49 protein-coding genes (2 of these 49 cut by a window edge) are annotated in these 57,235 nt (G+C 65.6%); 28 read left to right on the plus strand and 21 right to left on the minus strand.

Features of this window, described 5'->3' with window-relative positions; all coding sequences use genetic code 11:
- The 3 genes from NDN01_RS01920 to NDN01_RS01930 form a co-directional block, all read right to left on the minus strand.
- Positions 1-2,647 carry the 5' portion of a PAS domain S-box protein gene (locus NDN01_RS01920; RefSeq protein WP_272625451.1) on the minus strand. 65 nt of this gene lie to the left of the window's left edge, so only the first 2,647 of its 2,712 coding nucleotides appear in the window; its start codon is at positions 2,645-2,647; its stop codon lies beyond the left edge, outside the window.
- Between the two features lie 120 nt (positions 2,648-2,767).
- A complete protein-coding gene (locus tag NDN01_RS01925; protein ID WP_272625452.1) occupies positions 2,768-5,005 on the minus strand; it encodes a TonB-dependent receptor in 2,238 nt (745 codons plus the stop codon).
- Positions 5,006-5,065: 60 nt separating this feature from the next.
- A complete protein-coding gene (locus NDN01_RS01930; protein ID WP_272625453.1) occupies positions 5,066-5,452 on the minus strand; it encodes a hypothetical protein in 387 nt (128 codons plus the stop codon).
- A gap of 122 nt (positions 5,453-5,574) precedes the next feature.
- On the opposite strand from NDN01_RS01930, the gene NDN01_RS01935 reads away from it, so the two are divergent.
- From NDN01_RS01935 to NDN01_RS01970, 8 genes are all read left to right on the plus strand, one after another.
- A complete protein-coding gene (locus NDN01_RS01935; protein WP_272625454.1) occupies positions 5,575-6,195 on the plus strand; it encodes a CerR family C-terminal domain-containing protein in 621 nt (206 codons plus the stop codon).
- Complete coding sequence (locus NDN01_RS01940) at positions 6,192-7,199, plus strand: HlyD family efflux transporter periplasmic adaptor subunit (protein ID WP_272625455.1); 1,008 nt, start codon at positions 6,192-6,194, stop codon at positions 7,197-7,199. Before NDN01_RS01935 ends, NDN01_RS01940 begins: the two co-directional genes overlap by 4 nt.
- A 4-nt stretch (positions 7,200-7,203) precedes the next feature.
- Positions 7,204-8,934 (plus strand): ATP-binding cassette domain-containing protein, encoded by a 1,731-nt coding sequence (locus tag NDN01_RS01945; protein ID WP_272625456.1) that lies wholly within the window; start codon positions 7,204-7,206, stop codon positions 8,932-8,934.
- A complete protein-coding gene (locus NDN01_RS01950) occupies positions 8,931-10,070 on the plus strand; it encodes an ABC transporter permease (protein WP_272625457.1) in 1,140 nt (379 codons plus the stop codon). The genes NDN01_RS01945 and NDN01_RS01950 overlap by 4 nt, the downstream gene beginning before the upstream one ends.
- A complete protein-coding gene (locus tag NDN01_RS01955) occupies positions 10,070-11,179 on the plus strand; it encodes an ABC transporter permease (protein ID WP_272625458.1) in 1,110 nt (369 codons plus the stop codon). Before NDN01_RS01950 ends, NDN01_RS01955 begins: the two co-directional genes overlap by 1 nt.
- A gap of 5 nt (positions 11,180-11,184) precedes the next feature.
- Positions 11,185-12,579 (plus strand): efflux transporter outer membrane subunit, encoded by a 1,395-nt coding sequence (locus NDN01_RS01960; protein ID WP_272625459.1) that lies wholly within the window; start codon positions 11,185-11,187, stop codon positions 12,577-12,579.
- Between the two features lie 136 nt (positions 12,580-12,715).
- Positions 12,716-13,819 carry a helix-turn-helix domain-containing protein gene (locus NDN01_RS01965; protein ID WP_272625460.1) on the plus strand — a complete coding sequence of 368 codons (1,104 nt, stop codon included), beginning with the start codon at positions 12,716-12,718 and terminating at the stop codon, positions 13,817-13,819.
- A 124-nt stretch (positions 13,820-13,943) separates the two neighbouring features.
- Complete coding sequence (locus tag NDN01_RS01970) at positions 13,944-14,594, plus strand: CPBP family intramembrane glutamic endopeptidase, BDIM_20840 family (protein WP_272625461.1); 651 nt, start codon at positions 13,944-13,946, stop codon at positions 14,592-14,594.
- Between the two features lie 72 nt (positions 14,595-14,666).
- Here NDN01_RS01970 and NDN01_RS01975 read toward each other — a convergent pair whose 3' ends face one another.
- Positions 14,667-16,256, minus strand: a complete 1,590-nt coding sequence (locus tag NDN01_RS01975) for a DHA2 family efflux MFS transporter permease subunit (RefSeq protein WP_272625462.1) — start codon at positions 16,254-16,256, stop codon at positions 14,667-14,669.
- A 61-nt stretch (positions 16,257-16,317) separates the two neighbouring features.
- Between NDN01_RS01975 and NDN01_RS01980 the strand changes: the two genes are divergently transcribed.
- From NDN01_RS01980 to NDN01_RS01995, 4 genes are all read left to right on the plus strand, one after another.
- The gene (locus tag NDN01_RS01980; RefSeq protein ID WP_272625463.1) at positions 16,318-16,911 is read left to right on the plus strand and encodes a TetR/AcrR family transcriptional regulator; all 594 of its coding nucleotides are present in this window, start codon (positions 16,318-16,320) and stop codon (positions 16,909-16,911) included.
- Positions 16,908-17,351: a PaaI family thioesterase gene (locus NDN01_RS01985; RefSeq protein WP_272625464.1), complete on the plus strand. Its 444-nt coding sequence runs from the start codon at positions 16,908-16,910 to the stop codon at positions 17,349-17,351. Before NDN01_RS01980 ends, NDN01_RS01985 begins: the two co-directional genes overlap by 4 nt.
- A gap of 2 nt (positions 17,352-17,353) precedes the next feature.
- Entirely contained in the window at positions 17,354-18,457 is a 1,104-nt protein-coding gene (locus NDN01_RS01990; protein ID WP_272625465.1) for an HlyD family secretion protein, read from the plus strand.
- 195 nt (positions 18,458-18,652) lie between these two features.
- Entirely contained in the window at positions 18,653-20,098 is a 1,446-nt protein-coding gene (locus NDN01_RS01995; RefSeq protein WP_272625466.1) for an amino acid permease, read from the plus strand.
- Between the two features lie 17 nt (positions 20,099-20,115).
- Here NDN01_RS01995 and NDN01_RS02000 read toward each other — a convergent pair whose 3' ends face one another.
- From NDN01_RS02000 to NDN01_RS02040, 9 genes are all read right to left on the minus strand, one after another.
- Complete coding sequence (locus NDN01_RS02000) at positions 20,116-20,433, minus strand: response regulator transcription factor (protein WP_272625467.1); 318 nt, start codon at positions 20,431-20,433, stop codon at positions 20,116-20,118.
- 24 nt (positions 20,434-20,457) lie between these two features.
- Positions 20,458-21,594, minus strand: a complete 1,137-nt coding sequence (locus NDN01_RS02005; RefSeq protein WP_272625468.1) for a hypothetical protein — start codon at positions 21,592-21,594, stop codon at positions 20,458-20,460.
- Positions 21,595-21,620: 26 nt separating this feature from the next.
- Positions 21,621-23,318 (minus strand): hypothetical protein, encoded by a 1,698-nt coding sequence (locus NDN01_RS02010; RefSeq protein ID WP_272625469.1) that lies wholly within the window; start codon positions 23,316-23,318, stop codon positions 21,621-21,623.
- A 2-nt stretch (positions 23,319-23,320) separates the two neighbouring features.
- Entirely contained in the window at positions 23,321-24,664 is a 1,344-nt protein-coding gene (locus NDN01_RS02015; RefSeq protein ID WP_272625470.1) for a hypothetical protein, read from the minus strand.
- 5 nt (positions 24,665-24,669) lie between these two features.
- Entirely contained in the window at positions 24,670-25,806 is a 1,137-nt protein-coding gene (locus NDN01_RS02020; protein WP_272625471.1) for a hypothetical protein, read from the minus strand.
- Positions 25,807-25,875: 69 nt separating this feature from the next.
- Positions 25,876-26,793: a hypothetical protein gene (locus NDN01_RS02025; RefSeq protein WP_272625472.1), complete on the minus strand. Its 918-nt coding sequence runs from the start codon at positions 26,791-26,793 to the stop codon at positions 25,876-25,878.
- A gap of 188 nt (positions 26,794-26,981) precedes the next feature.
- Positions 26,982-27,356, minus strand: coding sequence for a hypothetical protein (locus tag NDN01_RS02030; RefSeq protein WP_272625473.1), 375 nt, complete (start codon positions 27,354-27,356; stop codon positions 26,982-26,984).
- A 7-nt stretch (positions 27,357-27,363) separates the two neighbouring features.
- Positions 27,364-30,033: an aconitate hydratase AcnA gene (gene acnA, locus NDN01_RS02035; protein ID WP_272625474.1), complete on the minus strand. Its 2,670-nt coding sequence runs from the start codon at positions 30,031-30,033 to the stop codon at positions 27,364-27,366.
- Positions 30,034-30,293: 260 nt separating this feature from the next.
- Positions 30,294-30,953: a cation transporter gene (locus tag NDN01_RS02040; RefSeq protein WP_272625475.1), complete on the minus strand. Its 660-nt coding sequence runs from the start codon at positions 30,951-30,953 to the stop codon at positions 30,294-30,296.
- A 69-nt stretch (positions 30,954-31,022) separates the two neighbouring features.
- On the opposite strand from NDN01_RS02040, the gene NDN01_RS02045 reads away from it, so the two are divergent.
- The 6 genes from NDN01_RS02045 to NDN01_RS02070 all read left to right on the plus strand — a co-directional run bounded on the left by NDN01_RS02045 (position 31,023) and on the right by NDN01_RS02070 (position 36,055).
- Complete coding sequence (locus NDN01_RS02045) at positions 31,023-31,439, plus strand: MerR family transcriptional regulator (protein WP_272625476.1); 417 nt, start codon at positions 31,023-31,025, stop codon at positions 31,437-31,439.
- Positions 31,440-31,660: 221 nt separating this feature from the next.
- Positions 31,661-31,792, plus strand: coding sequence for a hypothetical protein (locus tag NDN01_RS02050; protein WP_272625477.1), 132 nt, complete (start codon positions 31,661-31,663; stop codon positions 31,790-31,792).
- Between the two features lie 77 nt (positions 31,793-31,869).
- Positions 31,870-32,838 (plus strand): ferritin-like domain-containing protein, encoded by a 969-nt coding sequence (locus tag NDN01_RS02055; RefSeq protein ID WP_272625478.1) that lies wholly within the window; start codon positions 31,870-31,872, stop codon positions 32,836-32,838.
- 41 nt (positions 32,839-32,879) lie between these two features.
- Positions 32,880-33,881 carry a ferritin-like domain-containing protein gene (locus tag NDN01_RS02060; protein ID WP_272625479.1) on the plus strand — a complete coding sequence of 334 codons (1,002 nt, stop codon included), beginning with the start codon at positions 32,880-32,882 and terminating at the stop codon, positions 33,879-33,881.
- A 453-nt stretch (positions 33,882-34,334) separates the two neighbouring features.
- Positions 34,335-34,703 carry a hypothetical protein gene (locus NDN01_RS02065; protein ID WP_272625480.1) on the plus strand — a complete coding sequence of 123 codons (369 nt, stop codon included), beginning with the start codon at positions 34,335-34,337 and terminating at the stop codon, positions 34,701-34,703.
- A 50-nt stretch (positions 34,704-34,753) separates the two neighbouring features.
- The gene (locus NDN01_RS02070; protein ID WP_272625481.1) at positions 34,754-36,055 is read left to right on the plus strand and encodes a hypothetical protein; all 1,302 of its coding nucleotides are present in this window, start codon (positions 34,754-34,756) and stop codon (positions 36,053-36,055) included.
- A 22-nt stretch (positions 36,056-36,077) separates the two neighbouring features.
- On the opposite strand, the gene NDN01_RS02075 is transcribed toward NDN01_RS02070, so the two are convergent.
- From NDN01_RS02075 to NDN01_RS02085, 3 genes are all read right to left on the minus strand, one after another.
- A complete protein-coding gene (locus tag NDN01_RS02075; protein WP_272625482.1) occupies positions 36,078-36,380 on the minus strand; it encodes a hypothetical protein in 303 nt (100 codons plus the stop codon).
- A gap of 2 nt (positions 36,381-36,382) precedes the next feature.
- A complete protein-coding gene (locus tag NDN01_RS02080; RefSeq protein WP_272625483.1) occupies positions 36,383-37,960 on the minus strand; it encodes a L,D-transpeptidase family protein in 1,578 nt (525 codons plus the stop codon).
- 81 nt (positions 37,961-38,041) lie between these two features.
- Entirely contained in the window at positions 38,042-38,806 is a 765-nt protein-coding gene (locus NDN01_RS02085) for an energy transducer TonB (RefSeq protein WP_272625484.1), read from the minus strand.
- 148 nt (positions 38,807-38,954) lie between these two features.
- On the opposite strand from NDN01_RS02085, the gene NDN01_RS02090 reads away from it, so the two are divergent.
- From NDN01_RS02090 to NDN01_RS02105, 4 genes are all read left to right on the plus strand, one after another.
- Positions 38,955-41,327, plus strand: coding sequence for an HAD family hydrolase (locus tag NDN01_RS02090; protein ID WP_272625485.1), 2,373 nt, complete (start codon positions 38,955-38,957; stop codon positions 41,325-41,327).
- A 122-nt stretch (positions 41,328-41,449) separates the two neighbouring features.
- Positions 41,450-44,026 (plus strand): TonB-dependent receptor, encoded by a 2,577-nt coding sequence (locus NDN01_RS02095; RefSeq protein ID WP_272625486.1) that lies wholly within the window; start codon positions 41,450-41,452, stop codon positions 44,024-44,026.
- Positions 44,027-44,103: 77 nt separating this feature from the next.
- On the plus strand, positions 44,104-44,640 hold the full coding sequence (locus NDN01_RS02100) for a superoxide dismutase family protein (RefSeq protein ID WP_272625487.1): 537 nt from the start codon (positions 44,104-44,106) through the stop codon (positions 44,638-44,640).
- 108 nt (positions 44,641-44,748) lie between these two features.
- Complete coding sequence (locus tag NDN01_RS02105; RefSeq protein ID WP_272625488.1) at positions 44,749-46,575, plus strand: DUF885 domain-containing protein; 1,827 nt, start codon at positions 44,749-44,751, stop codon at positions 46,573-46,575.
- A gap of 30 nt (positions 46,576-46,605) precedes the next feature.
- Here NDN01_RS02105 and NDN01_RS02110 read toward each other — a convergent pair whose 3' ends face one another.
- Positions 46,606-48,165, minus strand: coding sequence for a spinster family MFS transporter (locus NDN01_RS02110; protein WP_272625489.1), 1,560 nt, complete (start codon positions 48,163-48,165; stop codon positions 46,606-46,608).
- A 67-nt stretch (positions 48,166-48,232) separates the two neighbouring features.
- Positions 48,233-48,775: an RNA 2',3'-cyclic phosphodiesterase gene (gene thpR / locus NDN01_RS02115; RefSeq protein WP_272625490.1), complete on the minus strand. Its 543-nt coding sequence runs from the start codon at positions 48,773-48,775 to the stop codon at positions 48,233-48,235.
- 169 nt (positions 48,776-48,944) lie between these two features.
- On the opposite strand from thpR, the gene NDN01_RS02120 reads away from it, so the two are divergent.
- From NDN01_RS02120 to NDN01_RS02135, 4 genes are all read left to right on the plus strand, one after another.
- On the plus strand, positions 48,945-49,688 hold the full coding sequence (locus NDN01_RS02120) for a Bax inhibitor-1/YccA family protein (RefSeq protein WP_272625491.1): 744 nt from the start codon (positions 48,945-48,947) through the stop codon (positions 49,686-49,688).
- A 169-nt stretch (positions 49,689-49,857) separates the two neighbouring features.
- The gene (locus NDN01_RS02125) at positions 49,858-50,640 is read left to right on the plus strand and encodes a transglutaminase-like domain-containing protein (protein WP_272625492.1); all 783 of its coding nucleotides are present in this window, start codon (positions 49,858-49,860) and stop codon (positions 50,638-50,640) included.
- Positions 50,641-50,723: 83 nt separating this feature from the next.
- On the plus strand, positions 50,724-51,032 hold the full coding sequence (locus tag NDN01_RS02130) for a hypothetical protein (protein WP_272625493.1): 309 nt from the start codon (positions 50,724-50,726) through the stop codon (positions 51,030-51,032).
- A gap of 287 nt (positions 51,033-51,319) precedes the next feature.
- On the plus strand, positions 51,320-51,859 hold the full coding sequence (locus tag NDN01_RS02135) for a hypothetical protein (protein ID WP_443025188.1): 540 nt from the start codon (positions 51,320-51,322) through the stop codon (positions 51,857-51,859).
- A gap of 37 nt (positions 51,860-51,896) precedes the next feature.
- Here the strand turns inward: NDN01_RS02135 and NDN01_RS02140 are convergent, their stop codons facing one another.
- Both NDN01_RS02140 and NDN01_RS02145 read right to left on the minus strand, forming a co-directional pair.
- Positions 51,897-52,619, minus strand: coding sequence for an extensin-like domain-containing protein (locus NDN01_RS02140; protein WP_272625495.1), 723 nt, complete (start codon positions 52,617-52,619; stop codon positions 51,897-51,899).
- Between the two features lie 20 nt (positions 52,620-52,639).
- On the minus strand, positions 52,640-53,395 hold the full coding sequence (locus NDN01_RS02145) for an NUDIX hydrolase (RefSeq protein WP_272628457.1): 756 nt from the start codon (positions 53,393-53,395) through the stop codon (positions 52,640-52,642).
- Positions 53,396-53,651: 256 nt separating this feature from the next.
- Between NDN01_RS02145 and NDN01_RS02150 the strand changes: the two genes are divergently transcribed.
- Positions 53,652-55,895, plus strand: coding sequence for a transferrin receptor-like dimerization domain-containing protein (locus NDN01_RS02150; RefSeq protein WP_272625496.1), 2,244 nt, complete (start codon positions 53,652-53,654; stop codon positions 55,893-55,895).
- A gap of 65 nt (positions 55,896-55,960) precedes the next feature.
- Here the strand turns inward: NDN01_RS02150 and NDN01_RS02155 are convergent, their stop codons facing one another.
- The gene (locus tag NDN01_RS02155; RefSeq protein WP_272625497.1) at positions 55,961-56,578 is read right to left on the minus strand and encodes a TetR/AcrR family transcriptional regulator; all 618 of its coding nucleotides are present in this window, start codon (positions 56,576-56,578) and stop codon (positions 55,961-55,963) included.
- A gap of 193 nt (positions 56,579-56,771) precedes the next feature.
- Between NDN01_RS02155 and NDN01_RS02160 the strand changes: the two genes are divergently transcribed.
- On the plus strand, positions 56,772-57,235 hold the 5' end (the start) of the coding sequence (locus tag NDN01_RS02160) for an acyl-[ACP]--phospholipid O-acyltransferase (protein WP_272625498.1). It continues 2,941 nt past the right edge of the window; 464 of the gene's 3,405 nt are visible here — the first part of the coding sequence; its start codon is at positions 56,772-56,774; the stop codon falls past the right edge of the window.

Consider the following 57,235-nt stretch of genomic DNA (forward strand, 5'->3'; position numbering starts at 1 on the left):
GGCCGGGCAGATTCTCCCCCACCAGCGTGCCGCCATGCGCTTCGACGATGCGGCGGGAAATCGACAGGCCGATGCCCATGCCGCTCTCGGGCTTGGTCGTCGAAAAACGCTCATAGAGGTTGTCGAGGATCTCGGCGGGGATGCCGGGGCCGTTGTCGCTCAGTTCGATCTCGACCATCGCATCGTCGAGCCGCCGCGACCTGATCGAGATTCGCCGCTTGGCGCGGGGCAGGTCGCGCAGCGCCTCGATCGCGTTGCGTAGCAGGTTAACCAGGACCTGCTGCACCTGGACCCGGTCGGCGAAGATGCGGGGTGCGGCGGGATCGAAATCGAAATCGAGACGGGTGTCGAACGGGCGGGTGCCGACCATCACGAGATCGACCGTGTCGCGGACCAGTTCGGCCAGCGACTCGGCCTGCATGTCCACGTCGCGCTTCGCCATGAACGCGCGCATGCGGCGAATGATCTCGCCGGCGCGAAGCGTCTGCTCGCCGCCCATCCTGAGCAGGTCGATGATCGCCGGGGGATCGCCACCACGCTCGGTCATTATCCGAGCGGTGGCGACGAGATTGGAGACGGCGGTGAGCGGCTGGTTGAGCTCATGGGCGAGATCCGCCGCGAGCTCGCTCATCGCGCCCTGGCGGGCCAGATGCGCCAGCTCGTTGTTGAGGTCACTCATCCGCTCTTCGGTGACGAGGCGTTCGGAAATGTCAGTGAAGAACATGGTGACGCGAAGCTCCCCGCCGGATCGCGCGATCCCGACCTCGATCTCCGCCGGGAACACGCGCCCGTCCGCGGTGAGGCCGGTGCCGGGTACGGTCCGGCCGACCGCAGTAGTCTTTCCCGTCTCGACATAGCTGCGCAGCGCGGTGGCGTAGCGCTGGCCTTCCTCCTCGGTCGCCAGCATCACGAAGTTCCTGCCAAGCACTTCGTCGGCGCGATATCCCCAGATACGTTCCGCCGTGCTGCTGAAGTTCTGGATATCGCCATGTTCGTCGATGACGACCATCGCCTCGGGCACCGTCTCGAGGATCGAGCGGAGTTGTGCCTCGCGTGCCCGTAGCGCTGCCTCGCGGGCATCCCGTTCGGTCGTCTCCAGGCAGACGCCCACGGTGCGAACCAGATTACCGTCATCGTCATAGATGCATTGGGACGATCCCTCGATCGACCGTGAAAGCCCATCGACCGGGCGGAGGCGATAGCGGAAGCTGAATTTCTCGGCGCGCGACGCGACTGCCTCGGTCATCGTATCCAGTACGCTCTGCTCGTCCTCCGGCAGCATCAGCGCGCGCCAGCTTTCGAAGTCGCGCATCGTCCCGTTCTCGAAGCCGAGCCGCTGTTCAGCCCCCGGTGACCAGTGGAACGCGCCGCTTGCGACATCCCATTCGAAAACCCCGACCTCATGGGCCGCCATCGCCAGCGCCAGGCGCTGCTCGCTTGCCCGAAGCGCAGCCTCTGCGTGGACGCGCTCGGTGATGTCGAGCAGCTTCAGGATGATCATCGATTCGCGATCCGGCATGTCGGCGGGCTGCTGCCGTTCGATCACATGGATTTCGCTGCCGTCGCGGTGGGTCTCGATCAGTTCCTGCTCATATTCCGATCCCATCAGCAGGAGGTCGGGCCTTTTGCCGCCAGCGCAGCGTGTGCGCAGCAATTCATATTTGCGCCGTCCCACTGCCTCCTCGCGCGAATAGCCGTACAGGCGTTCGCAGCCGACCGACCAATGGGCGATCACGCCATTGGGAAAGACGAGCGCGACGTTCGACGTGTCGAGCGCACGGGCGAGGTAGGAAAGTTCGCCCTGCTGCTGCAGCATCCGGGAGGTCGCCCAGGCGAGGAGACCGCCGACGATGAGGATATTGCCGGTGACCACCGCGACGTCGGCGCCGAGGTCCGACAACAGCTTATGCCGGACGATCCCGGTCGCGACGAGCGAAGGCAGGATGGGGAGGATCAGGATCGCCGGAATCGCCCGTCGAAACGACCGCCATTCCTCGCCGCCGCCGGACAGGATCGTGCTCCAGGCACGCTCTGATCGCGGGATGATTAGGGCGAAGGCGATGGCGATGCTGATCAGGCTGTCAGGCAGCGAACTGAGAAACTCGGCTGACGCGCCGGCCTGGGACGGGAGAAGCAGGATGATGATGATGCCGGCAACGGCGGCGAGCAACGCGGTGCCGGCAAGCAGGATGCTGACATCGTCGATGCGGCGGGAACGGTGCGGGATGAGGAGGACGGCGAAGGACAGCAGCAGGAGGGAGAACGCCGCACCGATCGAGGGAAGCCCTGGATATCGCAGGCCGGTGCGGGCAAGCTGGTGCGGGAAGAAGGGGTGGTACAGCTCGATCTGGATGGCCCCCATGTAGCGGAGCATCGTCCAGGTCGCGATCACGGTTGGCGCGATGGCGAGGAGCGTTGCCAGGCGCCTTTTCTCCAGGATCGGCGCGGCAGCGGCCAGTGCGAGGAACGCAAAGCCCACCGCTGCCCAGGGCCGGATCGGGAAGCCGGGGATGCCGAAAGTTTTCAGGGCGTCGCTGTCGATTACCCAGCCGCCAAAGCTGGCCGCGACAAGCAACAGCGCAAGGAGGATAAATCCTCCTGCCACCACCCTGGTTTTCAGCAGCCCCCCGGACCCCGCGGTCATCATGCGCCCCACTCGCCCCCGATGATACCCGATCGGGTTGATCTTTCGAGGGGCAATTATTCATAGCCCTTATTCGCGATCGAAGGTCACTCGTATCCGTAAATATACGGAGGTGTCACCGAATCAGAACAAATAGGTCGCGTCAGCCGAGAAGGAGCGTTGCGGGAAGGGGTGGAAGAGAAAATATTTCTCGTTACCGACATTGTCGACCCCGAGGCCGATCGACCAGCGCGGGGTCACCCTGAAGCTGGCGCGCATATCGACGACGGCATAGCTGGCAAAGCCCTGGAAGGTGTTGCCGATCACGTCCGTGTTATCGAGCGATCCGTACATCCGGCCAGCATGCCGCCCGGCAGCGGTGAGCGCGATCTGGTCGGTCGGGCGCCACGTCGCCACCAGAGACGCTTTCCAGTGCGGTACCGAGGGCAGGAACTTGCCGACCGCGGCGGGCAGCGCCGCATCCCGGCGGGTCGTGGCGTCGGCATAGGTGACGCTCCCCGAAAGATCGACGCGGGGCAGGATGTCGGCGCGCTGGAACGCGAATTCGATACCGCGTGCACGGGTTCGGTCGACATTCTGGACGAAGGTGCCGACCTGTGGGGGCACCACCGGCAGCGGGCCAGTCTGGGAGATCAGCGCGTCCCGGATCGATTCGTTGAAGAAGGAAAGGCGGATCGAGCCCCGCTCGTCATGGTGCTCGATCACCAGTTCCTCGGAGAGCGCGTTCTCGGGCTTCAGGTTCGGATTGGGCACCGCCGCCACCGGCGTCGTCACGATCTGGTAGAGTTCACCCGCTGTCGGAAAACGATAGGCCTGGCCGAAGGAGAAGCGGACCGTCCAGTCGGCATCCGGATTCCACGCAAGCGAGGCCTTGGGTGAGAATCTGGCGGCCGATAGCAATGGTTGCCGTACGATGGGGATCGACGGCGACAAGGAGAAGTTCACGCCGTCATAGGCCCTCCACCATTCATAGCGCCCGCCCAGCGTCAGGGTGACCGCTGGCAGCAGTTTCCAGGCGTCCTGCGCCCAGAGCGCGGCGGTGCGGGTCTTGCCCTTCGACTGGAGATTGAGCGCGCCCTGGCCGCCATCGACCCAGTTGGTTGTGGCGAACCGGTTGCTGTTGATGTCGAACCAGTCGGCATGAGCGCCGAAACTAATGGTGTGGGTCGCGTCCGCATCGGACCGCCACATGCCCCTGGCGTCGATCGTCTTCCATCCGGTGCCGTCAAGCCGAGTGATCGTGCCCGGGCCGCCATTCTGCGCGGCGGGCAGCGTTCCCGTCGGGATGCGCTGCACGTCACGATCGAAATCATAGAGGGTGCCGATCACCTGCCAGTCGAACTGGTCGCCGCTGCCGCTCGCGGAGAGGCTGTGCGACCAATGGCGCTGGTCCGCATGATATACGCCACTCGAAAAGGCGCTGGTATAGGTCGTGCCGCCTGCGCTGGAGATATAGCTTTCGGCAGTGGAGTCGGTCCTGTTGAGAAACAGGGCGCCGACATAGGTCAAGCGCACGCCCGGTGTGATATCCAGCGCGGCCTTCAGCTTGATTCGATCCTGCCGCTGATGTTCGAAACCGCTGGCACCGAGCACGCGGATCGGCATGTTCGTGCGATTCACGTCGGCATAGCCGCCGGTCGTGCCCGCTGGCTGCGTGGCGGCCGTGACATAGGTCAGCGGTTGGCCATCGCTCGTGACGTGATCGATGCTGGCAAACAGCGCCAGCGGCCCGAACCGGTCGCCGATGGTCCCGCCGACCTGATAGGCGGGGAGTGTCCGGTCAGTGCCATATTGCTCGAACCTCTGAATGGTCGTGCCCGCTGCTACGCTGCCTTCAAGCCTGTCCGGCAAATGCGTGGTGATGTTGACCACCGCACCGATCGAATTGCCCGCATAGGCGGCCGAGAAAGGGCCGTAGAGGACATCGATCCGCTCGATCTCCTGCGGGCTGACGAGACCCCAGCGTGGCGAGGCGATGGTGTTGTTGTTGCCGATCAGCGACGAAAGCAGGGCGCCATCGACATAGATCAGGCTGCGGGCGCTGGCGCCGAGGCCGGAGGTGCGGGTGGCAATTGGCGCCTGGGTATCGCCGATATGGCGTTTGCGGACGATCAGGCTTGGCAGATATTTGATCGTGTCCTCGACATTCCTGGCATTGATCGTGTCGCCGATCGTGTCGGCGGAGATGGTTGCTGTCGTCGCCGGTGGATTTTCGATCGGCCTGGGCTGGCGTGTGCCCGTGACCAGGACGTCGCGCTGGTCCTTGTCCTCGGCGTGCGCGCCGCCGGTTGGCAGTAGAGCCGCCAGACAGGCGACGATCATGGAGGCGCGCGACGGCCCGCGCGGAAATCGAGTTTTCATTTGAACGATCCGTTCTGCCGACAGGGTCCGAAGGCCGCGCGGGGAGCGCGTACGGCGATATCAGGCGAGGATCGGCGGGCCGGTCTTGGGAGGTGGCGGCGCCGCGAGGCCGAGGCCTGGCTGCGCGAAGGCACGGGATTGCGGGCGCACGCCCATTTCGATGATCGTCGGCGCGCCCGGATGGAGGATCGCGGCGAGGTCGACCGCTGCGCTGGCGGCGGCGAAGGCGCAGGGATGGTCGGGTGCCTTTTCCTGATGCCGGCCGTCGTCATGTGAAGCCCGGCCGCTCACAGTATCCATTCGCACAGGCATTGGCATCGTCATGACGCCCTGGCCGCTGCACATCGTGATCGTCGGGAGCGCGCCGTTCGAACCCGGCATCAGCATGAATCCCGACGGAACCGCCAGCCGGATCGCGAGCGCGCAGGCGACCAGGGCGAGCGCCATGCCACGAAATCGGCCGGGAGTGAGCAGGCCGCGCATCGACGAAGCGTAGGAGGCGGCATCGGGCGGGACAAGCAAAGGTGCAGCCGTTGCATTGTTCGTTCGATCGAACTAATAACTGGCTCGTGAAAAGCGAACCTCTTCTCGACACCGCTATCGAGCAATTCGGCCGTCATGGCTTCGAAGGGGCAAGCACGCGCCAGATAGCCAGGGCGTCGGGTGCGGCGATGTCCTCGATCACCTATCATTTCGGCGGCAAGGAGGGCCTGTACCTCGCCGCCGCGGACCGGATCGGGCAGGGGATATCGGAACTCCAGACGCCGGTGTTCGCCGCTGCCCGGGCGGCGGCGATCGAATCGCGGGAGCAGGCGGTGGAGTGGCTGCTCCGCCTGATCGACGGCTTCGCCCAGATGATGCTGCGCCGGGAAACGGAGACCTGGGCACGCTTCATCATTCGCGAGCAGCTCGATCCGACCGAGGCGTTCGAGCGTATCTATCGCGGCGCGATGGAGCCGCTGGCCGACACTTTCGTCGCCCTGCTGGCGCGTATCCGCAACGATCTCCCCGATCGCGAGGTCCGCGCTCTTGCGGTGCTGTTCTTCGGCCAGGCGCTGGTATTGCGCGCTGGCCGCGCCTCGGTCTGCCGGGTCATGGGCGTCGAGCGGATCGATGATAACACCGCCACCTTGCTGCGCGCCCGGTTGCGCGCGAACGTGCACTGCATCCTGATGGAGAAGCTGGTATGAACCGCCGCATCATCGTGTTGATCGTCCTGGCCGCGGCCCTTGTCATCGCGGGGGTCGCCACCCGTGGTTTCGGCATCTTCCCGCGCGCTGGGGAGGGCGAACTGACCCTGCACGGCAATGTCGATATCCGCGAGGTCGACATGGCCTTTCGTGTCGGCGGGCGGATCAGCGGTATCGCGGTGGAGGAGGGGGCAAAGGTTCGGCAGGGCCAGCCGCTTGCCATGCTCGACACCGCGACGCTCGACAGCCGGATCGGTCAGGCAGACGCCCAGCTCGCCCAGGCTCAGGCGCAGCTTGCAAAGCTACGCAACGGCAACCGCAGCCAGGATATCGCCCAGGCCCGTGCTCGTGTCGCCGCGGCGCAGGCAGTGATGGAGAATAGCGAGCGGGATTATCGCCGCCGCGAGCCGCTGGTCGGTCCGGGCGCGATCAGCCATGACGTCTGGGACAAGACCGTCGCCGACCGTGACCGCGCCCGGGCCCAGCTTGCCGAGGCTCGCCAAGGCCTGTCGCTGCTCGTCGCCGGATCGCGCATCGAGGACATCGACGCAGCCAGGGCGCAAGTCCAGGCAGCGGCCGAAGCGCGACGCAATGCGGCGACCGACCTGTCCGACACGCGGCTGATCGCGGCCACGGCGGGGACGGTGGTGACCCGCGCACGAGAGCCGGGTGCGATCGTCCAGCCCGGCGAGACGGTGCTGACCCTGTCGATCGACCGGCCGTTGCGGGTGCGCGCCTATATCGATGAAACAGCGCTAAGCCGTATCAGTCCCGGCATGGCGGTGGAGGTTACCGCGGATGGAAACCCCCGAACCTACCGCGGCACGATCGGGTATATTTCGCCGCGATCGGAATTCACGCCCAAGTCGGTCGAGACCGAGAGCCTGAGAACCGATCTGGTCTATCGCCTGCGTGTCATCGTGACCGATCCCGACGACGCGCTGCGCCAGGGTCAGCCGGTCACGGTACGCGTGCCCGCCGCGCGCCCGGCGCATCGGAACTAGCCCGGTGGCTGACGTCGTCGCCAGCGCCGAAGGACTGGTCAAGCGCTTCGGCGCCGGCCATGCGGCGCTCGACGGTGTGAAGCTGTCGATCGTGCCGGGGCGGCTGACCGGACTGGTCGGGCCGGACGGCGCCGGCAAGACGACGCTCATCCGCATCCTTGCCGGCCTGATGGCGCCCACCGAAGGCAGGGTCGAACTGCTCGGAGGGACGCCGGTCGATGCGCTTGGCGATCTCGGTTACATGCCCCAGCGTTTCGGCCTCTACGAAGACCTGACGGTGATCGAGAACCTGACGCTCTATGCGCGGGTCCGCGATCTGCCCGAAGACGAGCATCGGGCGACCTTTGACCGGCTGCTGGACTTCACGGACCTCAGGCGATTCCAGGACAGGCTGGCCGGCAAGCTGTCGGGCGGAATGAAGCAGAAGCTCGGCCTGGCCTGCGCGCTGGTGCGCACCCCGAAAGTGCTGCTGCTCGATGAACCCAGCGTCGGTGTCGACCCGGTATCCCGGCGCGAGCTCTGGTCGATGGTTGGCGAACTGACCGGCGAGGGCATCGGCGTGCTCTGGTCGACCGCCTATCTCGACGAGGCTGAGAAATGCGACTGGGTGTATCTGCTCAGTGAAGGAAAGCTGCTGTTCGAGGGGCCGCCCGCCGACCTGACCGGCAAGGCGAGGGACCGGGTGATCCGTGTGACCGGGTTCGAGGAACGGCGGCGTCAGTTCCTGACTCATGCGCTCGATCGCGACGATGTGATCGACGGATCGATCCAGGGGCGGTCGGTTCGGCTGCTGCTCGCCAGGGACGCGGCGGTGCCCGATGCGGCGGCGTTCAATGCGGGGCCGAAGACCAAGGTCGGGAAAGCGGAGCCACGCTTCGAGGACGGCTTTATCGAGATACTGGGCGGTGGGCCGCCGGGGACGAGCGCGCTCGCCCATGCCTATCGCACGATCGAGCAGACCGAAACGCCGGCGATCGAAGCCAGGGGGCTGACCAGGCGCTTCGGCGATTTCACCGCCGCGCACGACATAGAGTTCGAAATCCCGCGCGGGCAGATCTTCGGGCTGCTCGGGCCTAACGGAGCAGGCAAGTCGACCACGTTCAAGATGCTGTGCGGGCTGCTGACGCCGACCAGCGGCACCGGCTCGGTCGCGGGCAATGACCTGCGTCTGGCGCGGGCGGACGCGCGTGCCTCGCTTGGGTACATGGCGCAGAAATTCTCGCTCTATGGCGATCTCAGCATCCGGCAGAATCTCGATTTCTTCGCCGGCGCCTATGATCTCGACCGGGCGCGAGCAAGGCGCGCGATCGACGAGATGATCCACATCTTCGCGCTGGGCGAGCATATCGACGAGAATGCCGGGCTGTTGCCGCTCGGCATCAAGCAGCGGCTCGCCCTGGCCTGCGCGGTGATGCATCAGCCGCCGGTGCTATTCCTTGACGAGCCGACCTCCGGCGTCGACCCGGTGGCGCGACGGGAATTCTGGACTCATATCAACGGGCTGGTCGAGAAGGGCGTGACCGTTCTGGTCACCACGCACTTCATGGACGAAGCCGAATATTGCGACCGGGTGACGCTGATCTACCGGTCGGAGCAGATCGCGACCGGCACGCCCGACGCGTTGAAGGCCGATGCGGCGAAGATCGCGGGCGTCGAGGACCCGACGATGGAGGATGCCTTCATCGCGCTGATCGAGCAATCGGACCGCAACCGCGACACGGCGCAAGCTGCATGAGCAAGGCGGGCCTCCGCTTCGATCCGCGCCGGTTGGCGGCGCTGGTGCGCAAGGAGGGCACGCAGATCATGCGCGATCCCTCCACCTTCCTGATTGCCTTCGTCCTGCCGCTGATCCTGTTGTTCCTGTTCGGTTATGCCGTGTCGCTCGACACGCCGCGCACCCGCATCGCGCTTGTGCTGGAGGATAGCAGCGCGCCGGCCCTGGGTCTTGCCCAGGCCTATCGGAACTCGCCCTATTTCGATGTGGCCATGGCAAGGTCGGTGGCTGACGTACGCGGCATGATGGTCGATGGCGCTGTCCGCGCGATCATCGTCATCCCGCAGGATTTCGGGAAGGGCGCGACACGCGGCAAGGCGCCCCCGATCCAGATCATCACCGACGGGTCGCAGCCCAACACCGCCAGTTTCGCGGCCGCCTATGGCGAGGGCGTGCGGGCAAGCTGGGCCGCTGCCGAGGGACTGGATGGAGGAGCGAGCCAGGCCGTACCGCCGATCGGCGTCAATCCGCGCTACTGGTACAATCCCGGCCTGCGCAGCCGCTTCTTCCTCGTTCCCGGCTCCATCGCGATCGTGATGACGATGATCGGTACCTTGCTGACGGCGCTGGTCGTCGCGCGCGAATGGGAACGTGGCACGATGGAGGCGATGATGGCGACGCCGATCAGCATGGTCGAGTTCATCGCCAGCAAGGTCATCCCCTATTTTCTGCTCGGCCTTGCCTCCATGGCGCTGTGCAGCGTGCTCGCGGTGGTCGCGTTCGGCGTGCCGTTTCGAGGGTCGGTGTTCGCGCTGTTCGCGATCGCCTCGGCTTTCCTGATGCCGGCCCTGGGGCTCGGCCTGTTCATCTCGTCAGCCACCAAGAACCAGTTCGTGGCGAGCCAGGTCGCGCTGCTCGCCGCCTTCCTGCCGACCTTCCTGCTCTCCGGCTTCCTGTTCGAGATCGCGTCCATGCCCTGGCCGATCCGGCTCATCACCTATGCGGTGCCGGCGCGGTATCTGATCCCGTCGCTCCAGACGGTGTTCCTGGCGGGTGACCTGTGGGCGCTGATCCTGCCGAACATCGCGATCATGCTCGGTTTCGGGGCGCTGTTCTTCTTCCTCAGTTTTCGGGCCACGCGCAGGAGTCTCGATTAATGCGGCGGCTTCGGGCGATGATCGTCAAGGAAATCTGGGCGGTGTTGCGCGACCCGAAGGCTCGGCTCGTGCTCGTGCTGCCGCCGTTGATCCAGCTCTTCATCTTCACCTTCGCCACCACGCTCGAAGTCCGCAATGTCGATATCGGTATCCTCGACCGCAGCAGCGGCGCGCACAGCGCGGAGATTGTATCGCGAATCTCGGGCAGCCCGAACTTCCGGACGATCCGCCGGCTGACCTCACCCGAGGCACTGGAGAAGGCGGTCGACCGGCAGGAAGTGATCGCCGCCGTGGTGATCGACGAGGATTTCGATCGGGCGGTGACGGCCCACCGGCCGGCGACGATCGGGGTGGTACTCGACGGCCGTCGGTCGAACGCGGCGCAAATCGTCTCGGGCTATCTTTCGCAGATCGCCGGGAGTGTCGGTGCCGATCTCGCCCCGCGGTCGCAGGGGAGCGGGGATGCCAGCGGCGGCAGCGTCGTGACCAACTGGTACAACCCGTCGCTCGATTATATCTGGTTCACCCTGCCGTCGCTGGTCGCGATCATCACCTCGGTGGCGGGGTTGTCCATAACTTCGCAAACCATTGCGCGAGAGCGGGAGCTTGGCACGTTCGACCAGCTGATGGTCTCGCCGCTGCGCGTGCACGAGGTGCTGATCGGCAAGATGGTCCCGCCACTACTGGTCGGCCTGTTCAACGGCACGCTCTATCTGATCGTCGCGCCCCTGATATTCGGCGTGCCGTTCACCGGATCGCTGATCCTCTTCTATCTCTCGCTGACCGCGTACATGCTCGCGCTGATCGGGGTGGGGATGCTCGTATCGGCAGCGTCGGCGACTCAGCAACAGGCGTTCCTCGGGTCCTTCCTGGTGACGACCCCACTGATCCTGCTGTCAGGCTATGCCAGTCCGATCGACAATATGCCGGGCTGGCTGCAGGTCGTGACCTACGCCAATCCTGCCCGTTATTTCCTGGTCATCGTCCAGGGCCTGTTTCTCAAGGCGATGCCGGCCGCCGCGGTGTTCCATCAGCTCTGGCCGCTCGTCATCATCGCCTGCCTGACCTTGAGCGCGGCCGCGTGGCTGTTCCGCGCTCGGATGGAGTGATCCCCATGCCTCGTTTCCTCGCCGTACTGCTCGCGGGCGCCGCGCTGGCCGGCTGCACCGTCGGGCCTGATTATAAACGGCCTTCGGTACCGTCAGCCGCCGGCTGGACCGAGCCCGGGACGCCCGGCGCGGTCGACCTCGCCTGGTGGGATCGCTTCGGCGACGCGCAGCTTTCGGCGCTGGTCGCCCGCGCGATCGGGAACAGCCCCGATCTCGCCGAGGCCGAGGCGCGGCTTGCGGAGGCGCGCGCGAATCGCCGTGCGGTGGCGGGTACGCGCCTGCCCTCGGTGACGGCAACGGGATCGGCGACCGAGAATGTGCTGAGCAGGAACGGGCAGTTGCCGATCGGCGAGATTCCCGGTTTCCAGCGCGAGTTCCGGCTTTTCGACGGCGGTTTCGACGCGAGCTGGGAGATCGACCTTTGGGGGCGGCATGTCAGGCAGGGCGAGGCTGCGGCGGCGCGCGAGGAAGCGGCGCTGTTCGCTCGTCGCGACGTGATGCTTTCGCTGATCGCCGAGGTGGCGCGCAACTATCTCGACTTGCGGACCGCGCAGGCCAATGCCGCGACGGCCCGGGCGACCGCTGACGCCGATGCCGATCTCGCGCGGCTCACCCGGTTGCGTTTTGGCGCGGGTGAGGCCTCGCGGCTGGATGCTGAGATTGCGGAGGGCGCCGCGCGGGCAAGCGCTGCCGCCGTGCCGGATGCCGAGGCGAGCGTGACGGCGGCAGCCTATCGTATCGCGACGCTGGCCGGTTCGACGCCGGAGGAGGTTGGTGCCACGTTGCGTACGCCAGCGCCGTTGCCGATCAGCCCGGACGAGATATTGGTCGGCGTGCGGTCCGAACTGCTCGAACGCCGCCCGGACGTTCGCCAGGCCGAACGAGAGCTTGCGGCAGCGACGGCGGATATCGGGGTCGCCACGGCCGACCTGTTCCCGCGCTTCAGCCTGTTGGGCGGCATCGGCCAGCAGGCGCGCAATCCCGGCGACCTGTTCTCGGCCGACAGCATGCGGTTACAGGTGGGGCCAAGCGTCTCCTGGCCGATCTTTTCGGGTGGCGCGATCCGCGCGCAGATCCGCGCCGCCGACGCGCGCGGTCGGGGCGCGGCGGCACGTTACGAGAAGGCGGTGCTCGGCGCGCTGTCGGACAGCGAGACGGCGATCAATCGGTTCCTCAAGGCACGGATCGGGGCGCAGGAGGCGGGGGCCGCGCTGGTCCGCGAGCGGGCGGCGTTTGCCCTGTCCGAACGTCGAGCAGCGAGCGGTGAGGACGACCGGCTCGCGCTGGCACGAGCGCGCAAGGCGCTTCTCCTGGCGGAGCAGCGAGACAGCGATGCTTCCTCGCGCAAGGCCCAGGCAGCGGTTGCGCTGTTCAAGGCACTGGGCGGTGGCTGGAGTTAGCGCATTGCGCCATATTCATCATCGGAGCCCGTTGCTTTCGGCCTGCCTGCGCCATGCAGGCAAACCGATGATCCTAAGACGCGGACATGGTCGTTAGAGCATAGCCTGGCGTCGAACGCCCCGGTACTTGTCTCCCATGGACGCTCAACAGCTCGACGTGGCCATTCGCATCGCAGGCGTGACGGTGCTGCTCTTCCTGGCATTCCTGCTCACCCGCGATGGCAAAGGGGTGCGCCAGACGGTGCTGTTTGTCCCCCTTGCGATAAGCATCTCAGGATTCCTGATAGGGAACACACCCGATCTCTCGCTTCGTCTGGACGGAGTCGTCGGGCGCGTCGCTCATCTCTTGAGCGGCTACGCGGCGGTATTCATCTGGTGGTTCTGCCTTGCTTGCTTCGATCGACATTTCCGGTTGCGAGGGCCCATCCTGGCTGTCGGCATATTGTGGATCTGCATCGCGAGTGCTGATCGGGGCGTGTTGGGCTCGCTGGTCGCCGATAAGGGACTTTCCCGGCTTCTCGTCGCATTCGGCCTCGGGATAGTCGCTCACCTCGGATGGCGGCTCCTCCATGATCGCGAGGGCGATTTCGTGGAGACGCGGCGTGATGCTCGCGTGATCGTTGTCATTCTCCTGGGCGGCCAGCTTCTTGCTGACTTCCTGGTTGACGCCCTGCTCGGTTTCGACTGGCGCCCGCGGGCCTTTGCCATCTCCCAGAATGCAGCCATCCTTGCCTTTGGTCTCTGGTTTGCGACAAGGCTACTCCGCGCCGACCCCGGAACGCTGACGTTTCCGGCCTCGACGATGCAGGTGGCGGTCGTGGGGACAGGCGACGCGCGGCTGGCGGAGCGTTTACGGAACCTGATCGAGGTCGAACGGGTGCACCTCGATCCCGATTTGAGCTTCGCCACGTTCGTTCGCAAAATGGGTGCCGCCGAGCGTGTGGTGCGTCAGTTGGTCAATCATAAACTCGGCCATGATCACTTTCGCTCCTTCATCAACGCCTATCGCGTGGAGGAAGCGTGCCGGTTGCTGTCCGATTCATCGCGGGCCGGGGACAAGCTGATCGCGATTGCGATGGATAGCGGGTTCGCCTCCCTCGCCAGTTTCAACCGCGTGTTCCGTGCCGCCAGGGGCTGCACGCCGGGCGCGTATCGCGCGGCGTCCGGCCACGCGCCGATACCGCCGTCGCGTATTCCGGCCGCGAAGCCGTCTTTTGAGGAGCGGTCGGCGGCCTTTTGAGAAGCCCTTGCCGACGCTCCCCTCTATCGGGGCGCACCCGCGTGATGGAGACTAGGACGTGAACGGCTTTACAGGACTGATCGGCACGCTCGCGCTTCTTCTCCTCGTTGGGGGCGCTGTCGGGGTGACGCGCCGCCACGCCTTCTCGCTCCGGTGGCTGCTGGTCGCAGCCGCACTTGTCGGGGTCAACGACTTCCTCCTGACGCGCGGCTATGGCCTCCTTCCCAACCTGTTTCCGTCGGCTGAATGGAACTGGCAGGGCAAGATTCTGGCCCTGATTGCGACGCTGGCCGTTGCCGCCTTGCCGGCTTTCGAGTGGCGTCGATCGGGGCTCACTTTTGCCCAGGCCGAGGGTAGCCTCAGAAAGTGCGTGCCCGTCGCGCTTGTCTATTGTACGTTTTTCGTGGCGATCTCGCTGACTTTTCCAGGCGGACCAGGCTCGCATGAGGAGGTCGCGTTCCAGTTGACCATGCCGGGGTTCGAGGAGGAGCCCTTTTACCGCGGCATCCTCCTGCTTGCGCTTGATCGCGCCTTCACCGGGCGCCTGAGGCTGTTTGGCGTTGAGTGGGGATGGGGCGCCGTCCTGTCCTGTGCGTTGTTCGGGATGACACATGCCTTTGGGTTCTCGCATGGTCATTTCTCGTTCGACCTGCTGACCATGACGTTGACGGCGCTGCCTTCCTTCATCGCGATATGGCTGCGCCTTCGGACTGGCAGCCTTCTGCTTCCCGTGCTGCTTCACAACTTCGGAAACTCCATTTCCCTGGTCGTGTGAGCCGGAGCGGATCCTCCGGGAGGACTATGCAAGACCGGTTCAGCCCCACCTTCGGCTCGGCGTGCTCCGCTCTCAATGCGCGTCGACGGGCTCGACGCCTGCCTGTTTCGGCGGGCGGCAGAAGGGCACCATCACCAGGGCGGCGATGAACAGCCACGCCATGATGCGGAACACATCGTTGAAGGCGAGGGTCAGCGCCTCGCGGCCGACGACCCGCCCCATCACCGCCTCAGCCATCATCATCGCGCGGGCCGGGTCGGGCGTCATCGTCTGCATCATGCGCGCGAGATTGGCGAGCGTATCGGCCGCGATCCGTGAGGAACTGCCCAGCGCTTCGCCGATCCGCAGGGCGTGGAGGCGGCTCATGTCCTGCAGCCAGGTCGTGACTAGCGCGATGCCGATGGCACCGCCGAGATTGCGCATCAGGTTGAACAGCCCCGATGCATAACGAAGCTCCGGCCCGGCGAAGCCGTTGAGGGCAAGGCCGACGCTTGGGACGATGCACAGCATGATCGCGAAGCTGCGTACCGCTTGCGGCACCAGCAGCGCGGCGAAACCCCAGTCGGGCGTCATGTAGGAAAAGAGCCACAGGCCCGCCGCGAACAGGCTCAGGCCGAAAGTGATGATGATCCGCTGGTCCACCCGTTGCGACAGGGCGGCGGCGATCGGCACGCCGCAGAACTGCACGACGCCGGCGATGAACACCGTCGTGCCGATCTCATTGGCATTGTACCCGCGGACACGGCCGAGGAAGAGCGGCACGAGATAGGTGCCGGCATATAGGCCGAAGCCGATCACCAGGTTAAAGACGCAGGCGAAGACGAATGTCGGCTTGCGAAAGGGCGAGAGCTTCACGATCGGGCTGCTCGACCGGAGAGATCGTTCGAGGAACAGCAGGAAGGCGATGAACGCGACCCAGGCTGCGGCGGCGATGCCGGTGTCGCCGAACCAGTCGTTCTTCGGCCCCTCCTCGAGCACATATTCCAGGCCGGCGAGGAACACCGCCATCGAGGCGAGATGGACCCAGTCGATCCTCCTGAGCATCGACAGGTCGGCGCGGTCGACCTTGATGACGGCGATCGCGAACAGGGTGACGAGCGTGCCGGGCAGGACGTTGACATAGAATACCCAGCGCCAGCCCGCGGCATCGGTGATCCAGCCGCCGAGCGTCGGCCCGAGCGTGGGGGCGAGGACCGAGACCATGCCGAGGATGGCGGGGATCATCGCACGCTGCTTGCCCTCGAACATCGCGAAACCGGTGGCGAAGACCGTCGGGATCATCGCGCCGCCGACGAACCCCTGAAGCGCGCGGAAGGCGATCATCGATTCGATGCTCCACGCCAGGCCGCACAGGGCGCTCGCGACGGTGAACAGCCCGGCGGAGAGCGCGAACAGCCAGCGAGTCGACATCGATTGGGCGAGGAAGGCGGCGAAGGGGATCATCACCAGTTCCGCCATCAGATAGGCTGTCTGGACCCAGCTTATCTCGTCAGGCCCGGCGGAAAGGCCGGCCTGCACCTCGTTCAGCGACGCTGCGACGATCTGGATGTCGATCAGCGCCATGAACTGCCCGAACGCCATCACCCCGAAGATCAGGAATTTTCGGACATCGGGCAGCGCCATGGGATCGATCGGCGCACCGACGACAGGAGGGGATGACATCGGTGCTTGTCCTTGGCGGCCTTTATATTATATGCATCATATAAAGGAGATCGACAAGGCCATGCGCTACGACGGCGATCACAAGAGCGAGACCAGGCGGCGTGTCCTGAAGGAGGCGGCGCGGGAAATCCGGGCCAAGGGCCCCGGGGGCGTCGGCGTGGCCGGGATCATGGCGCGGGCGGGGCTTACCCATGGCGGCTTCTATGCGCATTTCGATTCGAAGGAGGCGCTGGTCGCCGCCGCCATCGAGACGATGTTCGAAAGCGCCGGACGCCGCTTCGACGCCACGGCTGCCGGCGACGATCCACGCGCGGCCCTGCGCGCCTATGTCGATTTCTATCTTTCGCCCGGGCATCGCGACGCGCGCGAGCATGGCTGCCCGCTGCCGGCACTGTCCGGCGATCTCGCGCGGCTCGATCCGGAGGCGCGGACACGCTTCGGCCAAGGTGTGGCTGGGCTGACCGCGCGGCTCGCCGATGCGCTCGGCCGCCACGGTATGGCCGATTCCGAGGCCGCGGGCGGGTCGATGCTCGCCGAGATGGTCGGCGCGGTGACGCTGTCACGCGCGGTTGCCGATCCTGCCCAGTCCGATGCGATCCTCGACCGGGCCAGGGCCTCGGTGATCGCCCGCTTCTCGCTCGGGGACATGCAATGACCGGTACGATCGACCGGACCGCGATGAGCGGCATCGAGCAGTTGCGCGCGATGATCGCGACTGACGCGCAGCCGCCGATCGGCAGGACGATGGATTTCTCGCTGGTCGAGATCGACGAAGGCCGCGCGGTGTTTGAGGGCAATCCCGACAGGCGCGTCTACAACCCGATCGGCAGCGTGCATGGCGGTTATGCCGCGACCCTGCTCGATTCCGCCTGCGGCATCGCCGTGCATTCGAAGCTGGCGCCGGGCCAGGGTTATACCACGCTTGAATTGAAGGTGTCCTATGTGCGCGGCATGACGGTCGATACCGGCGTGGTGCGGGCCGAAGGTGTGGTGATCAGCATGGGGCGCCGCGTCGCCTTCGCCGAGGCGAAGCTGACCGACGCCTCGGGCAGGATCCTCGCTACGGCAACCTCCACCCTGCTGGTGATCTCATGAACATGGCGGCGACGATCGACGTGCCGGTCGAGGCGAAGCGGCGATTCAGGGTCAGCCGCAATCCGCTGATCGCGGCGGCGATCGCGCTGGTGATCGCGGTGGCTGGTATCGCCTGGCTGCTGTCGCCGCGCACGGCCGAAAGCACCGACAACGCCTATCTCAAGGCCGACAGCAGTTCGGTCGCGCCCAAGGTCGGGGGGCTCGTGTCGGCGGTGCTGGTGCGCGATAATCAGCCGGTGAGGGCAGGCGACCCGCTCGTGCAGATCGATGCGCAGGAATTCGACGCGAAGCTCGCGGCCGCCCGAGCGGCGGTCGCGGATGCCGATGCTGGTGTGGCGACGGCGCGAGCGGCGCTGGCGGGGCTCACCGCCGATGAAGGTCTTGCCGCAGCTCAGGTGCGTGCCGCCCAGACGTCGATCCAGTCAGCCGATGCCGAATATGGCCGTGCCTCCGCAGACCGCGATCGTTTCGAGACGCTGGTGGCGCAGGGGTTCGTAACCCGACGCGATGTCGAGCGTGTCCGAGCGACGGCGGTCGGCGCTGCGTCTGCCCGCGACCGCGTTCGCGCCGATCGCGATGTGACGAGCGAGCAGGCGGCGGTGACTCACGCACGCGGTCCGGTGCTGTTGGCGCAACTCGCCCAGGCCGAAGCCGCGGCGGTGCGGGCGCGGGCGGCGCTCGATCTGGCTCGGCAGGATCAGGGGCACACCATCATCCGCGCCCCGGTCGACGGCGTGGTAGGCAATCGGCAGGTGCAGACCGGCGACTATGTCCAGCCCGGATCACGACTACTGACACTGGTGCCGTCGCAGGCGCTTTATGTCGTCGCCAATTTCAAGGAGACCCAGACGCGGGCGATGATCCCCGGCCAGGTCGCGGCGATCAAGGTCGATGCGCTGGACGGTGACACGCTGACCGGCAAGGTCGAGAGCTTCGCGCCGGGGTCGGGATCGGAGTTCACGCTGCTGCCGTTCGAGCCGGGCTCGGGCAATTTCACCAAGATCGTCCAGCGCGTACCGGTGCGGATCAGGCTCGACCCGGGGCAGGCGGCGGTGGCGCGATTGCGGCCGGGGCTGTCGGTGACGGCGAAGGTGAGCCTGCGGTGAGCTTCCCTCCCTCTTTCGCGAGGGGGAATAGAGAGTTGACCATGCGCCGATGAGTTCCCGTCCGATGGGCATTCGGCGTGTTTCATTGGTGCCTGCCTCGATTGCCGAGGGGCTTCGCATCCCCGCAATCGCGCGCACCGGCATTGCGCCGATGTGCCGAAGGGGCCTAGGTTCGTGCGGAAATCGGGGGACCAGATGCGCAGCCTGTTCAGATTGAAGACCATCGTCGCGGGCGAGCAGCAGCCCGAGCACCAGCGCCTCGCGCGGACTCTTTCCTGGCCGCATCTCGTCGCGATGGGGGTCGGTGCGATCGTCGGCACTGGCATCCTGACGCTGATCGGGGTCGGTGCCGATCGAGCCGGGCCGGCGGTGCTGCTGAGTTTCGTCGTCGCCGGGGCGATCTGCGCTTGCGCTGCGCTTTGCTATGCCGAAATGGCGACGATGATCCCGGCGTCGGGCAGCGCTTATACCTACAGCTATGCCGCGCTGGGCGAGATCATCGCCTGGGTGGTCGGATGGAGCCTGATCCTCGAATATTCGCTGGTGGTCTCGACCGTCGCGGTCGGCTGGTCGGGTTATGCGGTGGGTTTCCTGAAGGGGCTCGGCGTGATCCTGCCCGACGCGATGACTCACGGACCGTCGCTTGAAGGAAGCCTGGCCGATCACAGTCTGCATCTCGCCAATGCCGGCATCAACGTGCCGGCGATCCTGATCATCGCGGTGGTGGCGGGGCTGCTGATGCTCGGCACGAAGGAGAGCGCGCGCCTGAACTCGGCGCTGGTGATACTGAAGATCGTGACGCTGGCGCTGTTCGTCGCGGTGGCGCTGCCGCATTTCGACGCAGCCAACCTCCATCCCTTCGCGCCGAGCGGCTATGGCAGCGTCGCCGACGATCACGGGGTGAAATATGGCGTGATGGGCGCGGCCGCGATCATCTTCTTCGCCTTTTACGGCTTCGACGCGATCTCGACGGCGGCGGAGGAGGCGAAGAACCCCGACCGCGACCTGGCGATCGGTATCGTCGGATCGATGGTCGCCTGCACGCTAATCTACATCATCGTCGCTGCGGCGGCGGTGGGGGCGGTGCATTACACCGTCTTTTCGAAGAGCGCGGAGCCGCTCGCGCTCATCCTGCGGGAACTGGGCAGTGGTGGCGTGGCGACGGTGGTCGCGGCCGCCGCGGCGATCGCGCTGCCGACGGTGCTGCTCGCCTTCCTCTACGGGCAGAGCCGAATCTTCCTGGTGATGGCGCGCGACGGCTTCCTGCCGCCGGCGCTTGCCGAAATCTCGACGCGGGGCACGCCGGCACGGATCACGGCGGTGACGGCGATCTTCGTCGCCATCCTTGCCGGGCTGCTGCCGCTCGACGTGATCGCCTCGCTCGCCAATGCCGGGACACTGTGCGCTTTCGTCGCGGTTGCGACCTGCGTGCTGGTGCTGCGCCGGCGCAGCCCCGGGGCACGGCGGCCGTTCCGCACGCCGGTTGCCTGGGTGGTGGCGCCCGCCGCGATCCTCGGCTGCTGCTATCTGTTCATGAGCCTGCAACGGGTGACCCAGATATCGTTCCTCGTCTGGAACGGGATCGGGCTGCTGGTCTATTTCCTGTACGCACGGATGCGGTCGCTAGAGGGGCGGGCATAGGGGCGCCTTGCCGGCGCTCAACCGGGCAGGCGGGGCGCGTTCTCATTGGTCACGAGTCGGCAAAGCTCGACGCGACGATTGATGTCGAGCTTGGCGAAGACTCGCCGCAGATGCGTCGATACAGTCCAGTGGCTGATCCGGAGCATCTGGGCGATCTCCTTGTTGGACAGGCCGCATGTCACCAGTTGTGCGATCTCCCGTTCCCGCAGCGACAGCAACTCGCTGGTGGTGGCAGGGTTGTGAACGGTCGAGGTCGCCTTGCGCCCGGCGATCGCTCGTTCCGTTGCGTTGAGTACCCAGTTCTCGGGCTCACGCGCGCGGAGGCTCGCTGACATTGATCCGTCCCCGCTAATAGTTAATCAGAAGAGCGATGCCTTTGCTGCACGCGCAGCCGGCCTGAACGAAACGACATTGTTATCGATCAATCCCGGTTGTTTGCGCAATCCCAACGACTCAGCGCTTGTCAGCCAATCGTCGCATGCGTCGACAATAGCTTCAAGTAGAGACTCGAAATCAATTCGCACCGTTGTGAGGAGGTAATCCTCCGCCAGCCAGCGCAAGATATCGCGCCCGGTGACCGCCATACGACTGCGCTGAGATGTTACGGGGATTTCGTGGAGATAGCGTTTCATTACTTCCTCAAGCACATCCCAGCCGCTATCTGCACCAAACAGATTGACGATATCCGGCGAACCGAGAATGTCGAACGCTTCCTGGAGCAGCGAGAGGACTTCACTGCGCAGTACGGCGACATGGCCGTAAGAGACGTGCTTGAGATTCTGGCGCAGGTCCAGGCCTGAACGACGCACGACCGCCATGCTGCCGAACGTCTCGCGCCCGCCATCGGGACGCAGCACTTCCGACACGCGCTTGTCCTCGAAGAAACGCGATACGTGCTGGCAGAACGTGCTGAGCAGGGCGTGGAACGCGATGTTCGGCTCGGCACCGGCAGGCGGCAGGGATTCGGTATAGCCGAACACCTTGCGATAGACCGACCGCCGTTCGCGCTGGGTATAGCGCAGCACCCGTTTGCGATCGAACTGATAGAGCGCCAGGGCGCCGGGCCCGTCCGAAAGCCGCACCTCGCCCGACTGGAAGAGTTGCTGAAGCTTGAGCACGGCGCGGAACACGCCGGCGCGCTCGTGCTGGTAGATGTAGTAAAGATCGCCGACCGCCGTCAGGCGTTCGCGGCTGATCTGGTCGTCATAGGTCGGCACCAGCCCGACCGGTCGAACTTCGTCGAGCCGCGACGCGACATTGTCGCCGAGGCCGATCAGGCGGGCAAGGCCGTTGTCGCTATCGGGTGCACCGGGATCCGGCTTCAGCGCGTCCATCAACAGTGCCTCGGCATCGCTGATATACTGGTTGATCAGCTCGGCTTGTGCCGGCGTCTTGGCCAGCTCGTCGCGGGCGTCGCGCACCATCGTCGAGCGAAGGGCCTGCAAGGATGCAAGCAGATCGTTGAGTTCACCCAGGGTTTTCGGATTGTTGGCCATGGCGGTCTCTCCGGTGCGTTGATCGATCAGGCAGTGGCGGAATAGTGGGCGCGCGGGTTCCCGCCGAGTTCCCCGGCATTGTCGGCGGCAGCGGTCAGGTAGCCGGTCAGCTCGACCAGCTGCTGGTGCGCGCCCAGTCGCGCGATGCCCATGCTGCGCGCCGCATGCTTGAAGCAATTGGCTGCCTCGGCCAGCGCGGCCAGCTCAAGGGCGAGGAGCACCGCTTCGCTCTGGCGCAATTCAGCGGCACGGTTGCCCGCCTGTGCAAAGGGCCGTGCGACGCTGTCCACCCAGCGAAGGAACTGGCCGATGGACAATTGGGTCCTCGTCCCTTTGCCATGCGACAGGAACTGGACCTCCTGCTCGTCCATGTCGGTGCCCGATTGCTCCAGCGCGGCTTCAAGCAGATCCACGCTGGTCAGCGCGCAGGTGAGCTGCGCCTCCAGGCGCGCGGCGTAGAGGCCGAGGCGATAGCGGTGCGGGTCGCGGATGAGGCGCCCGCCCATCGACGCGAGCAACTCCAGCAGATTGGCAAGCTCGGCACGCAGTTCCTCGTCCTCGACCAGGCTTGTCGGGGCACATACTTCTTCGTCGCGGAAGGTCGACAGCCAGGCGATGATTCTCTCGATCCCGTCGCCGGGGACGAGGGAGAATGACCGCGCCTTGGGAAGCGCCTCGCCTTCCTGCAGATAATCCAGGATCGCGAGCACCAGCCGGTGGAACTGGAAGGTCGCGCGGGCGGCGTTGATTCCCATCGGATCGCGCGCGCTGGCGACAAGGCCGTTCAGCTCATCGCGAATGGCGGCGCGCTCGCGCTGCGGACCGGCTTCGGCACCCCGCGCAAGTTCGAAACGGGTGGTGACGGGCAGCCGGCCGATAATGTCCTCGACCGCGTCAGTCTCGGCCTGGAGCAGATCGGCATTCACGCGCTGGCCGCCCCGCAGCAGATCGGAATCGCCGCTGGTACCGCGCGTCACGGTCCGCCGGTCGGTACGGTAATAGACGCGGTATCCGTCCTGTTCCCTGAAGGCGAAACTGTTCCTGAGCGCGTCGATCAGGCGCTGTCGCTTGACCTCCACGCTGCCGGTGTCGCCGAGTGTCGGGAAGCCGGCGGCGTTGAGCGAGGCGGCCATCTGGTCGGTCACCGTCGCGAAGGCGCCGGAACTGCGCCCGCGGGCAACCGAGCCACCTCCTTCCGAGATCATCGTGGCGAGGGTGATGCCGAGTTCCTCGACCGCAACGGCGGTTGCGTTGTCTTCCGGTTCCATGGTGCCTGTCTCCTTCGCGTCGATGCTGTGCGAAAAGTCTCTCGCCGCCTCGGCGAGGGACCCCGTCGAAGCCTTTAAGGTGTCGAATTGGCTTTCCAGATCGGCCCACAGGCGCTGGAGCTTAGGCTGGGCGGATTTACCCGAGACTTCGTCGAGCTGGCTGTCGAATTCGACGATGAAGTCGATGCTCAGGACGCTGTCGCCCAATGCCTCATGCAGCGACAGATAGGCCGCGATCGCCTCGCCATGGCCGCCTTCCGCAAGGCTCTCGATTGCTGTCGTCGAGTGATGCTCCGCTTTCGCCAGCCCCTCGCGGGCGGTTGCCAGCAGCCGCGTCTCGTTGCCCCTGCTCAGTTTCGCGACCATCTGGCGCGCTGCCTTCGCCAATTGGCGAAGGGCGAACAGCTCCTGCCCGAACCGCTCTCGCGCGGCGCTGGTGAAGGGGTCGTCCTCCATCGTCAGCACCTCCCCAGCGCATCGTAGAAGTTGCGGTGGATCGTGGCGGGCGAGACCCGTGCCCAGGCGAGCGCCTGGCGCGCCGCCGCGATGAGGAAGCGTTCGGGAAGGATGCCGGTATCGGTGCCGGTCTGAAGCCGCTCGGCGGCCTCGCGCACCAGCTCGGCATGCTTGGGCTCGAACCGGATGACATCGGCGAGTGCCTTGTCGCCATATTCGTCGAAGCTTTCGAAGCAGATCGCATCGAGCACCGCGTCGATCTGCTCGGGCAGCCGCGCCCACACCCATTGCGGCACGGGTTTCCAGGCGCTGGCCGGATACAGCGCGTCCCAGGCACGGCGGAAGGCTGCCGCGTCGCCGGCGAAGCCGATGCGCTCGAGCAGGCGAATGTTGAGCGGTACGCGAATGATCGGGGTGGGGTGCACCGCTTCGTCGTTCCACGCCGCGGTCGACGCGCGCGACCGGCCGACCACGTCCATCAGCGCGCCAACATAGGCGGGACCGATCAGCAACAGGCCGGAGAGGTCGGCATAGGTTTCCTTGTGCCAGCGCTGCCATACCTCGGCATTGCGCGCCGGGAGCCTGTGCGCGGCGAAGGATTCGGCGATCCGGCGGGGCATCAGGTCCCACAGGCCGAGATCGCTCTGGAGATTGTGCGACACCTCATGCGGCACCGCGCCCAGCGACCAGGGATTGAGCAGCCGGTGATACGGCACCTTGACCAGAGGGAAGGGGTTGAGCTGCTGCCCAAGCTTGCTGAGCCGCACGCCCCGCCGGAACGTGGCCGGACCGAAGCCGGTTTCCATATAGGTGAGCGGGGAGGGTGACGGGATCGAGCGCGCCTTGCCGAGCCCCATATACACTGCCTGGTAGCAATCGAGCGCGATGCGATCGAGTGCGCCGAGCCAGGGCGCGAACGATCCGGTGCGCTGACCGAAGACGTTCAGGTAGAATTCCCAGATCTGTTCTGTCTCCCGCGCGCGGGTCTCGCTGCGTTCCTTGAGATTGAGCAAGGTGGCGCGCCCCTTGTCGCCGGCGCCGGCGAGATCGCGGGCATGCAGTGCCAGGCCGCGTTCCTCGACCTGCTGGCGTCGCCGGGCGGCATCGATCAGCGCGTTGACCGTCTTGAGGTGGGAGCGGTCGGGCGCATTCGGGCCGCGGCCGAACTCGCCCTCGCGGAACGGGCGCATGCCGCTCACATAGCGGTCGGCATTCACCGCCGTCCGCCAGGCGAAATAGGGCAGCGCGCTGGCCCCGCCGGCCGGGTCGGGCGTGCCGGTGACGGCGCCTGCTCCCGCGCCGGTGGCCATGCCCGCCGCCGCGGCGTCGAGGTCGAGAAAGGCCATGGCGCTCACGGTGCCAGCTCGGCCTGGCGTTTGCCGCCGCTCTTCTTGCCGGTGGCCACGACCGCCGCCACCGTCGCCAGCATCTTGAACGCCGGGGAAAGGTCGGAGGCGACGACCGCGTTGACCGCCTTGGCGAGGGCTGAGGTGTTGACCTGATCGACGATACCGAGCTCGGTCGCGGCCGAGGCCACCGCCGAGGCTACCACGGCACTGATGACGGTACCGTCCAAGGTGCCGCCGCCATCGGACGAACTGATCAGGCTGACGATCTGCTGGATAAAATTGCTGCTGGACAGGTTCGCCAGTCTGTCGACTACCTCCGGCATCACGCCGCCACCGGGATAGACGATCGGCAGCATCGCCTTTCTGAAGGATGCCGGCGCGCGATTGCGGATCAGCGCGATCGCCTGCTGCCGCGCACGCGCGCGGTCTTCGGCACCCTTCACGCGTTGTTGCGCGCGGTCGGTCCTGGTGCGGTCGACACCAATGCTGGCCTGCTTGTTGGCGCGGCTCCGTTTCGAGGTAGGATCCATCGCATGGTCGGCCTCGGTTTCGGACTCTGACGACATGCCCCGTTGCAGGCGCGTGATCGCGTCCGTGGCGGCTCGGCGCAGCGATGCGAGTTCGTCGGCGCGGACTCCCGGTGCGGCGCCGTTCGGCCGTGCGGCGTCGATCGGGACAGGCGATCTTTGCGGACCGGGCACCATCCATCGTGGGGTGGGCCGTGCTGTCGTCGGGAGGGAGGGGCCGCGTCCAATGCCGGCCATCGGCATGGTCGGTAGGCGAGGGGCGATCGCCGGGCGGGGACCTGCCGGGGTTGTCATCGTCGGCGCGGGTCGCGTTGCCGGGCCACGCATATCGAGTTGCGCCAGCGTTCCAAGTACCTGCTTCAGGCCGGTAAGCGCCGTACGCAATTGCGGGTCTGCACGACCGGCTGGCGTCGCCGCCACGGCGAAGCCTGTGGCGGCGAGCTGATGCGCGCCCGCTTCGGCGCGGTGGACATTGGCGAGGAAACGGTGCCGCGCGATGGGCGTGGCCTTGCTCCAGGAGGCGGCGTGCCATTGCTTCAGGCGCGCTGCCTGCTGTCCAAGCGCCTTTGCCTGGGCCATCAGGGCAGGTGTCGTCGGGACCGGGTTTGCCATTGCTACCCTCCGCAAGTTGGCATTCGGGGACAGGCGGTGCGGGGGATCGCCCGCGCCGCCCTGCACGCCTCAGAAGAAGCGCTCGGCGCCGGCCACGGCCCGGCGATCGATGCCGCGCTTCTTCGCCGCATTCTGCGCGAGCGCCTTGGCGATCGACTGGGGATTGGCCAGGGTGCGGCTGGCATGCCGCGCCATCACCCGCACCGCGGTCTTCGGTGTCACCGGCCGGCCGGTCTGGGCCTTCTGGGTGAGCGTCGCGACTGTCTTCTTCTGGATGGTCGGCAGCATGCGGATCAGCGCCCTGGCGCGGGGATCGCCGGCGGCGGACAGGCGGCGCGCGACATCGCTACCCGCCTTGGCGAGCACCGGCACGACTGCCCGCACGGGCAGAGGAGCGCGGCTGGCGATCGTCACGGTGATGGCGGAGCCGAACATGCCGGCATCGTTCGGGTTCGCCCTCGTCGCCGCGACCGCCATCGATTCCGAAAGCTGATCGTCGTCACGGGAAACGCGCACCGGCGCATTCAGCTCGTCCTCGGTTTCGCCCTCTTCCTCGCCTTCCATCTGCTTGACGAAGCCGCCGAGCTTGCTGCCGAGCATGGCGCCCGCCGGGCCGCCCAGCGCGCCGCCGATCACCGATCCGATCTGCGGGGCGAATTTCTTGGCGATCGGCGCGACGACCTTCGCCGCCTTCTTGGCTGCATCCCAGATCTTGCCGAAGAATTCCTCGCCTTCCTGGTCGCCGAAGGGGTCGAAGCCTTCGCCTTCGAGCTCGCCTTCCCAGTAATTGTCGGCGGCGCCAAATTGGTCGAAGCCGTCGCCATATTGGTCGCTCAGCTGATCGAAGCCGTCGCCCGCGAAATCCTCGAAGTCGCCGCCAAAGCCCTCGCCTTCATATTCGGCATTCATGAAGCCATAGCCGCCGACCTCGTTCAGCTCGAACGGGTCGCCTTCCAACTCGCCGAAATTCTGCTGGTTCTCGTACATGGCTCGCCTCCTCGCGAAATCTCGACCCGCAGGGGGTCCGGCGCGGGTCTGCTCCCAGGTCCGCGAGAGGATATGACCATGTTCGGGTGGTCCGCCGGTAGTCGCGTGCATCGACTACCATAAGTGGGGTAGCATGTTTGCTGGCGAGGGCGGCCGTCAGGGCCAAGCCAGGCCGGGGTCGGGCGAGGTCAGCCGGCGCAGACCAAAGCGAGGATTTCGTCGCCCGAGGGTTGTTCGTTCAATGGCTGGGTGAAGGGCTTGGCCGGGTCGGGCTTCCTGATGCCGGTCTGCACACCCTTGTTATAGAGTTCGGCGCGGCCGATCGTGATCAGCTTGCTCTGGCAATCGAGCATCACGTCGGCGATCGCGTAGCGCGGATCGCCGATCTTGCCCGCGCGCAGGCGGAAATAGCGCAGCGTACCCGATGCCTTGATGCTGTCCGTCGCGACGGCGCTGGCATAGCCGTCCGCGGTGACGAAATCCTTCCACTCCTCCGCCGCCGCAGCGACGGGAACGGCGGCGACCGCCAGGGCCAAGGACCAGACGATCGCCATTCGCATCATGTCTTCCTCAGGCAGCCAGCTTGCGCAGCACATACTGCAGAATGCCGCCGTTGAGGAAATATTCCAGCTCGTTGACGGTGTCGATCCGGCAGCGGGTCAGGAAGGTTTCCGTCCGGCCGTCGGCGCGGGTGAGGATCACCTCGACATCCTGGCGCGGGCGGATATCCGCGACGTGCTGGATGGTGAAGCTTTCCGATCCGTCCAGGCCAAGCGTCTGGCGCGTCACCCCTTCCGCGAACTGCAGCGGGAGCACGCCCATGCCGACCAGGTTCGAGCGGTGGATTCGCTCGAAGCTTTCGGTGATGACGGCGCGGACGCCGAGCAGGTTGGTGCCCTTCGCCGCCCAGTCGCGCGACGAGCCCGTACCATATTCCTTGCCGGCGATGACGACGAGCGGCGTGCCGTCAGCCTTGAAGCGCATCGCCGCGTCGTAGATCGGCATCACTTCGCCTTCATACTTCGACATGCCGCCCTCGATGCCGGGGACCATCTCGTTCCTGATGCGGATATTGGCGAAGGTGCCGCGCATCATCACGTCATGGTTGCCACGGCGCGCGCCGTAGGAGTTGAAGTCGGCGCGGCTGACCTGATGTTCCTGCAGATAAGTGCCGGCCGGGCTGTCCGCCTTGATCGAGCCCGCCGGGCTGATGTGGTCGGTGGTGATCGAATCGCCGAGGATCGCGAGCGGGCGCGCCTCGATGATGTCGGTGACCGGTGCCGGGGTCATGGTCATGCCCTCGAAATAGGGCGGGTTGGCGACATAGGTGGAGCCGGCGCGCCAGGTATAGGTATCGGACCCCTCGACCTCGATGCCGCGCCATTTTTCGTCGCCGGCATAGACGTTGCCGTAGCGCGAGCGGAACATGGTGTCGTCGATATTGGCGCCCATCACCTCGGCGATCTCGGCGTTCGAGGGCCACACGTCCTTGAGGAAGACGTCCTCGCCGTTCGAGCCCTTGCCCAGCGGCGTTTCGACCATGTCCTGGGTCACCGTACCCTTGATCGCATAGGCGACGACCAGCGGCGGCGAGGCGAGGAAGTTGGCGCGCACGTCAGGCGAGACGCGGCCTTCGAAGTTGCGGTTGCCCGACAGCACCGAGGCGGCGACGATGTCGTTCTCGTTGATCGCGGTCGACAGCTCGCTCGCGAGCGGGCCTGAATTGCCGATGCAGGTGGTGCAGCCATAGCCCACCAGGTTGAAGCCGAGGGCGTTGAGGTCCTCGGTCAGGCCGGCCTTGTTGAGATAGTCGGTGACGACCTGCGAGCCGGGGGCGAGCGAGGTCTTGACCCAGGGCTTCGACGTCAGGCCGAGCGCGCGCGCCTTGCGGGCGACGAGACCGGCGGCGACCAGCACCGAAGGGTTGGAGGTGTTGGTGCAGCTCGTGATCGCGGCGATCACCACGTCGCCGTCGCCGATATCGTCCGGACGGCCCTCGACCGCGGCGCGGACCGGCTGTTCCTTGTGATAGACCTTGAACAGGTCGCCGTTGAACACCTCGTCGACCTTGTTGAGCGAAACCCGATCCTGAGGGCGCTTCGGGCCGGCGAGGCTTGCCTGGACGCTGCCCATGTCGAGCTCGAGCGTGTCGGTGAAGACCGGATCGACGCTGTCGGCGTCGTGCCACAGGCCCTGCGCCTTGCAATAGGCCTCGACCAGCTCGACCGTCTCGTCGGGACGCGCGGTGAGCTTGAGATACTCGATCGTCTTGGCGTCGATCGGGAAGAAGCCGCAGGTCGCGCCATATTCCGGCGCCATGTTGGCGATGGTCGCGCGATCGGCGAGGGTCATCGAATCCAGGCCCGGGCCGTAGAATTCGACGAAGCGGCCGACCACGCCCTTGGCGCGGAGCATCTGGGTGACGGTCAGCACGAGATCCGTGGCGGTGATGCCCTCGTTCATCGCGCCGGTCAGCTTGAAGCCGACGACTTCGGGGATCAGCATCGAGACCGGCTGGCCAAGCATCGCCGCCTCCGCCTCGATCCCGCCGACGCCCCAGCCGAGCACGCCCATGCCATTGACCATGGTGGTGTGGCTGTCGGTGCCCACCAGCGTATCGGGATAGGCGATCGTCGCGCCGTCATTCGCCGAGGACCACACGCCCTGGCCGATATATTCGAGGTTCACCTGGTGGCAGATGCCGGTGCCCGGGGGAACGACCTGGAAATTGTCGAGCGCCTTGGAACCCCATTTCAGGAACTCATAGCGTTCGAAGTTGCGGCTATATTCGAGGTCGACATTGTCCTCGAACGCCTTGGGCGTGCCGAACTCGTCGACCATGACCGAGTGGTCGATGACGAGATGGACGGGGACCAGCGGGTTGATCTTCGCGGCGTCGCCGCCGAGCTTGGTGATGGCATCGCGCATCGCGGCCAGATCGACCACGCAGGGAACGCCGGTGAAATCCTGCATCAGCACGCGCGCGGGGCGATACTGGATCTCGCGGTCCGACCGGCGCTCCTGCTGCCAGTCGATGATCGCCTTCACGTCGTCGGTGGTGACGGTCTTGCCGTCCTCGAAGCGGAGCATGTTCTCCAGCAGCACCTTCATCGAGAAAGGCAGGCGGCTGATGTCGCCATATTTCGCCGCGGCGTCGGCCAGCGAATAATAGTCGTACGACTTCGAGCCGACCTTGAGCGTCTTGCGGGCGCCGAGCGTATCCTGGCCAATGGCGGTCATCTGGGGCGGGTTCCTTCCCTGTCTGGCCGGGCGCGGCGGGGAGGCGGAAAGTTCCGCGCGGGCGCGCTCCGGGTTGTGCGAATGCGAAGAGTCGCGCGGGCCTTAGCAAGAGGGGGCGGGTTGGGGAAGGGTGGCGGTGATCGGAATTACGGGTCACCGTTATCGCCCCCGTCACCCGGGCCGGCACCGCCCCGGTTGGGTCGTTTCCGATGATAAAATCATGAATTTCGCCGCCTTGTCGTGCCGCAAAGCCCTGGCGATCATTCGCGAAGCTGCTCGACCTGCGGACGAAACAAGGCGGCCGAAGTTTCGGACCTGAGTTCGCCACGGGCCTGAACCATGATCTGCATTCCGCCCCATAGTCCCAGCCCGGCCATCATTGTCGCGACGACCAGATCGGGCCACGCCGTACCGGTGCCGAACACGCCGAGCGCGGCGGCCATCACCGCGAGGTTGCCGATCGCGTCGTTGCGGGAGCAGATCCAGACCGACCGCATGTTCGCGTCGCCCGTGCGATAGCGATAGAGAAGGACCGCGACCGCGAGATTCACGGCGAGCGCGATGAGGCCGACCACGCCCATCATCTCCGCATGCGGCACGGACCCGTTCAGCGCGCTCCACAATGTGGCGCCGAGGATGGCGAGGCCGAACAGGAAGATCGTCGCGCCCTTCAGCAGCGCCGCGCGAGCGCGCCAGGCGAGCGCCATGCCGGCGACGCCAAGGCTGATCGCGTAGTTGGCTGAATCCCCGAGGAAATCGAGGGCATCTGCCTGCAGCGCCTTCGAATCACCGGCGATGCCAGCGCTGATCTCGCCCAGGAACATCGCGGCATTCAGGATGAGCGCGATCCACAGGATGCGGCGCCAGCGCGGATCGTTCGTCGCGTTCTTGTTTTCGCCAGGGCAGCTTGTGCAGGCCATCTTTGTCCTCTCGACAGTTTCCGAGTCGGACAGGCATATGCACCCTGTAGCGACTACAGGGTCAAGCGGATGGTGCCAGCGTTGACGATCGGCCAGTTGGCCAGGGCGACCGCGACCAAGGTCGAGACGGTGCGCTATTATGAGCGGATCGGGTTGCTGGCGCCGCCGGGCCGCACGCAGGGCAACTACCGCGCCTATGGCACTGCCGATCTGTCCCGGCTGAGTTTCATCCGTCGCGCGCGCGATCTTGGCTTCTCGCTCGACCAGGTGCGCAATCTGCTCGATCTCGCGGGGCAGGGGCAAAAGGATTGCGGCTCGGTCGACGTGATGGCGCAGGAGCATCTCGCCGAGATCGACCGCAAGCTGGCCGACCTGACCGCGCTCAGGCGGGAACTCGGCGTGCTGATCTCGTCATGCGAGGGTGGGGCGATGTCGGAATGCCGGATTCTGGAGGCGCTGGCACCGCGCTCCATTCTTGTGCCCTGAACTGCCGCTTCCGACGCACCTACGCGACGGCCTGCCTTCACTGCGCCAGAAACAGGAACGATCCGATGCGGTGAAGGCCGGTGTGCATTGCCGCGCTGTACGCATTGCCGCCTTGTCGAAGGAAAACAGGATGTAATCCTGCCGGAGGCAGCGTGCGAGATTGCCCGCATCTCGCGCGGGTCCTTGGGGAGCGCGGGCCCTCGATACTCTCAAAACGGTACATGGCCGCCTTTATTTTCGCGGTCGTGCATCCGGACGGCCAGGGGCGCCGTATCTCCGGGCGTCTCTCGATCGCGCGCAGCCATGCCGCCGTCGAGCTATCGGCGCTGCTAGCTTTTTGTAAAGAAAAATGAATCTTTTCAAATAGTTGGAACCTATGCAGCGCAGGGATGTTTGCGCTGAACCGTCCGGATAAAAGGGAGGTTGAGCCATGACCGATGCCAGTAACCAACTCATCGATGTTCTCGACAGGCGTGTCGAACGACGCAACGAACGCCGCGAATTCTTCAGGACGGCGATTGGCGCCGCCGCGGTCGCCGGTGCCGGAGGCGCACTGACATTTGCCGGCCGGGTCGATGCGCAGAGCGCGCCGACCGATGCCGACGTGCTGAACTTTGCGCTCAACCTCGAATATCTCGAGGCGCAATTCTACAATGTCGCGGTGTTCGGCACGCCGCTGACGCCGGCCCAGACCAGCGGGACGGGCACGCCGGGCGTCGCTACGGGCGGTCGCCAGGTCAGCTTCACTGATCCCGTCGTCGCTCAATACGCCAAGGAGATCGCGCAGGACGAGGTCGCGCATGTGAATTTCCTGCGCACCGCGCTGGGCACCGCGGCGGTGGCGCAGCCGACGATCGATATCGGCATCGCCCCCAATGGCGCGTTCAGCAGCGCTGCCCGGGCGGCCGGCCTCATCAGCGGGCCAACATCGTTTTTCGATCCTTATGCAAGCGACGAGAATTTCCTGCTTGGTGCCTTCATCTTCGAGGATGTCGGGGTGACCGCATACAAGGGCGCGGCACCGCTGATCACCAACAAGACCTATCTCGAGGCGGCGGCCGGTATCCTTGCGGTCGAGGCGTATCACGCGGCGCTGGTGCGCACCGTGCTCTATGCCAAGGGCGTTGCGACACCCTCGCTGCGCACCTCCGCCGATGCGATCTCCAATGCGCGCGACTCGCTCGACGGCCCCAGCGATGACGATCAGGGTATTTCCCCGGTCATGATCAACGGTGCCCTGGCGTCGAACATCGTGCCGCTCGATGCGAACGGCCTCGCCTACAGCCGGACCACCGGTCAGGTGCTCAACATCGTGTACCTGAACAACATGGCCGTGGGCATGGGCGGGTTCTTCCCGGCCGGCGTGAACGGCTCGATCAAGACGAGCGCCGCCAACTGAGCGCGCCATCGTCCGTTTCCATTCGAAAGGGAGTTCTCCCGATGCATATCAACGACACGATGCTTCAATTGCTCGAGGCGAGCGATCGCCGCCGCGAGGAACGACGCCAGTTCATCCGCACCGCCGCATCGGCCACAATCGCTGTTGGCGGGCTTTCCCTGCTCTCGGCGTGCGACGACAACAACGGAGGGACAGTTTCACCTACCCCGACACCAACGCCTACTCCGACGCCCACCCCGACACCGACCGCCTTCACTGATGCCGACGTGTTGAACTTCGCGCTCAACCTCGAATATCTCGAAGCCCAATTCTACTCCTTCGCGGTCACGGGCGCGAGCATTCCCGGCAACCTGCTCACCGGTACGGGCACGCCCGGCGCGCCGACCGGCGGCCGTCAGGTCACGTTCACCGACCCGGTCGTCGCGCAATATGCCCGGGAGATCGCGGCGGACGAGCTGGCGCATGTCGCCTTCCTGCGAAGCGCCTTGGGATCTGCCGCTGTCGCCCAGCCTGCGATCGACATCAGCGCCGCCGGGCCGTTCACCGCGGCGGCGCGGGCAGCCGGCGTGGTCGGTTCGACCGGAACCTTCGACCCTTATGCAAGCGACGAGAATTTCCTGCTCGGCGCCTTCATCTTCGAGGATGTCGGGGTCTCCGCATATAAGGGTGCGTCGCCCTTGATCGTCAACAAGACCTATCTCGATGCGGCAGCGGGTATCCTGGCCGCCGAGGCCTATCATGCCGGGCTGGTGCGCACCGTGCTCTACGCAAAGGGTGTTGCGATGCCGTCCCTGCGCACGGCGGCCGGCCAGATCAGCGACGCGCGAGACTCGCTCGACGGGCCTTCCGACGACGACCAGGGCATTGTCGGCGACGCGACGACTTCGAACATCGTCCCGACGGACGCGAATGGCATCGTCTATAGCCGGTCGGCCGGACAGGTTCTCAACATTGCTTATCTGAACAAGGCTGCGGTTGTCGGGGGCGGGTTCTTCCCGGTCGGCGTCAATGGCAACATCAGGACAAGCGCCGCCAGCGGCTGACCAGTCCGGCGTCACTTCGATTACGGCCGTGCGATGGAGGTCGCGCGGCCGTTTTCGTTGGAGCGAAAGGCCGAGAACCACGACGGCCCGGATTGCCGCGATCACCGTCAGCCAGGTCGAAAAGGTTGCTTGCGGGTCTTGCGTCGAAAGACGTGCCGCGCAGGGCGCAATGTTATTCGAAGTACATGCTAGCAAATTGTCGGGCTTCATTGATCCGATATGGTTGTAATAAATGATATTGATTCATGTTTGTGATGAATCAAGCAGATACTCAGTGCTATTGACTCAGAATTCAAATGCAGGATTATTCGGTGTAGCGGGGATACCGATACGCAGATTCTCCGGGGGGTGAAATTGGCACAAAATTCAGTACGACACTGGGCTTGGCCCTGTGCGATCCTCCTTGTGATCCTGCCATTCTTTACGATCTATGTCTTCCATATAGACCATGAGATGCTGCAGCTGGACAAGACGGCCGGATACAGTCGAACCGACTACAAGGATGCCCTTGGATTTCTGAGCAGTTGCTCGCAGTGGCTTGTTACTGTTTCGATTTCGACGATCGCAGCTTCGGGTTACCTGTTCGTCAAGAGTCGGGACAGCCACCCCTGGTTGTGCGGCGTAAGCGGAACCATCATTTTCTGCGCGAGCATAACCTCGATTTATTATTCGATCGAGCTGGCACAATGTTCGGCGAATTTCCTGGCAAAATCTTTCCATCATATCGAGATCGTCAGCAGCATTCTGGTCGAGCAGGCAATTTTCGCGCTGGTCGCGGCAAGCTGCCTGCCCAGCCTGGCTTTGGGGGCAAAAGAAGCGTGAGAATGTTCAGAGGCTTCCCCCCGCTCGGAATTTTGTGTCTTCTCGGTCTGATGGCGACGGCGGACTATAGCCACGCGTCGGCTCAGGAGGGAAGGCGTCCTTCTGTCCAGGGAAAAGAGGTTGTCATCACCGGGCGACGGGACCCGAACGACGTATCCTGGGGCAGGGCAAAGGTTCTTCTGAGCCTGGAAAGCGCGGTCAAGGAGAGGCGCCTGCTGCTTGTTCATCCGCAAAGCGCTGAACAGAGAATGTCGTCCGTGGATCTCGGGAGGCCGAATAGCGTGGTCCAGGGATTTGTCTTCGAGATAAGCGTCGATGGTGCCGCCTGTTTCGCCAACCCGGTTCTGGGCTGGCATATTCTCGGCGGGGACCAGGAGATAGATGAGGGGCACTATAATATCGGACTGAAGTCATCGCCAAAATCATATGCGATACTGGGTTTTTCCTTCAGCCCGCTGGGGGATCGGGGTGTGGCTGGCGAGAGAACGTCGGTCTTCGTATATGTGGACATGCTGCTGCGTAGCGGCAACGGCGTCTATGGCGACACTACGGGCGCGATATCGGAACTTTACAGGATGGATCCCGGAAACCAGCGCGTAAGCCTGGTCCGGAAGAAATCGGCAAAATACATATGTTTGTCGGGCTCCAGCCAGGTCGATGAAGATATCAGAAATCGCATATCCATGACGATCGACAAGAATATCGTGTGGACCAAGTTTCTGAGCGATATCGAATATCGAGAGCTGGACAAGATATATTCCAACGACAATGCATTGGTGGAGGATATAAATAAATCAGTTCTCAAGATAACCGACCGCGATCCCTATTCCTACGGCACGCTTGTGATGGCCAATTACAACGGCCACGCCAGCGGCTTTGCGGGGAAGGGCGAGGAGCCCAATCGTCGATGGATAGGCTGTCTGCCGACTGATGTCAGCGGCACGATCGTTCGGTCCCTCGACTGCAACTCGGGACGAACCTGGGAAGTGTTCGATCCTTTCGGAATCCTGGGAACGGCGAAAGGGGCGATCCGGAAATTGGGGGCGGCCAAGAACAAATATAAGGGTATCGTATTCCCTGTGACGAACCTGCCCATGGCGTCGATTTCCTCGAAGCCGAGCGGAGCGGACGTCTATATCGACGAGGAATACCAATCCTCTCCGACCGATGACGACTATACGCTATCCGAGAACAGTGTGCCGGGGATCAGGATCGAGAAGGACGGTTTCGCCGCCTGTGCCGGAGCGGCGCTGAAGAAGCGGCTCGTGCGAGAACGACCGAAGATCTACAAGATAGACTGTCGTCTGCGCCCGCTGAACCAGGGGCATTCAACGAAGCATTCGCGCCGCTGAACGCCCCCATTCCGCGGTGCGATTACGGCGCTGTCGTGTTGCCCCCCGCCTCGTCGCGGCGGACCCGCGCGGTCATGCCGGTCGCATCGGCATCGTCCTGGGTCTGTGCGTCGGGATCGGGCGGCGTCTCGCGTGGCTCGACCGCGGCGGCGTTGGCGGTTTCCGGCACCGGCTTCTCTTCCGGAACGACCAGGTTCACCGGCTCGACCTCGTTGACGGCATTCTCGACCGGGGCGGGTTGCTCCGGTGCCGATTTCTCGCAACCCCCAAGCGCCGCCAGCGCCAATATCCCCGCCGCGGTTGCCGCGATCTTGCCCCGGTTCATTCTCATGATTTCGTCAGCTCCTCGAGTTCAGGCAGGACCAGCCGGCCGGATGACCGCGCTTCGATCTTGGCGGCTAGGGTCTTGTCCCAGCCATAAGGATCGGCACGGAAGTTCATCTGGCCGCTCGCGCTGGCGAACGCCGTCCAGTAAAGCAAATAGACCTCGACCGGATTGGTCAAGGTCACCCGCAACGTCTTGCCCTTTTCCACCTGTGCCGCGATCGCCTCGGGCGGCCAGTCCGGATTGGCCTTCAGCAGCAGCGCGGCGAGTTCGGCGGGCTTCTCCAGCCGCACGCAGCCATGGCTGGCGAGCCGGCTGAAGCTGGCGAACTTCGCGCGCGACGGCGTGTCGTGCAGATAGACGGCATAGGCATTGTTGAAGTCGAACTTGAACCGGCCGAGCGCGCTCTGGTCGCCGGCCGCCTGCTGAAGGCGGGTGCCGTCGATCACCTTGAAACCGTTGCGCTTGAAATAGCCGGGGCTCTTCTTCTCCTTCGGCCACAATTCCTTGGTCGCGATCGAGGTCGGCACGTTCCAGGGCGGATTGATCACGATGCTGTTGATGGTCGAGGACAGCATCGGTGTCTCGTCGCCCGGCCGGCCGGTGACGGCGCGCATCGACATCACCGGGGTGTCGCCGTCGAACACGGTCAGCACGGCGGCGGCGATGTTGACCTGGATCCGGTCGCGCGGAAGCTCCTGCGGCAGCCAGCGCCAGCGCTCCAGGTTCGCCATGATCTGGTGGACCCGGTCGATCGCCGGCACGTTGAGCGCGGCGAGCGTCTGGGTTGAGACCACGCCGGCCGGGTTCAGGCCATAGCGGCGCTGGGCACGCTGCACGCCGGCGACGAGCGCGGCGTCGAAGGTGTCGCCGGTGGCGACGACGTCCTTGTCCTCCACCGCCAGTCGCTGGCGCAGCGCAAGGACGCGCGGGCCCTTCGCGCCGAGGGTGAGATCGGGGCCAGCGGGAACCGGCTGCCAGCCACCCGCCGCCTCGATCGCGCGGTAATTGGCCAGGCCCTTCAGCAGGCCGTCATAGCCGGCATAGGGTGGCGGGAGATTAGCGATCCACGATGCCAGCCGGTCGCGCCGCACCGCATCGGTCAAGCCGGGCAGAGGATCGTAAGGCGGGGGGCGGAGGCCCCAATCCTTGTCGAAATCGGCGGTATCGAGCCGCCCGGCATGGACTGCACGGGCATGGTCGAGCACGGCGCGGACAAGGGCTTCCCCGTCGAGCCGCGTGGGCGAGGTCGTGGGCGCCGAGCGCAGGCCCTGTGCCATCGCATTCGCATCAAGCATGGCGCGGAGCTGGTCGGCCTGCGCGGGCGTGAGGAGCGGAAGGGGAAGCTGCGGTGCTGCTGGTTGTACCTGCGGCGGTGGGACGGTGCGGATAACGGGTGGCGGGGTAACTGTCTGGCCAGCCTGCACCGGAGCGGCGAGCAGGGCGGGTACGATCGCCAGGGCAGTGAAGCACCGCGCGAAACCGTGCCTCTCGCCCCCGTGTCCGTAGCCCCCGGGCCCGAAACCCTTGCCGAATTCTTGAGCCATCATCTTCCTGTCGTTCGTGGCGATCCGGGCCATGTGGCACGCCGCTGATCGCCCTAGTATGAATGGAATAGGGATTTCCAGTGCATGCCGCCACCCACCGCTCCCACCCACCGCTCAAGGCGCGGGACTGGCGGTTGGTTCCGGCCGGTCGTCGATAAGCCAGCTATGATTCTCGATGATGATCGAAGACACCGGCTTGCCGCCCTCGTCCTTCGATGGCTTGAAGCGGAAGCGCTCGCGGATCAGGCGGCAGGTGGTCTCGTCCAGTTCGGCATTGCCGCTAGATGTCGTCACGGTGCATTCGGTGACGCGCCCGGTCTCCGCGACGACGTAGCGCACCGAGACGGTGCCCTGGATCAGCGCCTCCTTCGCGGCGCGCGGATAGTCCGAATCCTTGATTCGACCGCGAATCCAGCGCGGTGGTGTTTCGGCGCCGCCGTCCCCGTCGCCATCGCCCGAGCGGCCGCTACCGGTGCCGTTCCCAACCCCACCCGCGCCGGTGCCCGGGCCGGGGACCGGGGCTGCGCCGGTGGAGGCCTGGTTGCCGGTGGCGGGTTTGAGTGCCGCGACGACCGGCGGCGGGACAACCGGTTGAACGATGGGAACGGGGGCAACGATCTCGGTTGCCTTGGACCGCAGGTTCGCCGGCGATGCGGCGCCTTCCCGTCTGACGCTCTTGATAGGGTGGGGCCTGGTCTTCTCCGGCGGCGGTGGCGGTGGTGGAGGCAGCACGCCGAACAGGGTAAGCGGGTTTTCGACTGTGCCTCGCGACTTTACCGCCAGGCCCATGACCAGTGCATAGACAAGCAGGCCCTGCAACGCCGCTGCGCCCAGCGCGGCCTTGATCCGATCACCTGGGTTCGATTGTAGATAAGTCATGCTCGCCCGCGGATTCCCATGCGGCGACAACGATCCGGACCACGAAAAGGCTGAACGGGTGCAGCGTTTCTCTTGAGCGCAAGGTTAACGGCTTGATAACCAAACATCGCGATATCCGGTTGGACATGATCGGCCACGGATTATCGAGATGAACACCGCGCGCGCGCACGAACTCCCGACCCTGCTCGATCGCGCGCCCGCGGGGCTGCGATATCTGTCGCTCGACTGCTTCGATACGCTCCTGTGGCGCGACACCTGCGCGCCGGTGGATGTGTTCGCCGATCTCGGCCTGGACGGCGGCGCGATCCAGCCGCGGCGGCGGGCAGAGTCGGCGGCGCGGCGCGCGGCGCATCTCGATACGGGGCGGAACGAGGTCTCGATCGAGGCGATTCATCAGCGCCTGCATCCGCATGATGCGGAGGCGGCGGCGGCATCGACGGCGGCTGAGCTTGAGGCGGAGGCGCGGCATTGCTTCGGCTTCGCGCCGGTGGTGGCGCTGATGGAGGACGCGAAGGCGAGGGGCCTCGGCGTCATCATCGTCAGCGACACCTATCTCGGCGAGGCGCAGCTTCGCGCGCTGATCGGCGCGGCGGCGGGGGAGAATGTCCTCGGCCTGATCGACCATGTCTTCTGTTCGTCGGATCATGGCATGGGCAAGGGGCAGGGCCTGTTCGGGCCGGTGCTGAAGAAGCTCGGGTGCCAGCCCGGGCAGATCCTCCATGTCGGCGACAATCAGCATGCCGATCTGACGGCGCCGGCCGCCTTGGGGATCAACGCGGTGCATTTCGTTCAGTTCGACGAGGAGGCGGGGCATCGGCTTCGTCTCGAGGCAGCAGTCGCCTCGGTGCTCGATCCGCGTATCCGCGCCTCGTTGCCGGCGTGGCAGCCGCATCGTCCGGCCGTGTCGCTGCGCACTGACGACGAACCGGCATTTGCGCTTGGGCACGATGTGCTCGGGCCGCTGTTCGCCGCTTATGCCGAGTGGCTGCAGGGTGAGGTAGCTGCGCTGGCCGAAAAGACGGGGCGCAAGACTCATCTGCTGTTCCTGCTGCGCGACGGGCATCTGCCCTCGCGTGTTCATGCCGCGCTGCATGGCGAGGATGCGGGGAAGGCGATCGAGATCAGCCGAATGACCGCGATGCGCGCCAGCTTCCGCGACGAGGCCGCAATCCGGAACCATCTGTCCCGCGTACCGGCGGGGTCGGAGGCGCGCGCGATCGCGAAGCAGTTCCTGTTCAACGCGGATGAGATCGCGAAGATCGCGCCCGACATGGCCGGCAATGCCGGGGCCTTTGCCCGCATGGTCCTCCAGCCGGCCAATATCGCCAAGATCGTCACGCGATCCGCGCGCTTCGCCGAACGGTTGATCGCGCATCTCGAACGCGCCGGGGTCGCACGCGGCGACGCGGTGGTGTTCGCTGACCTGGGGTATAATGGCAGCGCGCAGAATCTGGTCGAGCCGGTGCTACGCGACCGAATGGATCTGCATGTCGCGGGCCGTTATCTGGTATTGCGCGAGGATTCGCCGAGCGGGCTCGACAAGGCCGGCTATTTCGATACGCGAAGCACCGATTTTCGCGTGCTCGACGCGATCTGCGGGCCGATTTCCGTGCTTGAGCAACTCTGTACCAAGGCCCAGGGGTCGGTTGTCGACTACAAGGCGAACGGCGAACCGGTTCGCGCCACGGAGAGCATCAAGACGCGACAGAGCGCCACGCGCGATACCGTCCAGGCGGCCTGCCTTTCCTATGCCGAGGGCATGCGCGGTCGTGGCCCTGTCTCCCGCGCGGACAGTACAGAGGCGCGGCGGATCGCGGCGACCGGACTGCTCGGACGGCTGCTGTTCCTGCCTTCGCACGCGGAGCTTGGCGTGATCCAGGCGTTCGAGCACGACTTCAATTGCGGCAGCAAGCAACAGGTGAAGATGATCGATCCGGCGGCGTCGCAGGCAGATCTGCGCCGGCGCGGCCTGCTCTACACCGGTTCAGCCGATCGCATGTTCCTGCCCGGCGAGTTCCGCAAGCACGGCCTGCCGCTGAACCTGTCCTTCCTCGTCACCAGCCGCTTCGGACTAGATTTCAAGGGCGCCGACTTCAGGGGAGAGCCGGTCATGCTTCCCGTCATCCTGATGGATCAGCGCGGCCAGGCGATCATCGAGGTCGAGGCCTGGGCGACTCATGATGGCTATTATGCCGCGAGCGTGCCGGTCGGCCGGGCGGTCTATTCGGCGGCGATAAGCTGGGGACAACTCTACGAGTATGTCGAGCTCGAGGAGATGAGCTTCCACCGCGTCGCCGAGTTCGCTGAAGCGAGCCCGGGTGATCACCAGCCGATCCCGGCGACGATCATCCCGGATGCGATGGAGGGCGTGGGCGGCAGCCTCTACCGGTGCCAGTCGCCGAACGCCTTTACCCTGATGCCGCCACCGGCCGGGACCGGCGACGACCTGATGCTGCTGAGCGTCGTCTTCCGCCCGATCGTTCGCCGCGATGCGGCGTTGGCCATTCGCGCGGTCGCCTGAGACGGAAAGCCCTTTCAGGCTTCAATTCTTTTGCGCTGCAATATAATCGTCACTGCGCTGCAACGGAGGCGACGCGGTCGCCACCTACTCGCCCCATAACAACCAAAAACAAGGGGCTCCTTATGACGATCCGCTCGACGATTCTCGCGCTCACCTGCCTTCCGGCACTGGCGATCGCCTCGGCCGCGCACGCCCAGAACGCGCCGGAAGCGACGGCGATGGTCCAGGAAGCGCCAGCCGAGGGCGACATCGTCGTGACCGCGCAGCTCCGCAGCCAGAATGCGACCGAGGTGCCGATGGCGCTGACCGCCTATTCCGGCCGCTTCCTCGACGATCTAGGCATCACCGATTTCGAGAAGCTGTCGCGTTACGTCCCCGGATTCGTCGTGCAGAACCAGTCGCCCAACAACCCCGGCTTCGTGATCCGTGGCATTACCTCGGACAGTGGCTCGGCGTTCAACGAACCGCGCGTCTCGGTCTTTCAGGACGGCGTCTCCATCTCCAAGTCACGCGGTTCCTATGTTGAGCTGTTCGATCTGGAACGGGTTGAGGTGGCGAAGGGGCCGCAATCGACGTTGTATGGCCGCGGCGCGCTGATCGGGGCGGTCAACATCGTCCAGGCCAAGGCTGACCCGAGCGAGCGATATGGCTATTTCCGCGCCAATTACGGTAATTTCCATGCCTATCAGGTCGATCTGACGGCCAATGCGCCGATCACCGACACTCTCGCGATCCGCATCGCTGGCCGTTCGAAGAAGCGCGACGGCTATGTCGACAATCTGCTCGCCAAGGGCAACGATCAGGATTTCAACTCGGTCGATACCCAGGCGATCCGCGGCTTGCTGCGCTGGGCGCCGGGCAAGCTGACGATCGACCTGATCGGCAATTATCAGGAGGATCACGCCAACGGCACGCCGTTCAAATCGATCGCCTACAACCCGACCGATCCGGTGACGGGCGCGGTGATTGGCGATCGCGGGCGCAATTCGGGCGCGGCGCTGGCGCCGCAGCCTGGCTTCGAGAACAGCGCGCCGCTCGGCCTGAATCGCCGGGTGTGGGGGGCGACCGGCATCGCCAACTACAAGATCGACGATCACTGGTCGCTGAATGCCCTCGGCTCCTATCGCCGCTTCGACTCGCTCGAAGTGTTCGACGCCGACGGCATCTCGCTGCCAGCGCTGACCGCTGCGGAGGATGCGCGCGGCAACCAGACGATGGGTACGCTGCGCCTGTCCTACACGTCGGACCGCCTGACCGCGTTTTTCGGCGGTACCTATTTTCATGAGGATGGGCTGCAGCGCACGCCGGCCTCGTTCGACGAGCGCGTGGCGCTCGCCCGGGTGGCCTCCGCGCTCAACGGCTTCATCCCTGGCCGTCCGGCAACCGATCCGGCGCCGCTGAGCTGGATCGGCAACCCCGCCTTCACTTCGCAACTGATCCAGGGCGTGGCCGCCGCGAGGGGCATCTCGCTCGGGTCGACGCCGGCGCTGGCCGCGGCGACCGCGCTGGGGATCGCGAGGAACCTCAAGGCGAACCATCTCGAAAGCTCGACCAACTATGCGCGGACCAACGCGGTCGACCTGTTCGCCGACGCGACGTTCCATCTCACCGACCGGCTCGAGCTGGGGGCCGGCATCCGCTACAGCCATGACGACAAGTCGACCGGGATCACCGCCGCAGTGCTCAATGGCCGGTCGATCCTGGGCGGCTTCATCGGCGCGCTCAGTCTGCCGGCTGGTGCGCAACGCGACGCGCTGATCGGCGCGCTGGCGCTGCCGGGCGCGGTGCTCAATACCTTGCCCGCGAGCGCCGTGCCGTTCTTCGGCATCGGGCTTCAGCCAACGGCCGGCAATGGCACGCGGTTCGATCAGGGTCTGAAGGATTCCGGTTTCACCTGGCGCGCGACCGCTCGCTACGAGGCGAGCGCCGACGCCAGCGTCTACGCCACCTATGCCCGAGGCCGCCGGCCCCAGGTGCTGAGCGTGTCGACGCCGGGTGCGCCCTATGGCGCGCCGAGCTTCAAGGTGCTGCCGTCGGAGACCGTCGACAGCTATGAAGTGGGCGTGAAGACTGCCTTGCTCGACCGCAAGCTGTTCGCTGACGGATCGGTGTTCCTGTATAATTACAGCAACTTCCAGACCCTTGAGCAGATCGGCACGCAGTTCGTGACGACGAATGCCGGCAAGGCGCGCAGCTATGGCTTCGAGGGCCAGTTCCGCTACGTCCCGTCGGACTCGCTGATGCTGTTCGCGACCTATGCCTATAATCACGGCCGGTTCACCGAAGGCGTGCGGGACGGCAATCATTTCCGCCTGTCGCCCGATAACGCCGCCTCTGCCGGCTTTACGCTGAAGCAGCCGGTCGGCCCGGTGAAGATCGATTTCACCCCGAGCGTAACCTGGCAGTCGAGCATCTTCTTCGATGACGACAACGATCTGCCGGCACTGCAGCAGGGCAATCTGATCCCGGATACGGTGCAGGACGAATTCCAGAAGGGCTATGCGCTGGTCGATGCGCGGTTCGGCGTTGAATCAGCCAATGGCATCTGGCGGCTCGAGGCGTTCGTGACGAACCTGTTCGACCGCAAATATATCAAGGATGCCGGCAATACCGGGGACGCGCTGGGCCTGCCGACCTTCATCGGCGGCGAGCCCCGCTTCTACGGCCTGTCGCTGACCGTGCGGAGCCGCGCCCGCTAAGCCTCAACCAGCAGTTGCGCGGAACCGCGCCGCGCCGTAGCGGTTGGATGGGGCGGGACGCCAACGGGAGAAATTAGATGCGGATCATGACGATCGGGACGGCGGCTGCGCTTGTGCTCGGGCTTTCGGCGTGCGGCAAATCGCATGCCGAAGTCGGGGCACCAGTCGCCGATGGTGCGGTGGCGACCGCAAGCCTGCGCACCGCGGACGGCACCGACGCCGGCCGGGTCACCGCGCATGAAGTCGTGGGCGGCCTGCGCTTCACCATCGATGCCAAAGGCCTGCCGCCGGGCACGCACGGCGCGCATGTGCATATGACCGGCACCTGCACGCCGCCGGACTTCGCCAGCGCGGGCGGGCACTGGAACCCGACCGGGATGAAGCATGGTTCGATGAACCCCGCGGGCCCGCATGAGGGGGACCTGCCCAATCTCATCGTTGGCACCGACGGGCGTGGCACGCTCGGCATCACCGTTCCGGGCGCGACGATGGCGGGGCTGCTCGACGCTGACGGGTCGGCGATCGTGGTGCATGCCGCCCCGGACGACCTGATGACCGATCCTTCGGGCAACAGCGGCGCGCGGATCGCGTGCGGGGTGTTCGCGGCGGGCTAGGCGCTGCCGGCATGTCGCGCTGGAGGCGGGCGCGGGTGGCGACGGTGTCGCTTGTCGTTCAGGACGGACATTCCTAGGCTCCGACATCATCGGACAATAGGAAATGTCATGTACCTGAAGATCGCCCTCGCTGCCCTGCTCGCCTCCACCGCGGCGGTGCCTGCCTATTCCCAGGCCCTGGCGCCGCCGGTGCCGCTCCCGGGCGACAGTGCCGAGGACATGAAGCTCAAGCGCCTGTTCTACGACAGCGACGAGGCGGGTCTGAAGCGCGACCCGATCTCCGCGATATTCCGGGGCGATCTTCGCTATGCGGATCAGTTCGGCGATTACCTGTCCGACGCCCATATCGCCGCCGAACGCGCCGCCAATGAAGGCAACCTGCGCAATCTGGCGACAATCGACCGCGCGAAGCTGACCGCGGTGGATCAGGTGGCCTATGACGTGTTCCGCAACCAGACCGAGATCGCCCTGCGCGGACTGAGCCAGGATATCGTGGCGCTGACGATCGTTCGGCCGCTCGATCATTTCTTCGGCTTCCAGACCTTCTATCCGGATTTCGCCTCCGGCCAGGGGGCTGCGCCGTTCAAGACGCTGGCGGATTACGAGAACAACCTGAAGCGCAATGCAGGCTATGCGCGCCTTCTCGACGAGGCGATCGTCCGGTTTCGGGAGGGCATGAAGGCGGGGATCGTCCAGCCCAAGCTGGTCGTGCGGAACATGATCGGCCAGTTCGACAATCTGATCGCCGAGCAGGGCGAGGCATCGACTTTCTATGGCCCCGTGAAGAAGTTTCCGGAGGGAATCTCTCCCGCCGATCAGGCACGGCTCAGGGCGGCATATGCGGCGCAGATCAGCGACGTGATCGTGCCGGCCGAGAAGCGGATGCGCGATTTCCTGGCCAATAGCTATCTGGCCGCGGCGCGGGACAGCGTCGGGCTGTCGGGCATGCCGGGCGGGGACAAGCTCTATGCCTATCTGATCGAATCCAACACGACGCTGCCGCTCGGGGCGGAAGAGGTGCACAAGCTCGGCCTGTCGGAGGTCGCGCGCATCCTGAAGGCGATGGAGGTCCAGAAGAATGCCGTCGGCTTCAAGGGCACGCTGGCGGACTTCTTCACCTTCCTGCGCACCGACAAGAGGTTCGTGCCTGAATCCGCCGCGCAGTTGCGCGATGGCTATACCGCGATCGGCGCACGTATCCAGAAGCGCATCGGCGAGCAATTCTCCCTGCTGCCCAAGACCGCGCTGGAGATCCGCCCGGTCCCGGCCTACAAGGAAAAGACCGATGCCGGCGGGTCCTACCAGGGCGGTACGCCGGACGGGTCGCGGCCGGGCGTCTTCTATTACAATACCTACGATCTTCCCTCGCGCTACATGTGGGAGATGGAGACTCTGTTCCTGCACGAGGCAGTGCCGGGGCATCATTTCCAGATCAGTCTCGCCCAGGAAAACGCAGCGCTTCCCGCGTTCATGCGGTTCGGCGGGAATACCGCCTATAGCGAGGGGTGGGGCCTCTATGCCGAGACGCTGTGGCCCGAACTCGGCGTCGAGACCGACCCGTATCAGCGGATGGGCGGCCTGAACGACGAGATGCTGCGCGCGATGCGGCTGGTGGTCGATACGGGCATTCACGCCAAGGGTTGGACCCGCGACCAGTCGATCGACTATATGCTCGCCAACTCGCCGATGGCCCGTACCGACGCGACGGCCGAGGTGGAACGCTACATCGCGATTCCCGGGCAGGCGCTGGCCTACAAGATCGGGCAGCTGACCATCTCCGGCGCCAAGGCGAAGGCAAAGGCGGCACTGGGCGCCAAATTCGATCCGCGCGGCTTCCACGCGGAGGTGCTCGACACGGGCGCGTTGCCGATGCCCGTGCTGGAGAAGAAGATCGACCGCTGGATCGCGGCGGGAGGACCGGTGGCGGCGCGCTGAGGACGCCGCCGCCGCGGCCGCGGGGCAGGATCAGATCGCTTCGCCTGCCTCGCGTGCCCAGGTCTCGCGGCTGGCCTCGGCCTTGGGAACCAGCCGGTAGGCGGCGATGCCGGCGGCCAGCGTGACGGGCATGGTCAGCAACAGCGAAAGCACGCCGACCGACAGGCTGCCGGTCAGCGTGGAGACGCGCCCCGCCAGATAGGGGCCCATCGCCAGGCCGAGCAGCGTCGTGCCGATGAAGAACGTCCCCGTCGCCGTCCCGCGCATGCGCGGCAGCACCAGATCCTGCATCGTCGCCGCCGAGGCGCCGAGAGCCGAGGCGGCGCAGATCTGGGCGACGGGGAGCATCGCGTAATAAAGCCACAGATCATGGGTGGTGAAGGCGACCCAGACCGCCGGCAGCGGCGCGACCGCCCCGAAGATGACGACCATCACGCGCCCGTTGGCGAAGCTGCGCCGGAGCCGGTCGGCGACGATGCCGCCGATCGTGACGCCGATGAAGCCGCCCGCCGCGCCGAACCCGCCGATCAGCAGTCCGGCGGTCGCGGGCGAGGCGCCCAGGTCGCGCAACGCGTGGGGTGCTGCCCAGAAGCTTACCGCATAGGAGAGGAAGGCGTTGAGGCCATAGGCGACGACGATGCAGAGGAAGGCGGGGTTCCCGACGATCAGGCGGAAGGTCGGCGGATCGCGCCGCTTCAGCGCACAGGCCCAGGAGAAGACGGCATAGACGCCGATCCCGATCGCAACCCATTGCGGCCAGGGCTCGCCGACCGCGATCAGCCCGCTGACGCAACCGATCACGGCCGCCAGGCCGATCAGGTTGACGATGAAGGCGCGGACGCCGCCTTGTGCAGCACCGATCAGGGTCAGCGGCGGCAAGATGGTGAGGAGCTCTTCGAGGAACTCGCGGAACGGGGCGGGGTGGGGGGGCGGCTCGGCCAGCCCTTCGGATGCGCCGCGCTTCGGTTCGCGCAGCGTCGCGATCCACAGGGCGACGACAAGCCCCGGAATGCCCACGATCAGGAATGCCGCCTGCCAGCCGTGCAGGCCGAGCGGCCCGCCCTCGGGCCATGCCTTGTTCCAGCGCTGGACGATGAGCCCGCCAATGCCGAGCGACAGCCCGCCGCCGACATAAAGGCCGGAGGAATAGATCGCGAGCGCGGTCGCGCGCAGGCGCTTCGGGAAATAGTCGGAGATCAGCGAATAGGCCGAGGGGCTGGCGGTGGCCTCGCCGACACCGACGCCGATCCGCGCTGCCGCCAGCATCCCGCCGCTTCGCGCGAAGCCGGACAGGGCGGTCATGCCCGACCAGAGTGCTAGGCCGATCGTCATCAGCCGGACTCGGTTCCAGTTGTCCGCCAGGCGGCCGAGCGGGATACCGAACAGCGAATAGAACACGCCGAACGCGGTGCCGTAGAGGAAGCCGAGATCCTCGTCCTTGAGCCCCAGGTCGCGCTTGATGTCCTCGGCCAGGATGGAGATGATCTGCCGGTCGACGAAATTGAGGATGTAGACCAGGAACAGGATGCCGAGGACGTACCAGGCATAGGCTGGCGTGCGCGACGACGCGCCGGTGGGCGTGGTGGCCATGATCCTCCCCATCTGTTTCTGCTGGTGAGGCTAGCAGAGCGTGGAGGATACGGAAGCGGATTCGCGTTCAGTCGAGCCGCCAGCGCTCCACGACGTCATATCGCGCGCCTTCGCCGCCGAGATGGCTTTCGAACAGGGTCATATGCTCGATCGTGAAGGGCTGGCTGGCCAAGCCGCCATGGGTCGCCCGCCACCGCTCGATCTCAAGCCCGAAGCCCGCGCCGCGGCTGATCCGGGCGAGCGTAACGTGCGGCAGATAGGCACGTCCCTCCGGTGCCAGGCCGAGGCGGACGAGTGCGTGATCGACCTTCCGGTGAAGCGCGGCGAGCGCGTCGTGCGGGGCGACGCCGGCCCAGAGCGCATCGACGCGTCCCTTTTTGTCGAAAGCGCCGACACCTGACAGCGCCACCTCGACCGGCGGCGCATGGACATGGCCCAGCGCCAGCACGATATCCTCGGCCATGCGGCCGTCGACCGGGCCGATGTAGCGGACGGTCAGGTGAAGCTGGTCGTCATCCTGCCAGCGTGCCTGGGGCACGCCGTCCATCGTCGCGGCAAGGGCGGCGCGGACCGTGGGGGGCGGGCGCAGGGCGACGAACAGGCGGTGCATGAGCGCGATTCTACCGCGCCTGTCGTCATTGTCATCTCCAGCGCCGGTTTTTGTAATAAAGTGTTGCTGGCCCCTAAGGCACACCCGCCGGATTGTCTTGAAAACCCCTCTGATAAGAGCGATATTCCGGTCATCCGGCATGATGCCGGGTCAAAGGAGCTTTTTCGAAATGGCTAATTGGTCCGACCCCCAATCTGGCGCGACATCGTTCGCGACGGCAACGGGCGCACGCACCGAGGCGTTTGACGCGGGTCTGCGCCGCTACATGCTGTCGGTCTATAATTACATGTTCTCGGGGATCCTGCTGACGGGTATCGTCGCGATGGCCTTCTCCTGGGGCGGCGCGACCTCGCCGGCCGCGCAGATCATGTTCGGCGGCGGCCTGCTGAAATACGTCATTATGCTCGCACCGCTGGCCTTCGTGTTCGGCATGAGCTTCGGCGGCGGGCGGATGTCCGCCGGCACGTTGCAGGCGATGTTCTGGGGCTTCGCGGTGGCGATGGGCCTGTCGCTGTCGACGATCTTCCTCGTCTATACCGGCACTTCGATCGCTCAGTCGTTCTTCGCGACGGCGGCGGCGTTCGGCGGTCTCAGCCTTTACGGCTATACGACCAAGCGTGACCTGTCGGCGTTTGGCACCTTCCTGATCATGGGCCTTGTCGGCCTGATCGTGGCGAGCCTGCTGAACCTGTTCTTCCAGTCGGGTGCGTTCGCGCTGGTGATCAGCATCGTCGGCGTGCTGCTGTTCGCTGGCCTGACCGCCTATGACACGCAGCGTACCAAGAGCATGTATGCCCAGGTCGCCGGCACCAGCGCCGAGCAGCATGTCGTGATCATGTCGGCGCTGAGCCTGTATCTCGACTTCATCAACATGTTCATGTTCATCCTGCGTCTGTTCGGCAACCGGAACTAAGGCGGGCCGGAACCAGAACGCGGCTTGATCGCTCAAACGAGAGGCCCGGCGGGGAAACCTGCCGGGCCTTTTGCTATGCGTAAATCGGTCGTTCTTCCGCCACTCTCACTCCTCCGCCCCTTCGGGGCTCCCACCCTCTCCTGGAAGGAGAGGGGATTTAGGAACCGCCATGCGCCTCGCGATCGACGTGATGCTCGATTACTGGATCGAAGGCTCCGCGGACGTGCTGCTGCTGGTCGAGGCGGCGGCGATGGCCGATCAGCGGCTGGAGCAGCAGGATCTGAGCATCTATTGCAATGAGCCGTTGCGCGCCGTGCGCGGCGAGGAAGGGATCGGCCAGCGGACCTGGGCGCGGGGTGACGGCGCCTTCCGTGTCGAATATCGGGCGGTGGTGGCGATCGACCGGGGCGTCGCCGATCTGGCCGCGCTGGCGCCGACCCCGGCGCGAATGCTGCCGGCGGTGACCATCCCCTATCTGCTGCCCAGCCGATATTGCGAGTCCGACAAGTTCGAAGGATTTGTCGAGCAGGAGTTTGCCGGGCTCGAAGGCGGCGCGCTTGCCGCGGCGATGGGTGACTGGGTGCGCGCGCATCTGACTTATGCGTCGGGAAGCAGCAGCGGCGTAACGACAGCGCTGATGACCTTTGCCGATCGCCGCGGCGTGTGTCGCGACTATGCCCATCTGCTGGTCGCGCTGGCACGGGCGGGCGGAATCCCGGCGCGGTGCGTGTCGGCCTATGCGCCGGGCGTCGACCCGCCTGATTTCCACGCCGTCGCTGAGCTGTGGCTGGCAGGGGCGTGGCATCTGGTGGACGCAACGGGCATGGCGTCGTGCAGCGATCTCGCCCGGGTGGCGGTAGGGCGCGACGCGACTGACATCGCGTTCATGACGGTCTTCGGCCGGGCGATGATGAACCAGCAGCGCGTGGTGGTTCGCCGGATCGACGGCTGATCCCGGCGTCGCCGGATCACGTGCGCAGGAACGCATCCGGCGCGTCGCTCGTTCTTCCCTCGTAACAGCCCAGGAGAGTGGCGATGACCGAGGACCGGACGACAATCGATCAGAAGACGCCCGACAGCCGGGACGTGGCTGCAGGCGATCCGGAGGAGAATCAGGCGATCCATCACCCCCGGCAGGAAGCCGGGCAGGATGCCTCTATCGCCGCCCGGCTCGAACGCGATCCTGAAAGCAAGGAGGCCCGGCTCGACGCTGCACTCGACGAATCGATGGATGCGTCAGACCCGCCTTCCTCGACTCAGCCGGTGCACAATCACGCGCCGGCGGCATCCTCAGGCTATGACGCCGATGAAGAGGCGCGCCTGAAGAAAGAGAAGGCGGGCTGAGGCCTTCAGCGCCTGAACCCGTCTCAGGAATATTACCGACCATCACCGCCCCTGTCCGCGTCCGCGGGGAGGGGCGGTTTCAGTGATATGTTGCGCAACTATCGCACTTGTCCGCACTTTTCGGTCCGCAGCACACCGTTCGTCGCAACCTTTGTTGCATCGCAGCAGGAACTGTGATTCGATGCTTAACGCCGGACGACGGCGCGTTAAGGACACTGTTAACCATCCTGGCGCATCATCGGCACCGGTTCCACGATTGCGGGTGGGGTGACGATATGGGTGCCAAGATGAAACCGGCGAATGGCGCGATGACGCTGGCCGAGATGAAGGAATTCGCGAGTTTCAGCTCCTCGACCCAGCGCTATATCCGGCGCTCGCTCGACATCGGTCTCGACCGCGACGACGCAATGAGCCGCTGGTCGCGCGACGTGGTGGAGGCCGCCAGCATCCGCGCCCAGGCCCGCCTCTATGCCCGCCTTCCCGATATTCGTGCGATCATCCCCGACGATAGCGGCCTCGACTCGGTCGAGCCCTTCCTGGCGCCGCTGATGACGGTGACGGCATTCGATCTGGGGCAGGGACGGCTCACCACTTTCTCGGCCTATCGCTTCCTCTACGAGCGCCTGATCGGCGCCGAGGTGCGGCCGTGGCTGCCCGCTGCTTTCTGCTCGGCGGCGGCGCTGCCGCACCTCCATCCCGACTTGCGCCGCAAATTGCTCCAGTCGATCAGCGAGGCGGCCGCAACCGCGTCGGGCTGGTCGAATCGTCAGCCGGCCTTCTTCCCGAAATGGGTTGAAAAGGTCGAGGCACCCGCGCTCCCGCATTGATCACCTGCTTCCCCTCCCTTGACGGGAGGGGCGGCATTCACCGGCATGCCCGCCACCCGAATTCGCCACGCGCTGCCTGGTCGAGGTGCAGATGGTCGCGATGCGCTGCATTATAGTCGGGCGACAGCGTGGTTGAGAACAGGCGGCACGCGCCGTTGCGGGTCTCGTGGAGGAACGTCGCTTCGGGCCCGTCGCCTTTCCAGTCAGCCGCCATGGTGATGCGCTTGCCGTTCGCCAGGCGGAACCCCGCGATATCGATCGCGTCGGCGGTGGCGTGCTCGCTCCACGCCGTACTGCCGCCGATGCGACGACAATTATAGCTGCCGAAATGCTCGATCGTCGCGACCGGGCTGCCGAGCAACCGGCGCGCGGCGGGCTGGATCACGTTCCACTCCCACACTGACAGGGCCGCCGCCACCGGGCACGCGGTGCCGAGATCGGCCGGCGAATAGGCGGCGCGCCGGGATCCGCCCGAATCGAAGCGTACGCCGTCGGCATAGCCGCACCGGCCGGCCTTTACCTCGGCCAGCGCCGTGTAGCGCACTCCCGCCCTGTCGAGCAGCGCCCGGCATCTGGGGAAATCGCCGGTCAGTCCGGCGAGTTTGCGTCCGGTCGTCATGCCGATCGGCTGGCTCAGGTCGAGTGGTGTCCAGGGCAGGTCCTGTGGCCGGCCGCGCAACGCGGCGAACAGCAGCAATGCGGTCGCCAGCATGATCGCGGCGATTGTCATGCCGCCGACGAGCCCCCGTACCGTCCGCATTGCCGCCCGCATCGGGGCCCTCAACCTCTGAGGGCGCTCGTGATCGGTTCCGCGGTGACTGGATAGCCGAGATCGTCGGGGATGCGGAGGTGCGGCACGTCGCCGATCTGGTCTTCCCACGGCGTGACCGGACGGATCGGGTAGCGTGCCGCGTCGGCCGCCGCCTCATCGAAGCTCGCGAAGCGGGCGAGGCGTTCGAGGTTGCGGCGCGTCGGGAAGATAATCCGTGCGCGGCCGGCATCGGCATCGTCGAGCACCGCCTGCGCCGTCGCCCAGAAGACGCGGACATTCTCGGTATCGTCGACCACCGGTTCGGATACGTCCTTAGGCATGCGTGCGAGATAGAAGCGCGTGTCGAAGATGCGCATATGCGCATGTGCCGGCAACCAGCGGGCAAAGGGGACCAGCGGTGCGGGGTCAAGTGCCAGCCCGGCGTCGCGCAGCGCCTCGCCGAACGAGATGCCGGCGTGCAACGCCGCGCGGAGAGCAGCGAGGGCATCGGCATCCGGCCCGGGATTCAGGCCGACCGGAACACCCACCTCCTCGACCGTCTCGCGGATCGCGGCGATACGCGCGGCCATGTCCTCAGGGACGCCGGGCAGTGTCAGCGCAAGCGCATGATCGCCCGGGTCGACCCGGCCGCCGGGGAACACCAGCGCGCCGCCAGCGAACACCATCGCCTTGGAGCGTTCCACCATCAACAGTTCGGGCGCGCCTGGCCCTTCGCGGAACAGGACGAGCGTGGCGGCGGGGATGGCGGGCGGCGCGTCGGGCATGGGGCTGGTGTAGGCATGCCTGGCGCAGCTTACCAGTGCGGCCATGAACGGCCTTGCGGGGCGCGCGCGAACCCGACTTGCCGGGAATGCATGACGTGGCGCAGTCGGAGCGCCGGATCACGGTGCCTCGACATGCCCTCACGGTACGGCGACGATCGTCAGGCGAGATATCGGTACGGGCTCGCGCTTCACCGTTGCATCGCGGTGCCGGCGTGGCATGCTGCGCCAACACACAGGTCGCAGGGGGATTCTCTATATGGCGAAGCTCGGATTTCTGATGGCGGGCGCGTGCGCCCTGGTGCTGGCGCAGGCGGGGCTCGCGGCACCGGCGGACCAGAAGGCCAAGGAGGCGGCGTTCGACGCGGGTGTGAGCTCGCAGGACCAGATGGACTGGCTCAAGACAATGTCTTCCGCACCCAATCATGTCGGGTCGCCGCACGACAAGGCCAATGCCGAGTTCACCCTGGCGAAGTTCAGGGAATGGGGCTGGGATGCGAAGATCGAGACCTTCCAGGTGCTCTATCCGACGCCGATCTCGACCGTTGTCGAGATGGTCGCGCCCGAGAAGATCGTGCTCGGCGGGCAGGAGCCGGCGGTGCCGGGCGACGACACCTCGGCCAACCTCGCCGGCGCGCTCCCACCTTATGTCGCCTTCCAGGGCGACGGCGACGTCACCGGCGACCTGGTCTATGTGAACTACGGTCTGCCCGACGATTACAAGGCGCTCGCGCGGCGCGGGATCGACGTGAAGGGCAAGATCGTCATCGCCCGGTACGGTGCCGGCTGGCGCGGCTTGAAGCCCAAGCTGGCGCAGGAACATGGCGCGATCGGCTGCATCATCTATTCCGATCCGCAACAGGACGGCTATGGCGACGGCGACGTCTATCCCAAGGGGGGCGCCCGTCCCGATTTCGGCGTGCAGCGCGGCTCGGTCGCTGACATGACCGTCTATCCCGGCGACCCGCTGACCCCGGGCATCGGCTCCACCGCGAATGCCAAGCGGATCGATCGCAAGGATGCGGTGACCATCCTGAAGATTCCGGTGCTGCCCATGTCCTATGGCGACGCGAGCAAGCTGCTGTCGCGTCTCGGCGGGCCGCTGGTGGCCAATGGCGCGCAGGGCGCCTTGCCGATCGCCTATCACACTGGGGGCGACGGCAAGGTGCAGGTGCATCTCGCGGTCAAGTCCGACTGGTCGCAGAAGACCATCTATGATGTGATCGCGACGTTGAAGGGGTCGCAATATCCTGACCAGTGGGTGGTGCGCGGCAACCATCATGACGGCTGGGTGTTCGGTGCGTCCGATCCGCTGTCGGGCAATGTCGCCATGCTGTCCGAAGCGAAGGCGCTGGGCGGCCTGTGGAAGCAGGGTTGGAGGCCGAAACGGACGATCGTCTATGCAAGCTGGGATGCCGAGGAGCCGATGCTGCTCGGCTCGACCGAATGGGCTGAAACCCATGCGGCCGAACTCAAGGCCAAGGCGGTCCTCTATATCAACACCGATGGCAATGGCCGCGGCTTCCTGGGCGCCGAGGGCAGCCATGATTTCCAGCATCTGGTGAATTCGGTCGCTGCCGACGTGACGGACCCGCAGACCGGCGTCAGCGTCGCGGAGCGGGCCAGGGCAGGGCTGCGCGCCCGGGCGTATGACAAGATCGGCCGGGTCGACGATGCCGCGCTGGCGGCGGCGGAAAAAGGCGGCGACGTGCCGATGGGCGCGCTTGGGTCGGGATCCGACTATTCGGCCTATCTGCAGCATCTCGGCCTGCCGGCGCTCAATATCGGGTTCGGTGGCGAGGAGGAAAGCGGCGGCGTCTATCACTCGATCTATGACAGCTACCACCATTTCACGACCTTCGACGATCCCGGCCTGAAATATGGCGCGGCGCTGTCCAAGACGGTTGGGCGGCTGGTGCTGCGTGTCGCCGACGCCGACACCCCGCCGCAGCGCTTCGGCGATTTCGCCGATACCGTCTCGACCTATCTGGGCGAGGTGAAGAAACTTGCCGAGGATCGCAGGACCGAGGATCGCAAGCGCGAGAAGCTGCTGGCTGACGGTGCTTTCCGCATCGCGAGCGATCCGCTCAAGCCGGTCGCGCCGGTGGCGGCTGAAGCGAACACCCCGCATATCGAACTGGCGGCGCTTGAGGATGCGGTCGATCGGCTGAAGGCCGCCGCGAGTGCCTATGACAGCGCCTATGCCGACAAGGGGGGCAAGCTCGATCAGGCGCGGCGCGTGAAGCTCAATGCGCAGCTTCGCGATATCGACCAGCTCCTGCTCGACGAGCGCGGCCTGCCGGGCCGGCCTTGGTACAAGCACATGATCTACGCGCCGGGCCGCTTCACCGGCTATGGTGCGAAGACGCTGCCGGGCGTGCGCGAGGCGATCGAGGAGCGGCGTTTCGACGACGCCAATATCTATGCCGGGCGGACTGCCAAGGTGCTTGAGGCCTATGCGCTGCGGCTCGAAGCAGCGAAGGCGACGATCGAGGGCAAATAAAGGGCATTGGGAGAGGTGGTTTCGCGCAGCGGGACCACCTCTCCCCGCTCGACAAGCACAGCTGGCTATGCCCGGCCGACAGCCGCTCCGGTCGCCCCGCCGGCCGCGAGCGCCTCGCGTACCCGGGCGAGCGCAGCCGCCTGCGGATCCTGTTCGCCGAGCAGCGCGAAGGTGCCGTTGAGCGCGAACTCGCAATGGCCATGGACCAGTGCGACCAGCGATCGGGCAAGGGCGGGGGCCTCGCCGCGCCGGTCCTGGGGCAGGACATGGGCGATCTCAGCCTCGACGATCCCGGTCAGCCCGCTGCGCAGCCGGCGATAGCCCTCGGGCATTTCGGTACCCGGCGGCTGGCGATGATCGTAGATCGCCATCCACAGATTGGGATTGCGCTCGGCGAAGTCGAAATAGCCGGCGACCAGCGCCGCGATCCGGTCGTCGCCGGCTACCGCCAGCTTCTCGCGCAGCCAGGCCGCCCACAGCACGAAGGTGCGGCTGTTGATCGCCAGCAGCAGCGCGTCGAGGCTGCCGAACACATTGTAGATCGTGCCGATCGAATAGCCGATCCGCTTCGCCACCTCGCGTGCCGAGAAGCGCGCATAGCCGGTTTCCGCCAGCAGCCCGTGACCTTCGGCGAGGATCAGCTCCTCCAGCTCCTCGCGCGAATGATCCGATCTGCGGCCCATGGAAGAGGGATTAGGGTTAAAATTGAACAGTGTCTAATTTATTTATTGAACAGCGCTCAATTTAATGGCATCTCCCCATCGTCCGGCGAGTCGCCGGGATTTGAACGGCTGGTCCCGGATCGGTGCAGACATGCCTTGGTGAAGGCGCGTCGGTCCGCCATGATCGCCCGTTCAGCTGGGAGGCACCTGATCAATGTCGGCACCCGATTTCTCGCTGCTCGCGAAACGGCGCTTCGCGCCGATGTTCGTCGTCCAGTTCCTTGGGGCGTTCAACGACAATGTCCTGAAGTTCGCGATGCTCAGCCTCGCGACCTACACGCTATTCCCGCAGGACCCGAACCATGTCGCCCTGCTCGGCAACATCGCGACGGGCCTTTTCATCCTGCCCTATTTCCTCTTCTCCGCGATGGCGGGGCAGATTGCCGATGCGTGGGACAAGGCCCGGCTGGTCCGCATCATCAAGGGCGCTGAAATCGCTATCATGGGCCTTGGCCTGATCGGTTTCTGGTTTCAGTCGGTGCCGGCGCTGCTCGCCGCCCTGTTCATGATGGGCATGCACTCGACCTTTTTCGGCCCGGTCAAATATTCGATCCTGCCCCAGCATCTCCAGCATAACGAGATCGTCGGGGGCACCGGCCTGATCGAGGGCGGCACCTT

It is taken from the genome of Sphingomonas sp. QA11, from assembly GCF_028473665.1.
GTDB lineage: Bacteria > Pseudomonadota > Alphaproteobacteria > Sphingomonadales > Sphingomonadaceae > Sphingomonas > Sphingomonas phytovorans.

Bases quoted from the DNA above. Each gene is read 5' to 3' on its own strand.
- NDN01_RS02110 (WP_272625489.1), bottom strand. From the start codon at position 48,165: ATGGCCACCACGCCCACCGGCGCGTCGTCGCGCACGCCAGCCTATGCC.
- NDN01_RS02105 (WP_272625488.1), top strand. From the start codon at position 44,749: ATGTACCTGAAGATCGCCCTCGCTGCCCTGCTCGCCTCCACCGCGGCG.
- NDN01_RS02060 (WP_272625479.1), top strand. From the start codon at position 32,880: ATGCATATCAACGACACGATGCTTCAATTGCTCGAGGCGAGCGATCGC.
- NDN01_RS02000 (WP_272625467.1), bottom strand. From the start codon at position 20,433: ATGTCAGCGAGCCTCCGCGCGCGTGAGCCCGAGAACTGGGTACTCAAC.
- NDN01_RS02150 (WP_272625496.1), top strand. From the start codon at position 53,652: ATGGCGAAGCTCGGATTTCTGATGGCGGGCGCGTGCGCCCTGGTGCTG.
- NDN01_RS02155 (WP_272625497.1), bottom strand. From the start codon at position 56,578: ATGGGCCGCAGATCGGATCATTCGCGCGAGGAGCTGGAGGAGCTGATC.
- NDN01_RS01950 (WP_272625457.1), top strand. From the start codon at position 8,931: ATGAGCAAGGCGGGCCTCCGCTTCGATCCGCGCCGGTTGGCGGCGCTG.
- NDN01_RS02015 (WP_272625470.1), bottom strand. From the start codon at position 24,664: ATGGCCTTTCTCGACCTCGACGCCGCGGCGGCGGGCATGGCCACCGGC.
- NDN01_RS01985 (WP_272625464.1), top strand. From the start codon at position 16,908: ATGACCGGTACGATCGACCGGACCGCGATGAGCGGCATCGAGCAGTTG.
- NDN01_RS01940 (WP_272625455.1), top strand. From the start codon at position 6,192: ATGAACCGCCGCATCATCGTGTTGATCGTCCTGGCCGCGGCCCTTGTC.
- NDN01_RS01960 (WP_272625459.1), top strand. From the start codon at position 11,185: ATGCCTCGTTTCCTCGCCGTACTGCTCGCGGGCGCCGCGCTGGCCGGC.
- NDN01_RS02055 (WP_272625478.1), top strand. From the start codon at position 31,870: ATGACCGATGCCAGTAACCAACTCATCGATGTTCTCGACAGGCGTGTC.
- NDN01_RS02135 (WP_443025188.1), top strand. From the start codon at position 51,320: ATGAAACCGGCGAATGGCGCGATGACGCTGGCCGAGATGAAGGAATTC.
- NDN01_RS02100 (WP_272625487.1), top strand. From the start codon at position 44,104: ATGCGGATCATGACGATCGGGACGGCGGCTGCGCTTGTGCTCGGGCTT.
- NDN01_RS01975 (WP_272625462.1), bottom strand. From the start codon at position 16,256: ATGTCATCCCCTCCTGTCGTCGGTGCGCCGATCGATCCCATGGCGCTG.
- NDN01_RS01990 (WP_272625465.1), top strand. From the start codon at position 17,354: ATGGCGGCGACGATCGACGTGCCGGTCGAGGCGAAGCGGCGATTCAGG.
- NDN01_RS02075 (WP_272625482.1), bottom strand. From the start codon at position 36,380: ATGAACCGGGGCAAGATCGCGGCAACCGCGGCGGGGATATTGGCGCTG.
- thpR (WP_272625490.1), bottom strand. From the start codon at position 48,775: ATGCACCGCCTGTTCGTCGCCCTGCGCCCGCCCCCCACGGTCCGCGCC.
- NDN01_RS02090 (WP_272625485.1), top strand. From the start codon at position 38,955: ATGAACACCGCGCGCGCGCACGAACTCCCGACCCTGCTCGATCGCGCG.
- NDN01_RS02095 (WP_272625486.1), top strand. From the start codon at position 41,450: ATGACGATCCGCTCGACGATTCTCGCGCTCACCTGCCTTCCGGCACTG.
- NDN01_RS02030 (WP_272625473.1), bottom strand. From the start codon at position 27,356: ATGATGCGAATGGCGATCGTCTGGTCCTTGGCCCTGGCGGTCGCCGCC.
- NDN01_RS01980 (WP_272625463.1), top strand. From the start codon at position 16,318: ATGCGCTACGACGGCGATCACAAGAGCGAGACCAGGCGGCGTGTCCTG.
- NDN01_RS02020 (WP_272625471.1), bottom strand. From the start codon at position 25,806: ATGGCAAACCCGGTCCCGACGACACCTGCCCTGATGGCCCAGGCAAAG.
- NDN01_RS02125 (WP_272625492.1), top strand. From the start codon at position 49,858: ATGCGCCTCGCGATCGACGTGATGCTCGATTACTGGATCGAAGGCTCC.
- NDN01_RS02120 (WP_272625491.1), top strand. From the start codon at position 48,945: ATGGCTAATTGGTCCGACCCCCAATCTGGCGCGACATCGTTCGCGACG.
- NDN01_RS01995 (WP_272625466.1), top strand. From the start codon at position 18,653: ATGCGCAGCCTGTTCAGATTGAAGACCATCGTCGCGGGCGAGCAGCAG.
- NDN01_RS02070 (WP_272625481.1), top strand. From the start codon at position 34,754: ATGGCGACGGCGGACTATAGCCACGCGTCGGCTCAGGAGGGAAGGCGT.
- NDN01_RS02140 (WP_272625495.1), bottom strand. From the start codon at position 52,619: ATGCGGACGGTACGGGGGCTCGTCGGCGGCATGACAATCGCCGCGATC.
- NDN01_RS01930 (WP_272625453.1), bottom strand. From the start codon at position 5,452: ATGGCGCTCGCCCTGGTCGCCTGCGCGCTCGCGATCCGGCTGGCGGTT.
- NDN01_RS02130 (WP_272625493.1), top strand. From the start codon at position 50,724: ATGACCGAGGACCGGACGACAATCGATCAGAAGACGCCCGACAGCCGG.
- NDN01_RS02050 (WP_272625477.1), top strand. From the start codon at position 31,661: ATGGCCGCCTTTATTTTCGCGGTCGTGCATCCGGACGGCCAGGGGCGC.
- NDN01_RS01925 (WP_272625452.1), bottom strand. From the start codon at position 5,005: ATGAAAACTCGATTTCCGCGCGGGCCGTCGCGCGCCTCCATGATCGTC.
- NDN01_RS02085 (WP_272625484.1), bottom strand. From the start codon at position 38,806: ATGACTTATCTACAATCGAACCCAGGTGATCGGATCAAGGCCGCGCTG.
- NDN01_RS02005 (WP_272625468.1), bottom strand. From the start codon at position 21,594: ATGGCCAACAATCCGAAAACCCTGGGTGAACTCAACGATCTGCTTGCA.
- NDN01_RS02040 (WP_272625475.1), bottom strand. From the start codon at position 30,953: ATGGCCTGCACAAGCTGCCCTGGCGAAAACAAGAACGCGACGAACGAT.
- NDN01_RS01965 (WP_272625460.1), top strand. From the start codon at position 12,716: ATGGACGCTCAACAGCTCGACGTGGCCATTCGCATCGCAGGCGTGACG.
- NDN01_RS01955 (WP_272625458.1), top strand. From the start codon at position 10,070: ATGCGGCGGCTTCGGGCGATGATCGTCAAGGAAATCTGGGCGGTGTTG.
- NDN01_RS02145 (WP_272628457.1), bottom strand. From the start codon at position 53,395: ATGCCCGACGCGCCGCCCGCCATCCCCGCCGCCACGCTCGTCCTGTTC.
- NDN01_RS02010 (WP_272625469.1), bottom strand. From the start codon at position 23,318: ATGGAGGACGACCCCTTCACCAGCGCCGCGCGAGAGCGGTTCGGGCAG.
- acnA (WP_272625474.1), bottom strand. From the start codon at position 30,033: ATGACCGCCATTGGCCAGGATACGCTCGGCGCCCGCAAGACGCTCAAG.
- NDN01_RS02080 (WP_272625483.1), bottom strand. From the start codon at position 37,960: ATGGCCCGGATCGCCACGAACGACAGGAAGATGATGGCTCAAGAATTC.
- NDN01_RS02025 (WP_272625472.1), bottom strand. From the start codon at position 26,793: ATGTACGAGAACCAGCAGAATTTCGGCGAGTTGGAAGGCGACCCGTTC.
- NDN01_RS02045 (WP_272625476.1), top strand. From the start codon at position 31,023: ATGGTGCCAGCGTTGACGATCGGCCAGTTGGCCAGGGCGACCGCGACC.
- NDN01_RS02065 (WP_272625480.1), top strand. From the start codon at position 34,335: ATGCTGCAGCTGGACAAGACGGCCGGATACAGTCGAACCGACTACAAG.